Below are 57,671 nucleotides of genomic sequence, written 5' to 3' on the forward strand. Positions count from 1 at the left end.
GGCGTCAAAGCACCAGGCCAGAATGCCCTTTTGCGCGTGCAGACGGTTCTCCGCCTCGTCGAACACCACGGACTGCGGACCATCGATCACCTCGTCGGTGACCTCGTCGCCGCGGTGGGCCGGAAGGCAATGCATGAACAGCGCGTCCGGCTTTGCCAACGACATCAGCTTGGCGTTGACCTGATAGGGCTTCAGCAGATTGTGGCGGTGCTCGCCGTCCTTGTCGCCCATCGACACCCAGGTGTCGGTCACGACGCAATCCGCGCCGCGCACCATGTCCTCGGCGCTGGTGTCGAGCACGATCGGCGCGTTAGTCGCCTTGATCCAGTCCTTGAAGGCCTTCTTCGGCGACAGCTCCGGCGGCGTCGCAATGTGCAGGTTGAACTTGAAGCGTTCCGCCGCGTGCGCCCAGGAGGCCAGCACGTTGTTGTCGTCGCCGGTCCAGGCCACGGTGCGGCCCGTGATCGGCCCGCGATGCTCCTCGAAAGTCATCAGATCGGCCATCACCTGGCACGGGTGCGAGCGCCGGGTCAGCCCGTTGATCACCGGCACGGTGGCATGTTCAGCGAGTTCCAACAGCGCATCATGATTGAGAATCCGGATCATGATGGCATCGACAAAGCGGGACAGCACCCGCGCGGTATCGGCGATGGTTTCGCCGCGCCCAAGCTGCATCTCCGCGCCGGTCAGCATGATCGGCTCGCCGCCGAGCTGGCGCATGGCGACATCGAAGGACACGCGGGTGCGCGTCGACGGCTTCTCGAAGATCATTGCCAGGGTCTTGCCCTTGAGCGGCTGATCCCACAGTTCGTTCTTGGCCTTGGCGCTCTTCAGCTGTGCCTTCAACGCGGCACCGGCGTCGAGCATGGTGCGCAACTCCGTGGTGGGCACGTCGTTCAGATCGAGAAAATGGCGGGGCGTGGCCTTGCTCATGAAACGGCTTTCCGCTCCGACAGCGCGGCGCAGGCGCGCTCCAGCCGGGTCACGCCTTCGGCGATCTCGGCCTCGGTCGCGATCAGCGGCGGCAGGAAGCGCACGACATTGTCGCCTGCGCCCACAGTCAGAAGCTTTTCACCACGCAAGGCGGCCACCAGATCGCCGCTCGGGATCACGGCCTTGACGCCGATCAGCAGTCCTTCGCCGCGAACTTCACTCAGAACGCTCGGATAGCGGTCCACCACCGAGGCGAGCTTTTGCTTCAACAGCAGCGACATGCGCTTGACGTGGTCGAAGAAGCCCGGCGCCTGCATCACGTCGAGCACCGCGCCCGCCGCGGCAATCGCCAGCGGATTGCCGCCGAAGGTCGAGCCGTGGGTGCCCGCGGTCATGCCGGCGGCAGCCTTGGCAGTCGCGAGACAGGCACCGATCGGAAAGCCACCGCCCAGCGCCTTGGCCAGCCCCATCACGTCCGGTGTCACGCCGGTCCATTGATAGGCAAACAGTTCGCCGGTGCGACCCATGCCGGTCTGCACCTCGTCGAACGCGAGCAGCAGATCGTGCTCGTCACAAAGCTGCCGCAGGGCCTTGAAGAACGATTGCGGCGCCGAGCGCACGCCGCCCTCGCCCTGCACGGCCTCGATCAGGATGCCGGCGGTGTTCGGGCCGATCGCCTTCTTCGCCGCCTCGATGTCGCCATGGGGAACCTGGTCGAACCCTTCGACGCGGGGACCGAACCCTTCGAGATATTTTTCCTGGCCGCCGGCGGCCAGTGTCGCCAGCGTCCGGCCATGGAACGCGCCTTCGAACGTGATGATCCGGTAACGCTCCGGCTTGCCCTTCGCCGCCTGATATTTGCGGGTGACCTTGATGACCGCTTCCATCGCCTCCGCGCCGGAATTGGCGAAGAAGACGACGTCGGCAAAACTCGCCTCGCAGAGGCGCGCGGCAACCTTCTCGCCGTCCGGGCTCTTGAACAGGTTCGACATGTGCCACAGCTTTGTCGCCTGCTCCTGCAGGGCGGCGACAAGATGCGGGTGCGCATGTCCCAGCGCGTTGACCGCAACGCCACTGGTGAAGTCGAGGTAGCGCTCGCCGTCGGTGCCGTGGAGCCAGACGCCCTCACCGCGCTCGAACGCGAGATCCGCCCGTGCGAACACCGGCATGAGATGGGACGACGTGTTGGTGCTCATGGCAACTCTGCTTGCAAACCTGATTGAACTTTCGGGCGGGCCCTGTCGACAGACCACGATGTGACTCCAAACACTCAGGATTTGGATCGGACACCGCGAGATCGGACGATCGATGGACCTACCCCGGAAACAAAACGTGCCGCCTCGTCGGGCAGCACGCGGCAGTTATTCTATTGGCGCGTCCAATACTGTCAACCTGGCTGTCAACACGGCAATGGTACTGAAAAGCCGCAGAAAAAGCCGTTTATCAAATTTCTATTGCAGAACATGTGGACTTGTGATGCCCGACTCTTGCGCGTGAGTCACGGCATATTGTAGCTTCGGGATGGTCGGATACGACATCTCGTGCGGCAGATCTGATCCTTAACGGTCTCGGTAACAGCGTAGACGCCCGGTTGCGACAGGCGCATCCGGCGAGGGCTAAGGGATTCTGCCGGCAGGGATTTTTGAGACACAGACGTCGCCGACGGCCTCGCGGTCGAAAGGCGCGACACGAAGGGAATGGTGCGATGACGGTAATGGGTTGGACCGACGATCGCGTAGAACAGTTGAAAAAACTCTGGGAGGCGGGTCTTTCGGCCAGCCAGATCGCCGCGGAACTCGGCAATATCACCCGGAATGCGGTGATCGGAAAGGTCCACAGGCTCGGCCTGTCGGGCCGCGCCAAGAGTCCGTCCTCGGCTGCCCCGCGTCAGCGCAAGGCGCGGCCGGCCCAGCATATGATGCGGATCGCGCGGCCGATGTCGCGCGGCAATACCGCGCTTGCGCATGCGTTCGAGGTGGAGGCCGAGCCGGATCCGGTGGCCTACGACAACGTGGTTCCGATGAGCCAGCGGCTGTCGCTGCTGGAACTGACGGAAGCGACCTGCCACTGGCCGGTGGGCGATCCCGGCAGCAGTGATTTCTTTTTCTGCGGCGGCAAGGCGCTGGGCGGCCTGCCCTATTGCGCGCATCACTCGCGTGTCGCGTATCAGCCGGCGAGCGATCGCCGCCGTGACCGCCGTCCGTCGGGCAAGTAGTTCGGCAAGTCGCCGCACGCAGCGGCGGATACCTGGAGAAACAAAAAAAACGCCTCATCATCGATGAGGCGTTTTTTGTTTGAGCTGGCGAAGACCTGCGTCAGTCGACTTTGGCGAAGCGGTCGTCGAGTGCATAACCCGCGCCGCGTACGGTGCGGATCGGATCCTGGTCGCGGCCGAAGTTCAAGAGCTTGCGCAGCCGACCGATGTGCACGTCGACGGTTCGCTCGTCGATATAGATATCGCGGCCCCAGACGCCGTCGAGCAACTGCTCGCGGCTGAAGACACGTCCCGGATGCTCCAGGAAAAACTCGAGCAGGCGATACTCGGTCGGACCGAGATCGATCGGCTGGCCGGAGCGGGCGACACGACGCTTGTCGCGATCGAGTTCGATATCGCCGTAGGTCAGCACCGTGGCCAGACGCTCGGGACTCGCGCGGCGCAGCAGGCCCTTCACCCGTGCCAGAAGCTCCGGAACCGAGAACGGCTTGACAATGTAGTCGTCGGCGCCGGTCGCAAGCCCCCTCACCCGTTCGCTTTCCTCGCCGCGCGCGGTCAGCATGATGATCGGCAGTTGCTTGGTCTCGGGACGGGTGCGCAGCCGGCGGCAGAGCTCGATGCCGGACAGACCCGGCAGCATCCAATCCAGCACGATCAGATCGGGAATTCGCTCCTTCAGCCGGGTATCGGCTTCGTCGCCGCGGGCGACTGTCTCAACGTCGTAACCTTCGGCATCGAGATTGTAACGCAGCAGCGTGGTCAACGCTTCTTCGTCTTCGACAACCAGAATGCGGGCGCCCATGTCTTTTCCTTAGTTCAGTTGCCGGAGGCGGTGGCGAATGCAGTCATATCGCCCTTCGGGCGCTGATCCTGCATCTGCTGGCCTTCGACCATATAAAACACCGTTTCGGCGATGTTGGTGGCGTGATCGCCCATCCGCTCGATGTTCTTCGCGCAGAACATCAAATGGATGCAGAAGCTGATGTTGCGGGGATCTTCCATCATGTAGGTGAGCAGTTCGCGAAACAGCGACGTGCAGATCGCGTCGACCTCTTCGTCGCCCTTCCAGACCGCCATCGCAGCCGGCAGATCGTGGGCGGCGTAGGCGTCCAGCACCGACTTGATCTGCGACTGCACCAGGTTGGCCATGTGCTCGAGGCCGCGGATCAGCTTCAGCGGATGGAAATCATTGTCCAGCGCGCTGACACGCTTGCCGATGTTCTTGGCGAGGTCGCCGATCCGCTCGAGATCGGTGGTCACGCGCATCGCGCCGACGATCTCGCGCAAGTCCACGGCCATCGGCTGACGCCGGGCGATGGTGAGAACGGCACGCTCCTCGATGCCGCGCTGCAGCTTGTCGAGCTCGGCATCGGCCGCGACGACCCGCTGGCCCAGCGCAATATCGCGGCGGATCAACGCATCGACCGACTCGACGATCTGCCGCTCGGCGAGGCCGCCCATTTCGGCGACCAGCCGGGTCAGTTCCTGCAAGTCCTGGTCGAAGGCTTTGGCTGTATGTTCGAAGGCCATCATGTTCTCCCGCGCCTATCGCGCCTCAGCCGAACCGGCCGGTGATGTAGTCCTGTGTCCGGCGGTCCGACGGGGTGGTGAAAATCTTGGTCGTCGGACCGAATTCGATCAACTCGCCCAGATACATGAAGGCCGTGAAATCGGAGACACGCGCCGCCTGCTGCATGTTGTGGGTCACGATCACGATCGTATAATCGTCCTTCAGTTCGTCGATCAGTTCCTCGATCTTGGCGGTCGAGATCGGGTCAAGCGCCGAGCATGGCTCGTCGAACAGGATCACCTCCGGCCGCACCGCGACGGTGCGCGCGATGCAGAGCCGCTGCTGCTGGCCGCCCGAGAGGCTGAGGCCGTTATCGTTCAGCTTGTTCTTGACCTCGTCCCACAGCGCCGCCCGGCGCAGGGACTGCTCGACCCGGTTGTCGAGTTCGCTCTTCGACAGCTTTTCGTACAGCCGGATCCCGAAAGCGACATTCTCGTAGATAGACATGGGGAACGGGGTCGGCTTCTGGAAGACCATGCCGATCCGCGCCCGCAGCAAATTGAGGTCCAGCCCCGGCTCCAGGATGTTGGATCCGTCGAACGTGACCTGGCCGCCGGCGCGCTGGTTCGGATAAAGGTCATACATCCGATTGAGGACGCGCAGCAGGGTGGACTTGCCGCAGCCCGACGGTCCGATGAACGCGGTCACCTTGTTCGCATAAAGCGACATGGTGACGCTCTTCAACGCCTTGGCCTCGCCATAGAAGAAGTCGAGATCGCGGATCGCGATCTTGTCCTTGAGAGAAGCGGTGTCGAGCGACGGAGGACTCGCCGACGAGGGGGTCGCTGTGGCCAAATTCATGTCGATTTCCTTGTCCCGGCAAGCGCGCGCGCCGAAATACTGAGTACAAGCACAGAAAGCGTGATGATGAGCGCGCCGGTCCAGGCCAGCTTCTGCCAGTCCGCGTAGGGGCTGAGCGCGAACTGGAAGATAACGACCGGAAGACTCGGCGTCGGTGCATTGAGGTTGATGACGGAGAAGTCGTGACCGAGCAGGCTGAACGGCACGGTGCTGAGGAACTGGTGGTTGAGCGCGGTGAACAGCAGCGGCGCCGTCTCGCCGCTAACGCGGGCGACTGCGAGCAGGATACCTGTGATGATCCCCGATCGCGCGGCGCGGTAGGCGATCTTCTGGATCATCAGTGACCGCGGCAGTCCGATCGACGCCGCGGCTTCGCGCAACGTGTTCGGCACCAGCACCAGCATGTCCTCCGTGGTGCGCACCACCACCGGGATCACGATCACCGCCAGCGCAATAGCGCCGGCGATGCCCGAAAAGTGCCCCATCGGGCGGACCATGACTTCGTAGATGAACAGGCCGATCACGATCGACGGCGCGCTCAGCAGAATGTCGTTGATGAAGCGCACGACACTGGTGAGTTTGTCGTGGCGACCGTACTCAGCCATGTAGGTGCCGGCCAGGATGCCAATCGGTGTTCCGATCGCGACCGCCAGCACGGTCACAATCAGACTGCCGATGATGGCGTTGAGCAGACCACCGTCGGAGCCGGGGGGCGGCGTCATTTCGGTAAAGACGTTCAGCGACAACCCGCTGAAGCCCTTCCAGAACAACACGCCGAGAATAAGCGCCAGCCACGCGAGACCGATGCCGGTGGCGCCGATCGAGGCCACGACCGCGATCGTGTTGCGGCGGCGGCGGGAGTTGTAAAGCGAGGTATTCATCAGCCGATCCTCCGCTCGATCCGCAGCAGCAGATAGCGCGCGATGGCGAGCACGATGAAGGTGATCACGAACAGGATGAGGCCGAGCGCGACCAGGGACGAGGTGTAGAGGTCGCCCACCGCTTCGGTAAATTCGTTGGCGATGGTCGCCGAGATCGTGGTGCCGGGGGCGATCAGCGAGGCGGCGATCTTGTGGGCGTTGCCGATCACGAAGGTCACGGCCATGGTTTCGCCGAGCGCACGTCCCAGCCCCAGCATGCAGCCGCCGATGACGCCGACCCGGGTATAGGGCAGCACCACGTAACGCATCACTTCCCAGGTGCTGCAGCCGAGACCGTAGGCGGCCTCCTTCAGCACCGGCGGCACCGCATCAAACACGTCGCGCGAGATCGAGGTGATGAACGGCAGCACCATGATCGCCAGGATCAAGCTCGCGGTCAGGACGCCGATGCCATAGGGCGGCCCCGCGAACAGCGACGACAGGCCCGGCACGTTTTCGAAGGTGGAAATCAGGCCGGGCTGGACATACTGCTGCAGGAAGGGCGCCAGCACGAACAGGCCCCAGATGCCGTAGATGATGCTGGGAATGCCAGCGAGCAGCTCGATTGCGATTCCGATCGGGCGACGAAGCCACATCGGGCACAGTTCGGTCAGGAACATGGCGATCAGCAGCCCGAACGGAACCGCGATCAGCATGGCCACGAACGAGGTCACCAGCGTGCCGTAGATCGGCGCCAGCGCACCGAACTTCTCGGTCACCGGATTCCAGCTCTGCGACACGATGAAGTCGAGGCCAAATTCCTTGAGGGCGGGCAGCGAGCCGGAGATCAGTGCGACGATGACGCCGCTCAGGATCAGCAGCACAAAGAGCGCCGCAGTGCGCGTCAGCACTCTGAAGACGTTATCGCTCGTCCTGAGTTTGTCGAGGGCGCGCGCGCGCTCTTTTACATCCTGCCGGGCACTCACGCTCTGGCCATCCCACGCCATATCAACCACGGCCTGCCTCCTGGCGACTGTCATCGCAATTCTCTCAGCATACAACTCGAGAGACGTGAATTCGAAAGGCCTGCCCGGATTTGCCACCGATCCCGGCAGCGAATGACGCACGTTCGACGCACATCAACGAGCAACACTTAGAACTTTTAGACGCGTTTTCTTCACGCGAACCGGTATCCACTTCGCTGGAAAACGCTTCGAGGGGAGAGGAGCGGTGGGAAAGCCCGTGCTTTCCCACCGCACGGCACTCAGTTCGAGGCCGAGAACAGCGGCTTGCCAGCCGAGTCCTTGATCTGGCCGGCCCAGACCTTCTGGATCGCGGTGACGACCTTGGCAGGCATCGGCACGTAGTCGAGCTCCTGCGCAGCCGGTCCACCCTTGGCATAGGCCCAGGCGAAGAACTTCAGCGCTTCGGTCGCAGCAGCGGCATCCTGCGGCTGCTTGTGGATCAGGATGAAGGTCGCGCTCGAGATCGGCCAGGAGCCGTCACCCGGCTCGTTGGTCAGGATCACGCCGAAACCCGGAGTGCCTTCCCAGTTGGCGTTCGCGGCAGCGGCCGTGAACGATTCAACGGTCGGAGCGACGGTCTTGCCGGCCTGGTTGATGAGCTTGGTGAAGCCCAGCTTGTTCTGCTTGGCATAGGCGTATTCGACGTAGCCGATCGAACCCTTGGTCTGCGCGACGTTGTTGGCGACGCCTTCGTTGCCCTTGGCGCCGAGACCGGTGGGCCATTCGACGGCGGTGTTGGCGCCGACCTTGCTCTTCCAGTCCGCGCTCACCTTCGACAGATAGTCGGTGAACACGAAGGTGGTGCCCGATCCGTCGGAGCGGTGCACGACCACGATCGCCTGCGCCGACAGCTTGGCCGACGGGTTCAGCTTCTTGATCGCCGCATCGTCCCAGCTCTTGATTTCGCCCTGGAAGATCTTGGCAATGGTCGCACCGTCGAGCACGAGCTCGCCGCCGGCAACGCCGTCGAGGTTGACGACGGCAACGACGCCGCCCATCACGGTCGGGAACTGGATCAGACCGCCCTTCTCGAGCTCTTCACCCTTGAGCGGCATGTCGGTGGCGCCGAAGGTGACCGTCTTGGCCTGGATCTGCTTGATGCCGCCACCGGAACCGATGGACTGATAGTTCAGGCCGTTGCCGGTCTCTTTCTTGTAGGAGTCCGCCCACTTCGCGTAGATCGGGTACGGGAAGGTCGCGCCGGCGCCGGAAATGTCCAAGGCACGGACCGGCAGCGTCGATGCGGCGATCAAGCCAGCAGCGACGATCGCTTTGATGAAATTCACGGGTTGTCTCCATTCTTTGAGCGGGGCTCCGGTCGCTTTCGACGGGCCCCTGCGGCTTCTTAGAAGCCTGCGTTCAAGCTTTTATGAGAGTTTGATGACGGTCATGTGACATCGTCAACCCGTTGAAAATACGTATATTTAAGCGCTGGCGGGAGATTTTGTCTGTGGAAAACAGGCGGTGAAGGTGGCGCCCTTCTTGGGCACGCTCTCGATCAACAGACGGCCGCGATGACGGTTAAGAATATGTTTCACCAAGGATAAACCAAGGCCGGTGCCGCCCTGCGCCCGGCTGTCGCCGACATCGACCCGATAGAACCGCTCGGTCAGCCGCGGCAGGTGTTCGGGGGCGATGCCGGGACCGAAATCGCGCACCAGAACCCGGACCTCGGGCGCCCCGTCGCCGCCGGCCGCCGTGACCAGCGACACGATCACCCGGCCACCCGACGCCCCGTATTTGAGGGCGTTCTCGATCAGGTTTTCGAACAACCGCAGCAGTTCCTCACGATCACCGGCGATCATGATCGGCGCCGTCGGCAGTTCGATCTCGATCGTCACCTGGCGCTCATGCGCCAGCGCTTCGAGCCCGTCGGCGACCTGACGGATGATCACGACGATGTCCACCAGTGTATCCGGCCTGACATGGGCGCTGAGTTCGACGCGAGACAGCGACAGCAGGTCGTCGATCAGGCGTGCCATACGGGTCGCCTGGGCGTGCATGATGGCGAGAAAGCGCTCGCGTGCCTTGGCGTCATCACGCGCCGGTCCCTGCAGCGTGTCGATGAAGCCGGACAGAGCGGCCAGCGGCGTGCGCAGTTCATGGCTGGCGTTGGCGACAAAATCGGCGCGCATTTCCTCGACCCGGCGCAGCGGCGTCTGGTCGTGAAAGGTCATCAGCATGGAATAGTCCGAGCCGCCGAAGGCGGTCGGCACCGCGATCGGCGTGACGATCAGCTCCATCCAGCGGTCGACCGGAACGTGGTCGAGATAGGTGGTCCGCTTCGGCTCGGCCGAGGCGATCGCCTCGCGCAGCGCCGTGATGATTTCCGGCGACCGCAGCGCGAACTGCGCCAGTTCGTTTTTGCGCAACGCAGGCGCCAATTGTCCGGCCGCGGAATTGAAGTGCAGCACCCGTCCGGCGCGGTCGAGCAGCACGGCGGGATCCGGCATGCCCTCGACGATGGCCCGGACCACCGCGGTCTCGACCGGCGCAATGCCTACCCCTTCGCCTCTCGCCTGCTCCACGTCGCGCAGACGCCAGGGAATCAGCGCTCCCGCCACCAGGCAGATAAATACGGCCAGGGCGCGCGGGAACGAGACCTCGCCGAAGATGACGAGCCCGCCCAGTGCGAAGCCAGCCGCAAGCAGAATGATCGCGGCCCGGCGCAGCCGGTCCGCCCACTGCGCCAGCCAGGGCGATCCGGCTCTAGTCGCCGGCAATCCGGTATTGTGGTTTCGACCTGTCTGGTCAGATGCCGCCATCACGTTGGTCCTGCAGGATCGAGGGCCTCTGCTTGGCCTTTTCGTCAAGTGCGGCCAAAGCTTCTTGCACGCGCTTGTTGCGCGCGCCCACGATGACCTCGCGAAGCGTCAGGAGCGTGACGGAAAGCACAAACGGAACCAAGTAATACAGCACACGGAACAACAGCATGCCGGCCAGGAGCTCTTCCTTGTCGAACTGCCACAGCCCGATCAGCATGGCGGCGTCGAACACGCCGAGCCCGCCGGGGGAGTGCGACGCAAATCCCAGCAGGGTCGCCGAGACAAAAATCACCGCCACCACGATAAAGCCGACATGGGGCTCCTCGGGCAGCAGGATGAACATCGCCAGCGCACAAAAGCCGAGATCGATGATTCCGATCGCGATCTGCAGCAGCGTCAGCGGACCGCCGGGCAGCACCACGGTCCAGGTGCCGCGGCCGACCTGGCGCGGCTTGATCCAGACCCAGGCCACGTACCCCACCAGCGCGGCGAGAATGACCACCGCAGCAAGGCGGTTGAACCAGGCCGGCAACTGATCGACCGCAGCGGCAGCCTCCGGGTGATAAAGCACGCCCAGGCCGAGCACCGCGGCATTGCCCAGCCAGAAGGTGAGACCGGCCACGAAGCAGACCTTCGCCACATCGACCGCGTTCAGCCCCCAGGCCGAGTAGATGCGGTAGCGCACGGCGCCGCCGGTGAAGACGCTGGCGCCGACATTGTGTCCGATCGAATAGCTGGTGAAGCCGGCAAGCGCCGCAATCCGATAAGGCACATTCGCCTTGCCGATGGTGCGCAGCGCGAACAGGTCATAGAACGTCAGGGTGAAATAGCCGGCGGCGACACACAGCCCGGCCAGCGCGATCGCGCGCCGGTCGGTCTCGCGGATCGCTTCCATCAGGTCATCGAAATCGAGATCCCGCAGCGAATGGTAGAGAATGTAGCATGCGGTCGCGATGATCGTGATGCTGATCACAATGCCGAGTTTTTGCAGTATCTGCCGCTCGCGCAGAACCGCGATCGTTCTGCGTATTGATCCCAGCATCTAGACCTCGAATGCCATCCTCCGCGGCGCAACAAAGCGGATCAGTTCGGCTGACCTCGTTTCCCTGCGCCGGACCTCCACCGGCCTGAGTGTGGTAGCAGAACAGCGATGCTGTCGCGAGGCCGCGGTCCCTTCAATTCCATCTTTTCGGCGTTTCAATTGGCCGCCACGCATTTGGTGTATCTGGCGCCGGCATCTCGTCCGTGCCACCCCCACCCTCGTTCGAATGTCATTCTGGGCATCATTGGCAGGAACCGTCATTAGACTTTAGTAACTATCCGTTTGGGGGAATGATCAGCCGGGAAAAAGTCCTGCCTCGGAAACAACCTGCCCAAATTTCATTTCGCCGCAGCGTGACGGGAAATCGCCCGATCCCGCAGCCACGACCCCACCGCACAGCCCACCAGATAGAGGGCGAACATGACAAGACCAAGATCGAACCAGTAGCCCGGACGCCCCGGAATCACCCGCGCCAGGGTGACCCCGGCGAACACCGCCAGGACGACGGCGATACGCCGCAGCATGACCTTCGACAGCGGCTGGCCGCGGTGAACCACGGAGATCCAGCCCATGGCGAGGCCCAGCAGCAAGGCGCCCAGCAGCCATCCCCAATGAAATATCGCCAGATACGCCATCGCTATTCCTTCACCACGAACTCGATGCGGCGGTTCTGCGCCTTGCCTTCGTCGGTCTCGTTGGAGGCGATCGGCTGGGTGCTGCCATATCCGACCGCGGTCAGGCGCTCCAGCGGCAGGCCGGCCCGCACCAGATAGTCATCAACCGCCTGCGCCCGCTTTTCGGACAAAGCCTGGTTTGCGGCATCGTCACCGGCGGAGTCGGTGTGACCGGCGATCTCGATATTGGCGGCGGGGCAGCGCAAGGCGGTCTCGACCAGCCGATCGAGCAGCCCCAGCGAATCCGGATCGATTTTGGCCTGTCCGGTTTCGAAGCGGATCCGGCCCTTGCGGAACAGGTCGGCGAACAGCTGCTGGCACACCGTGGAATCGACCACGCTCGCGGCCGGCCGCACCGAGACCTCCGCATTGGCCTTCCAGCCTTGCGGCAGATCGGTCGCGAGGGCAGCACGGATCTGGTCGGCGGCAACACCATAGAGCGCATCGCCGGACAGCTTGACCTCGCGATCGGCGATCACCAGCGATCCCGTCGACAGCCGCGATAGCGCTCCAAGCGCAGCGATTGCGGCGTTGGAAAACCCGGACGGCGCACCGACGCTGGCCTTTAGATTGTCGACCACTTTTCCATCGAAGAATTTTCGCGTCACTGCCGCGACCAGCGCGGCGTGGACGGTGTTGTCCGGGACGTAGCCGCTGATGCTGACCGTCCCGGCGACGGGATCCTTGTTGACCTGGAAGATGTAAGGCGGCGCCTTGATGGCGTTTTCGGTGACGGAATAACCCTCGGGCAGGTTCTTCAGTGCCGCGGCGATGGCCTCCCGGCCACCGAGATCGCGCGCCATGCCGCTGAGGCTCACGCTGGTGTCCGACAAGACTGCCTTGCCGTCCTTCAACTTGCCGATCTGATCGAGCAGCAGCTGGGCCGCCGCATCGAACCGTGGCGGCGCCCCACGCGCCAGCCCCATCCGGTCGGAGACCTCGGTGCCGGCGACGGCCGCCTTGGCTGCGTCGAACAGCCGCGTCTTGACCGTCGGAAGCGGCGCACTGCCCCAGAGCGTGACGCGAACCACATCACGCTCCGCGACCCAGATGAAGGGCTTGGCTTCCGGCACAAGTCGCGTCTCGTCAATGACCAGCCGGACGCCCGGCACCGTCTCGGCCTGCCCCAGCGCGCTCAGCCGTCCTGGTTCCGAAAAAGCCTCCGCGGCCAGCGTCACGTCCCGCCCGGACGCCGAAACCCGGATCTTGTCCAGAACGGCGTCCTTCAATGCGGCCGTGGTGTGGGCCGCAAGGTCTTCTTCGAGTGGAACCGTGCTGTGCCAGGCAGCAACGCCCCAAAGGATGGCTAACGGAAGCAGACCCGGCCACCATTTGTCGCACCACCTGAAAAATCCGCGCATTCCGCTACCTTCATCGATCCCGCAGCAGTGAAATCAAACACTTGCGGGGGTGTCAATTTAGAAATGAGAAGGGGGCGCCCTAACGATCCTGCAGGTCAGGCTAACCGTTTTTTCAACGGTTTCTGTCACTGCTTGCGCTTCGTCTTAACGACCGCCGGTATATCCCCGTTTCATGACGCAGCTTCGCAACAGCATCATTCGGGCTGGATTCGATGCCCTTTACTTCTCAGGGGCCCACCACCTGTTGCGGCCGCTATTGTCCGGCGTGGGCGTCATCCTGATGCTGCATCACGTCCGCCCGGCCCGGCCGGATGCTTTCCAGCCTAACCGGCATCTGGAAATCACCCCGGAGTTCCTGCGCGCCACCCTCGCCCATGTCCGCGCTCTGGGGCTCGACATCGTCACCATCGACGAGTTGCACCGCCGCCTGCGCGACGGCGACTTTTCCCGCCGTTTCGCCTGCTTCACCTTCGACGACGGCTACCGGGACAATCGCGACTACGCGCTGCCCGTGATGCGCGACTATGACGCACCCTTGACGGTGTATGCCGCAACCGACTTTGCCGACGGCACCGGCCCGCTCTGGTGGATCGGGCTCGAACAATTGGTGGTGCAAGCCGACGTGATCGACGCGCCGATTGACGGGGGTATCAAGCTCGAGGCCAGCACGGTGCCGGCGAAGCAGATCGCGTTCGACCGTCTGCATGGCTGGCTGCGCAGCCTTCCGAGCGACGCCCACGTGCGCGACGCCGTGCAGCAGCTGTGCATTAGCCACAATATTCAGGGAACGGCGTTCGGCCGCGACTTGTGCCTGTCGTGGGATGAAATGCGCACGTTCGCCGCCGACCCGCTGGTCACGATCGGCGCGCACACACTCTCCCATTGCAACCTGGCGCGAGCCAGCGAAGCCGATGCGTCCCATGAAATGGGCGAGAGCCGCGCCCGTATTGAGAATGCGCTTCAGCGTCCGGTGCTGCATTTCGCCTATCCCTATGGCGACAAGATCGCGGCATCGACCCGCGAATTCGATCTCGCGCGCACGCTTGGCTTCAAGACGGCGCTGACCACGCGGCCGGGCATGCTGTTTGCGGAGAGCGCCGATCACCTGACGGCGTTGCCGCGAATTTCGCTGAATGGAAATTATCAGGACAAGCGGTTTCTCTCGGTGCTCACCTCCGGCGCCGCCACCGCAGTGTGGAATGGATTTCGCCGCGTCGCCGCGGCCTGATGCAGGCCGGCAATCGTCTGGCCGCCAATCCTTGACTCCCTGCCCTCCCAGGGCTCACACCATGCCAAAGCCGCGCTGAAGAGCGCCGGAAAAGCTTTCATGGGAGGACAAGCATGTTCAAAGATCTCTTTTCTCTAAAAGGCCGCATCGCCGTCGTCACCGGCGGCTCGCGCGGTATCGGCAAGATGATCGCGGCGGGGTTTCTCGCCCAGGGCGTCGCCAAGGTCTACATCACCGCGCGCAAGGCCGGTCCCTGCGAAGAGACGGCGAAAGAGTTGACCGCGCAATATGACGGCGAGTGCATTGCATTGCCGATCGACATTTCGACCACCGCCGGCATCGAGATGCTGGCCTCCGAGCTCAAGAAGCGCGAACCCAAGATCGACATCCTGGTCAACAACGCCGGCGCTGCCTGGGGCGCCGATTTCGACGAATTCCCGGAGAGCGGCTGGGACAAGGTGATGAACCTCAACGTCAAGACGCCGTTCTTTTTGACCAAGGCGCTGGCTGCGCAGCTGCGCGCGGCCGCCACCGCCGAGAAGCCGGCCAAGGTCATCAACATCGCCTCGATCGACGGCATCTTCGTCAATCCGATGGAGACCTATTCCTATGCCGCCAGCAAATCGGGACTGATCCACCTGACGCGGCGGATGGCGGTGAAGCTGATCAAGGACCATGTGGTGGTGACCGCGATTGCGCCGGGGCCGTTCAAGTCCGACATGAACAAGGCGGCGCGCGACAACGCCGACGCCGTGGCGACACGCGTGCCCGCCGGCCGGGTCGGCACCGACGAGGACATGGCAGGCGCGGCGATTTATCTCGCATCACGCGCCGGAGATTATGTGGTGGGGGCGACGATCGCCGTGGACGGCGGGATTGTCTATGCCAATGCCGGCATCAAGGGTGATGGCTGGGATTAATCTCTTCTTAGTTGGAAGAGAGGCACCGCGCTTCTGCAACGAATGCCGTCATGCCCGGCCTTGTGCCGGGCATGACGCCGAGAGCAATGATTGGCTCTTCGCGAGCGATCGTGCTGAAAGCGTCAATACGTCTCGACGTGATACCGCCCGCTCTCGCGCATCGTTGCCTTGAGCGTCGCCCAATCAAGCGAAGCGTGGCGGCAGACGTCGGCGAAGGCTTCGTCGACGCCGCTTTCCATGCCTTTCAGGCCGCAGATGTAAATGTGGGTATGGGAATTATTCAGCAGGGCGCTGAGGCGCGCACCTTCGCTGCGGATGCGGTCCTGCACATAAGTGCGCGGCTCGCCCGGCACCCGTGAATAACAGAAGTGCCGTGTCAGCAGTTTTTCCGGCACCTTCTGCAGCGGCCCGAAATACGGCAGCTCCTCCGGACGCCGCGCGCCGAAGAACAGCAGCAGATGCCCCGCCGCCTCCGGCATGGCGCGGCGACGCCGCTCGGTGAAGCCGCGGAACGGAGCTGATCCCGTGCCGGTGCAGATCATCAGGATGTTGGAGGCCGGATCGTTCGGGATCAGGAAGGTGGCGCCGAACGGACCGGTGATCTCGACCTTGGCGCCGCGTGGCAGGTCGCAAAGATAATTCGAGCAGACGCCCTTGTCCTCGCGCTTGACCGTCAAGGACAGGTTGTTGGCATTCGGCTTCTCGCCATCGCGGGCGCTGGCGATGGAGTAGAGCCGCGCGGCGTGCGGCTTGCCCTCGGCGTTCAGGCCGGGCGGGATGATGCCGATGCTCTGACCCTCCAGCACCGGAAACGGCTGGTCACCAAAATCCAGAATAATGTGCCGGACGTCAGAGTCCGCCTCGGCGTGGGTCAGCCGGAAATTGCCGGTGATGGTGGCCTTGGCCGGTTTGCCGCGGTTATAGAGATTGACCGTCGGCTTGCTTGCGGAGGCCGGCGCCACGGGTTTGCCGCCGAGCCCCTTGCGGGCTTCCTCGAGCAAGGCGCCAACATCGTCCTCCAGCGCCTCGATCGCACCGCCAGCCTCGCCGCTGGCGATCTCTTCCTGTGCCGGCAGGTCGCTCCAGGAGAATTGCTCTTCCAGCGAATACGCCTTCGACACCACGCGCCAGTTGTCGATGGCGCCGGTCGGACAGGGCGAAATGCAGTCCATGCAGTAGTTGCAGATCTCCGCATTGACGACATAGTTGTTGTCGTCATGGGTGACGGCATCGATCGGGCACGTCTCCTCGCACGTGTTGCACCGGATACAAATCTCCGGGTCGATCACGTGCTGCTTGAGGAGACCTTCAACATGCATGACTTGTTATCCACTCGGACTTAGGCGGCGATCTTCACGTATTCGAAATCGCCGGGCTTGTTGTCGATGCCGACCTTCGGCGGCGAGATCCAGTTGGCGAACTTGCCGGGTTCGCTCACTGGCGTCATCAGCGAGGAAATGAAGTCACCATCGTCCGTCGACGGCAGATAGTTGTTGCGGATTTTGGCCCATTCCGCATCGCTGACGATGATACCCTTCGGCGTCGCCTGCACATTGGTGAATTCGCCGATCTGGCGATGGAACGCGGTGTGCGGCAGTTCCAGCCGGAAGTTGACGCCGGCCTTCTCGATGATCTTGTTCCAGCGTTCCACGCCCTTGGCGCAGTCGGCGGTGTAGTCGTCGCGCAGGCGCATGTTCAGCGCCGTCAGCGCCGGCTCGTCAACCAGCTTGATCTCGCCGTCGACCATCTTCAGCACCTGGTAGATGTCGTCGGTCAGCCGGTGATCGTCTTCGATCTTGGTTTCCTGGAAGCGGCCCTTGAGGCCGGCGTTGTAGAAGTTCGCCGCGTTGGTGGAGACCTCCGAGCCGAACAAGTCCAGCGACAGCGAGTAGTGCAGGTTCATCTTCTTCTGCATGGTCGGCAGGTCGATGACGCCGAGCGCACGCACCTTCTCGATAGCATTGGGATCGTCGATGCCGGCGGCCTTCATCGCCTCGCAGGTCCGCTGCAGGACGCGGCCAACGCCGGTTTCGCCGACGAACATGTGGTGCGCCTCCTCGGTCAGCATGAAGCGCGTGGTGCGCGACAGCGGATCGAAGCCCGACTGCGCCAGACTCTCGAGCTGCATCTTGCCGTCGCGATCGGTGAAGAAAGTGAACATGAAGAACGACAGCCAGTCCGGTGTTGCCTCGTTGAAGGCACCGAGCATGCGCGGGCTATCCTCATCGCCGGAGCGGCGGCGCAGCAGATCGTCCGCCTCCTCGCGGCCGTCGCGGCCGAAATACTTCTGCAGCAGATAGACCATCGCCCAAAGGTGACGGCCCTCCTCCACATTGACCTGGAACAGGTTGCGCATGTCGTAGAGCGACGGCGCAGTCTTGCCGAGATGGCGCTGCTGTTCGACCGAAGCCGGCTCGGTGTCGCCCTGGATCACCACCAGACGACGCAGCATGGCGCGATATTCGCCGGGCACCTCCTGCCAGGCCTTCTCACCCTTGTGCTGGCCAAAGTTCACCAGCCGCGTCTCATCCTGCGGCGCCAGCAGCACGCCCCAGCGATACTCCGGCATCCGCACGTAATCGAACTTGGCCCAGCCCTTCGGATCGACGCTGATCGCGGTGCGCAGATACACCAGCGATTCCTGGAAGCCCTCCGGACCCATGTCGTTCCACCAGTCGAGATAGCCCGGATGCCAGCCCTCCAGGGCCTTCAGCACCTGACGGTCCTCGGCGAGATTCACATTGTTCGGAATCTTGGTGGTGTAATCGACGTTCATCACGTTCATGGCCAACTCCCGTTGTGCATCTTTTGATCGCCGTGCCCGCAAGCACGGCGCAATGACTTGTCTCAGACCCGCGTCATGTCGAACTGCGCGCGCTCGCCCGTGCCATAGCGGCGCAGCGCGCCCTCCTCACCAACGGCATTGGGACGCTGGAAGATCCAGTTCTGCCAGGCCGTGAGCCGCGAGAAGATCTTCGATTCCATGGTCTCGGGGCCGACAAAGCGCAGGTTCGCTTCCATGCCGGTGAGGCTGTCGGGGGAGAAGCTGGCGCGTTCCTCGAAGAACACCCGCACCTCATCGTCCCAGTCGATGTCGTCCAGCGCGAAGGTCACCAGGCCGAGTTCTTCGGCGGTGTCCGCATCGAGCGGCTCACCGATCCTGGCCTGCGCGGTCTCCACATCGGACGGATCGGCCTGGAAACGCGATTGCAGCCGGGTCAGCCCGTGGCTCATGGGATAGGGACCGAAATTCAGAGACGACAGAATGATCTCGGCCGGCGGACGATTGTCGCCCTGTTTCTCGCCGATCAGCATGTAGGAGCGGTCGGCCGCGAACACGAGTTCAGCCAGCGTGCCGACAAAGCAGGAGCCCGGCTCGACCAGCGCCACCAGGGTGCGCGAGGTAACGTCGACACGCTTGAGCACGCGTTTCCAGTAATGGCGGATCTCGTTGACCAGCCAGTGATCCTTGTGCGCGTCGAGGAACGCGTCATAGGCGAGAACCTGGGCGCGGTCGCCGTGCGACTTGAACACGAACATCGCGGTGCCGAGCTCATTGATGCGCAGATGCAGGATGGCGTCGTCGAGTTCGCGCGCCACCTGAAGCGGCCAGAAGTCCGCACCCTGTTTTGCCATATCAGCGACGCTTGCCGGCGGCGCCGTCTCCGGCGCCTTGATCGAGATGGTGGCGATCCGGGCATCGCGGTTGATGTCGACACTGACGAAGCCATAACGCAGCCCGTTGTCATCGATGGTGCGCGTCAGCGGGGTCAGCATAACGCCGTCCCCCTCACCGTTGCGCTTCGATGCTGCGGCGAAAGCCTTGGCACGATCGGCGACCTTGGCGTCGAGTTTCGAATTCGGGACGATCTCATCCACCAGCCGCCACTGCACGGCGCGCTTGCCCTTGATGCCTTCTTCGATGGTGCAGAAATAATCGGCATGGTCGCGGCGCACCTTGCGCTTGTCGACCACGCGGGTGAGACCGCCGGTGCCGGGCAGCACCGCGAGCAGCGGCACTTCCGGCAGCGCCACCGCGGCCGAGCCGTCATCGGCCAGCACGATGTGGTCGGCCGCGAGCGCCAGTTCATAGCCGCCGCCGGCTGCGGTGCCGTTCACAACGCAGACAAAACGCTGGCCGGAATTCTCGCTGGAATCCTCCAGGCCGTTGCGGGTTTCGTTGGTGAACTTGCAGAAGTTGACCTTGTGCGCATGGGTGGCGCCCGCGAGCATGCGGATGTTGGCGCCGGCGCAGAACACCCGGTTCTTGCCCGAGCGCAGGATCACCGCCTTCACGCCGGGATGCTCAAAGCGCAGCCGCTGCACGGCATCGGCAAGCTCGATATCGACGCCGAGGTCGTAGGAATTCAGCTTGAGCTGGTAGCCCTCGAACAGGCCACCATTCTCATCGACATCCATGGTCAGCGTGGCGACATCGCCAGCGACATCCAGCTTCCAGTGCTTGTACCGCGACGGCTCGGTCTGGAAGTCGATGTGTTTTGCGCCGTTGGCGAGCTTGCGATCCTCACCTGCCATGAGCCACCCTTTTGATTTGCCTGTGTGTTCGTGTGCCGCTGCTTCAGCGTTGATATGCATAATAATGCATGTTTTGGCGGCGGTCCACCCTTAATCGCCGAAAATATGCATTTTCTTTCATGTCAGCTGAGGAGCATTGGCACTATCGTTCCAATAATGACGGGCCCAGTTCCGCAACTCTTTTGCCAGCGCTTCCGCTGGAAAACCCGCCGCCAGGCTGTCTCCGGCTTGGGAGCGGCGACGCACCGTCAGTTCCGTCAACTCCGTGGCGGCATCCGCGATCAGCCGTTTCACCGCCTGAGGTTTGCCCATCTTCAGTTTGAGATTGGCGTTGGCGATCTGGATGCAGGCACGCAGGCAGATCCGGTCCAGCCCGCCTTTCGGCGCCACCTTCCAGACCGCTTCGAGAATCTCGTGCGCTTCCCAGAAGAAGCCTTCGTCATTCAGCCGCAGGCCATAGAGCACCGCTGCATGCGAGGCAGGAACGAAGCCGTCGAACCGCTCCGGCACCAGCGCCTTGACGCGATCGAGCGTGACACGATCGGCTTGCGTATCGACGCCGGGGACATAGGCCCAGCGCGGCAGAACATGTGTAGTTGTTGTTTGATCCGAAACACTCACACGATCTATCTCGTCGTCCTGAGGTGGCCGTGCATAGCACGGCCCTCGAAGGGCGTACGCCCGGGCCATTCATCCTTCGAGGCTCGCCCAGCGGTGCAAGTGCACCGCAAGGCTCGGACCTCAGGATGACGGAGATACATTGCTAAAAACGCGCGACTTACGCCGCCCGTCCCAACTCGCCTTCACCGTGCACGCGCAGGATCCGGTTGACGAAATCGGACACCACTTTCAGTGTCACCTCCGGCGCCTCGCGCTGCGGGCTATGTCCTGCGCCCGGAATGATCTCGGCATCGACCGGGCAATAACACTCCTCCTCCGCAATCGCGATCTGCCGCAGCGTGCCGTAATGATCGTCGGCGCCCTGCACGATGGCGATCGGCACCCGGACATAAGCGAGCGATTCGGAAATGTCCCAGGCGCGGAATGCCGGATCGAGCCAGGCGTTGTTCCAGCCATAGAATGCGTTGTCGACGTCGCTGTGCCAGCGCGCCAGCCTCTGTTTGAGATCGCCCTGCTCGTAATCGATTTTGATTTTTGCGATCGACGCCACCGAAATGTCCTCGACAACAAAGTGCGGCGCAATCAGGCACAGGCCACGGATGCGATGATCCTGCACGCCGCCGGCATAGATGGCAGCGATCGACGCGCCATCGGAATGGCCGATCAGGAGCCCGCGGCGGAAGCCGACGGCATCGAGCACCTGTGGCAACACATCGAGCGCCTCACGGTGCATGTAGTCGATTGAACGCGGCAGCGTGGCGGGGGTCGATGCGCCATAACCGCTGCGCGAATAGGCGAACACGCCGGTGCCTGTTGCGGCCGCGAGCTTATCGGGGAAATCACCCCACAAACCGGCGGAGCCCAGGCCTTCGTGCAGCAGCACCAGCGTCGGCGCGACATCGGGCGCCGGCCCGACCATCCGGTATTCGATCTGGCTTGAACCGATGGTCAGGTGCCCGGATGACTGCAGTGCGCTCATGACTCTCTCCGTTTCGTCTGTAGCCCGGATGAGCGAAGCGATATCCGGGAACCGGTCTGAATGCTGCCACCCGGATGTCGCTACGCTCATCCGGGCTACAAGCGCGAACAATTTCAGTTCGCTGCGTCGCTCTCGCGCAGCTTGAAGCGCTGGATCTTGCCGGTCGCGGTCTTCGGCAGCGTCTCCACCACCTCGACCCAGCGCGGATATTTCCACGGGCCGATCTTCTGTTTGACGTGCTCTTTCAGAGTCTCGTGCAGACCGGCAGTGTCGGTACCGGCTTTCAGCACCACATAAGCTTTCGGCTTCAGCAGGCCTTCCGGATCGGCTGCCGGCACCACCGCTGCTTCCAGCACCGCTGAGTGCGTGATCAGCGCGCTTTCAACTTCAAACGGCGACACCCAGATGCCGGAGACCTTGAACATGTCGTCGGCGCGGCCGCAGTAGGTATAACGGCCCTCGGCATCGCGGGTGTATTTGTCACCCGTGCGGGTCCAGTGGCCCTCGAACGTTCCGCGACTCTTGCTGCGCTGATTCCAATACCCCTCGCCGGCAGAAGGCGCGTTCACGATCAGCTCACCGACCTCGCCATCGGCGACATCCTGGCCCGCGTCATTGACCAGGCGCACCGCATAACCCGGCACCGGCTTGCCCGAAGTGCCGTATTTCACATCGCCCGGCGCGTTCGACAGGAAGATATGCAGCAGCTCGGTCGAACCGACACCGTCGAGAATGTCGACGCCAAACCGTGCTTTCCAGCTCTGCCCCACCAGTTCCGGCAGGGCTTCGCCGGCCGAGGTGCAGACCCGCAGCCGCTTGGTGCGCGGCATGGTCTTGAACGTCTCGTCGTTCAGCATGGCCGCGAACAGGGTCGGCACGCCGAAGAAGATGCTGGGATCGTGGCGGCGGATCAGCTCGAACATCACCGCCGGCGTCGGGCGTTCCGGATTGAGAATGGTGGAGGCACCGACCGACATCGGGAATGTCAGCGCATTGCCCAGCCCGTAGGCAAAGAACAGTTTCGCCGCGGAGAGGCCGACATCGCTCTCGCGGATGCCGAGTACCTGACGTGCATAGGTCTCCGCCGTCGCCTCCAGACTGGAATGCAGATGGCGCACGCCTTTCGGCATGCCGGTCGAGCCCGACGAGTAGAGCCAGAACGCCGGCTCGTCCGGATGGGTCGCGACGGTTTCGAATTGATCGGTTTCGCGTGCCAGTTCGTCGGCCAGCCGGGTGTGCCCCAACGCATCGGCGCCGGAAACGACAACGTGTTCGAGATCCGGCAACTGCGGCAGGATATCGCGCACCGAAGGCCACAGCGCTTCCGAGACGAACAGCACCCGCGCGCGGCAATCCGCCAGCACATAGGCATACTGTTCCGACGTCAGCAGCGTGTTCAGCGGCACCGGCACGATGCCGGCGCGGATCGCGCCCAGGAACACGATCGGAAAATCGATCGTGTCCAGCATGATCATCGCCACTCGCTCCTCGCGGCGCACGCCAAGCCGCTTCAGCACATTGGCAAGCCGGCGGCTTTGGGTCTGCAGGCCGGCGTAGGTGATCTCGGTTTGGGGATCGCTGAACACGACTTTGGCGCCGCGCCCTTCCGCAACGTTGCGGTCGAGCAGATAGGTCACGGCGTTATAGGCGCCTGAGGAACCGCTCATCGGGTCTGCTCCCAATCCTGTTCGAGGCAGGGACGAACCACCTGTGTATATCTCAGCGAACTATGAACTATATTTCGCGCAGTTGCGCGAGCGATCTCGCCGCTGACGACCACAGCGTACTCTTCCCTAGTTTTTAGAATTATAATTCATATAAATACACCCCGTGCGCTTGCTGTCAATCACTGTCGGCACTATGTTTCAGGCTCAGTAGTTACCGAATCCGCCCCTCATTCCGCACCTAATGCACCTTTGGAGCCCCGGATCGCCTGGATGACCGAGCCAACCGACAGCACGCAGGCTGAGCTGGAAGACGACTTCCTGCAGCAGCTGGGACAGCGGGTCCGCACCATGCGCGGCCTGCGCGGCATGTCGCGCAAGGTGCTGGCACGTGTCTCCGGAATTTCGGAACGCTACATCGCCCAGCTTGAGAGCGGCAAAGGCAATGTGTCGATCGTGCTGCTGCGCCGCGTGGCCCAGGCCATGGGGGCGCCGCTGGAGGATTTGATTCCTGCCCATGAGGCCTCGCCAGACTGGCCGGTGATCCGCGACCTGGTGCGCAAGGCGACGCCGCTGCAGATCGCCCACGCCAAGGACATCCTTTCCGGCCAGAGCACAGCAGCGCTCGCCCAGCGCAAGGTTACGTTCGCTGGCATCGCCCTGATCGGGCTGCGCGGCGCCGGCAAGTCGACCCTCGGCAAACTCCTGGCCGAGCGGATCGGCTGGACCTTCGTTGAACTGAACAAGGAGATCGAGCGGCAGAACGGCCTGTCGGTCGCCGAGATCATCGCGCTTTACGGCCAGGAAGGCTTCCGGCGCATGGAGCAGGCGGCGCTCGGACAATTGCTGGCGCGCAAGGAGCCGATCGTGCTCGCCACCGGCGGCGGCATCGTCTCCGAACCGCTGACCTTCGATCTCGTGCTGTCGTCGTTCTACACCATCTGGCTGAAGGCCGAGCCGGAAGAGCACATGGCGCGGGTGCGACGCCAGGGTGACCTGCGGCCGATGGCCGACGATCGCTCGGCGATGCAGGAGCTGCGGACCATCCTTCTAAGCCGCGAGCCGCTGTATTCCCGCGCCTCCGCCGTCGTCGACACGGCCGGGCTGACGGTTAAAGACGCCGCCGCGCGCCTGATCGATGCGGTGACCCCGGTGCTGGCACAGGATACCCACGAGTTTGCCGCACGCGCGGCGTCGTGATGACCGCGCCTTCCGATATCGTAACCACCACCGCTTCAGCCGATAGCGGCTGCGCCCGAACGCTGGCCGAGCTGCTGCGCGGCCGCGGCTTGCCGGCGGAAACCCTGATCGCGATCCGGAACGACCTGCATCCGGAGCACGCGTGCAGCGATTTCCGTTCGATCGCCGATCTCGAAACAGCCGGCGTGCTGCAGATGTACGATCGCATGCAGGACGGCCCGCGCATCGCCCATGACAGTTGCGTGCTCTCCTTTATGGCGCTGGGCGACGGACGGGCCAAGCTCACCTCACATCGCCGGTTCTCGATGCGCCGCCCCGGCATCGCGCCCGGCGATATCGTCTACGACTATGACGCGGCGCATCTGCTGCACAGCTTCATCGCTGGCGCGATGGCGCCCGTGTTTTACGACGTGGCTGACGAGCCCGGCCTCGACGATCTGATCGGCCGTCTGGTGGTGCAATGGCCGGAGCCGATGACGCAGGACATTCGCGCGGCGGACGATGCGGCGATCATTGTGGTGCAAGGTCAGGACGGCTTCGGACGCGGAATTGACGATCGTCATGAATGACGAATGATGACGATGTACTCCGCGGGTAGATTTTCCGGATTCTCGAAGGTCACCGCTCGCACGACATCGAAATCGAGGCAATCGCCCGGGTTAAGATCAAATCGCTTCAGATCGATATGAATCGATAATTTCCCGCTCAGCATCAGGACCTGCTGCGAATAGGCACGCCTCCCCCAGGGATTGTAGGGAACGCGCGCGCCGCCGGGCAATTCGACGACGATGACCTCGATTCCGCTCGACACGTTCAGCGCCGAAGCATGCCGTCGGCGATAGCCGGTTTCCGGATCGCGCCAGACGGGCTGATCCTCCAGACGGCTCAATCGTTCCGGCGGACGGTCGCTCAACCCGATGATCGAACTCAACGTAACATCCAGCGCTGCGCACAGTTTGCCCAGCAGAACCGCGGTGGCGCTGCTCTCGCCACGCTCGACACGCCCAATCATCGAACGGCTGACTTTGGAGCGCGCCGCAAGCGCGTTCAAGCTATAACCGGCGCTCATTCGAACAAGCTTGATCCGCGCTCCGATTTTCTTGTCCAGGTCGTTCTGATCCATCAGATCTCGCACATCAGGAAGGCGGGAGCCTCGAAGCACGCGAAGCTCCCGAAGTATCAGACCTTGCGGGACAGTAACTCCACGAACCGGTCCGACGATATCACGGGCGCAAAGAAATTGTTGATCCGCTCCATCGCCGCGGCTTCCTGCTCCGGCTTCTGACACGCGCAGGCATCGCCGATCACGATCGGCAGATACCCGGCATCGCGTGCCGCGCGAGCATTACCTTCGATGCACCAATCGAGATGTATGCCGGTCAGCACGATCGTTTGAATTCGCTTGCGGCTCAGTTCGAGCGGCAATTGCGTGCCGGCGAACGCCGTCTGTAGCGCAAGTTCGTTGAACTCGTTGTCCTCCGGCTGGACCAATGCCCGAAGTTCGCCCACAAGTTCACCGTCCTTTTTCTTCATCTCCGGCGTAAAATTCAGGCCTTTCACCCAGCTCGCATACTGGACGCGATCAAAATCGCTTTGCGGATAATCTTCCCGGAAGACTTCGTAGCCGATCCAGTTGAACGACCTGAAGTTTCGCGCCTTTCGCGCCGCGGCCACGACCTTGACCGTTGCTGGCAGGCTTCCTCGTTCGCGGTGCTTTTCGCCGGCTTGAACCCCTCCAGCGTCATAAAGCGATTTGTTCTGGCTGACCGACATGAAAGCCGCAGGCCGCGACAAAATTTCGCCGAGATCGAGTTCCTTCCACTGCGGCGCGAGTTCTGGGATTGCATTGATCCCGCCTACGCCCGAAGCAGCCTTGGCTGCTTCGTTGGCAAGAATGATTGAGGTCGTCGCTAGAGCAGTTGCACCGGCCAATGCTTGTCGTCTGGAAGCGAGAGGAAAACTCATCGGAAAATCCTTGCATCTGTTTGAAGTTGAGCCATGCCGCCGATCACCAGGCCATGATGATTCTTCAACGCGGCTCTCCAACAGGAGCAACCGATGTGCCAGCTGCAAGATTCTTTGGTCAATATATTGGAATTTTACCGCGTCGATCCACTTCGCTGGGAAACGCCCACACTCTAATACTTTGGGGTGATGCGCAGGTTGGTCGCGGGTTTCGGGATGACTCCGTCCCTCACCGTCGGCTCGTCCCGCCACCGCAGCCCGAGTTCGGACAATTCCCGACCGCGCGCAAGGAGGACTTCACAAACTGCAGCGGTCTGCTCGTAGGTTGAAGGGTGCGCCGCGTAACGTTCGAGAAAATGGCCGAACCCTTCGGGAGCACCGGGCCGCGTCTCATAGGCTGCAGCAACATCGTCCAGGGTTTCCTCGACACGCGCCATGGCCACAAGAAATCGGCGCCACCGATGTGCGTCGAGATCAAACTCGTCGCACAAGGCTTCGCCGGCCTGCTTGCCGTAATCGACGAGGTCATGGACAGTCTGTTCGTCCATCGCCATGTTGAGACCGCCTTCTTCCGGCTTCAGCCCGATATGGACGATCCGCTCGCGATAGCCCGGCAAGATGCTTTGCAGATTGTCCTGCCATTCCCTGGCGGAATCGATCAGGCGCACCAGGAATCCCAGGATGCCGTCAACCGGCTGCATGGGGATGCGAATGCCTTCGTTGGCCGATGTCGGCAGCCAGACGCGATCGGCCCAGCCGCGTGCCTCATCGAAATTGTCGATGGAGATGGCGAACGTCGGCGTATTGGGCAAAAGCCGGTCGAAAAAATGAATTGGAAAATTGCTGGACAGGCCGCCATCGCTGAAGAGGCACCGTCTCAACTTGTTTCGCTCGGCCTCTTCGGCAAACGCAAAATCGCGCGCCCACAACGGCACGCAGCAGATCAATCCGGGAAAGCTGAGACTCAGCCGGGCGCCCACGACCAGCGGAAGGCGTTCTGCATCCGGAAAATAGAAGAATTCGCCGCGCTCTTCCGGCAAGGCCTCATAGCGTTCGCACTGGCTCACCAGATACGCCATGATCCGTTCGGGAAAGAGCTTGCTCCATTCGCCGCGCTCAAAGACGAAACGCCGCTCCTGCAGCATCGGCAAGGTGTAGGGGCGACGCTCCATCAAACTGGTGGTCACTGTCGCCAGATGAATCGGCGGCCGGCCGTCCGGAGGTGCCAGCAAAGCGCCGAAGGTTAAAGGATCGGATCCGTCCGTGCGGCCACTCGCTTCATCGATCAGGCGCGCCAGCCAATCGGTAAGCGCTTCCGACTGCCCCCCGGGCTGCTGAATTCCCGGACACAGGCCGAAATCGTTCGCGACAAAATTCGTCGTTGCCGATCGCAGCAGTCCATACGTGACCGCGGCCAGGGCACCGAGAGCCGCAATCATCAGACCGCAGACGATGAATCCACCGCTGGACAGGAGCTGCCAGGCCAACAGCGCGAGCAGAACGCCCGGCAGGCTGCCGAGCAGCGCGTTGCGCCAGTAGCCTTTCAATGCGGCCTCGGCGACAGCGAAGACGCGCCCAAAGCTGCTCTTAGCCGTGGCCAGCGCGATGAAGATATCGAACCAGGGTTTCAGTTGCGGGGCCGGTTGAAACAACGGCAACAGATCCGAGCCGAGCTCATCGGGAACCTGTTCGATCCGCGAAAAGCCTGCCGCGTTCGCGGAGCGACCGTATTCGGCCGCAGCGGCCGCAGCCGCCGCGATGGCTCCCGCCGAGGTGCCTCCGATGTTCGAGAGGCGAAATTTCTTGGACAGCGCCACCAGCGCGAGAGGGTAGACAACGCCGCTGGTGATACCGCCCTTGAGGACGATGTCGCAGAAATTGCTGGGGCGCTCGCCTATTCGTGGAGATGACTCGTCTTGCGGGAGTACGAGTGCCATCGCGAATGCCTCCCTGGCTCCGAAGCAATGCCTTTGAGCATCTCGGCGTCTGGTTCGTCGGGAGGAGGATGATAACCGGCGATCGATGACGTGCGTAAAAAAATGCGCTCTGATCAGGACAGTGCGCAACGCTCACTGATGCAGCGAGATCGGATGCTTCGGAATGGAACACAAGGTTCCTGAAGCCACTCAGAACCGGCGCAAGCGGATATCGTTGCGGGCGCGCGCTTCACCTCAGCAATGTACGCGCGCCTTCCCAGAGATCGCTGACGACCTCACCGGCCGGTTGTGCGCGCGCCAGTGCACTCGCCTGTCCCGCCCAGGCCTGCATGCGATCGATGTCATTGGCCTTGATGGCCGCGTCCCGCATCGCCTGCGTCAGGCCGCGCTGCACCGGATACGGCGCAGGCTTCGGCGCCTGCGCCGATGTCGCCGCACGCACATACGCCGTGGCGATCGAACGGCCGGGACGACCGGAAAACGTGCGGCTCACCGCGGTCTGCTCCGGCAAGGTGCGACCCAGCGCATCGGCCCATGCCGGCGGCAGTTTCGCTTCCGGGCAGCGCAGGAAACCAGTGCCGACCTGCACCGCGGACGCGCCGAGCAGCAGCGCCGCGGCAACACCGCGAGCATCGGCAATGCCGCCGGTCGCCACCACCGGAATCTTGACCGCGTCGACAACTGCCGGCAGCAGCGCAAACAGCCCGACCATGGTGGCTTCCGCCTTCTCCGCATCGAAGGTGCCGCGATGGCCGCCCGCTTCCATGCCTTGGGCGACAATGACATCGGCACCGGCCGCTTCCGCCGCCTTCGCCTCGCTGACCGTTGCGATGTTGGCGAACCATTTGATGCCCAGCGCCTTCATGCGCGCGACGAACGGCGGCGGGTAAAGCCCCATCACCGACGAGATGATCGGCGGCGCGCACGCCAGCATCGCCTCGCACTGGGCCACGAAATCCGGTGGTGTCGCATCGCCGGCCTCGCGCGCCACCTCCGGGCCCCACTCGCCCAGAAACGCACGCACGGCGCCTTCCGCATTTGCATCGCGCTGCGGCGGCGGGTCGGGAATCCAGAGGTTGAGGGCAAACGCCCCGTTGCTGCCGGCGCGCACCTCCGCGGCCCAGGCCTTGATGGCCGCGGGCTGCATCAGCAGCGCGCCACAACTGCCGAGCCCGCCGGCATTGGCCACCGCAATGGACAGCGACGGCGGACAGGCGCCGGCCATCGGCCCCAGCAGGATCGGCACCCGCAGATTGAAGGAGGCGGCAAACGCTTCGGCCCGGGCAAGGGCCGGATGGGAGTTCGTCATGGCGGATCGCCTGTCTCGGTTCAGCCAGCAAAGGTCACGGCGCGAACGCGCCGTCACGGCAAACTAAAACGGCCGGCGCGCGCCGCGTAATGGTTTGATCAGATCGCCGCCATCGCTCGCGGTGATTGCAGCCGATCTATTCGGCCGCCACGACGTGCGGCGTCGGCAGCCGTGCCAGATCCAGGAAAGCATGCAGCGCGCTCGACACCAGCGCTTCGCGGTGCCGGATGAAGACGGTTTCAACCCATCCCTCGCCATCCGGCAACGGATGGATGCGGACGCGCTTGCGCTCCCAGACCTTGTCGAACATCGCCCGCGGCAGCAGGGTCAAACCGATGCCGGCGCTGACACAACTGACGATGGCTTCCAGCGTCCCGAACTCCAGCAAACGCACCCCGACAATGCCACGCTGTGCCAGCAAGGCTTCGAGACGCAGGCGGTAGGAACATCCGGCCTTCAGCACCACGATCTTGAGATCAGGCCTGGTAATGAGCTTCTCGAACTCGACACAGGGAGAGGTCAGCACCACCAGCTCTTCCTGAACGAATGGCTCGACCACCAGGTCCGGATGATTGACGGGGCCACAGACATAGGCGCCATCGAGCTTCCGTTCCAGCACCTGCTCGACCAGTTCGCAGGTCGTGCCGGTTTTCAGCGACAGGTCGACCGCGGGATAGGCCGCGGCAAACTCGGCCAGGATCGGCGAGAGCCGCAATGCCGCGGTTGTGTCCAGCGAGCCGACCACCAGCGGGCCGAATGGCGTGCCGTCATCGGCAACGGCGCGCTTGGCATCGTCCAGCAGATGCGCAGCCCGCTCGGCATAGGGGATGAGCCGCTGCCCCGCTGATGTCAGCGTGACGCCGCGATTGGTCCGCTCGAACAGGGCGAAGCCCAGTTCGTCTTCCAGCGATTTGATGCGGGCGGTGACGTTCGACTGCACGGTGTTGAGCGCCAGCGCGGCCTTGCTCATGCTGCCCGTGCGGGCAACCGCCTGGAACACCCGCAGATCAGCCGCATCCATCTCGCAATCCTCTCGTTCTTGCCCGGCATCTTACCGGATCGGCGCGAACGAGGCCAACCCAGCAGGCTGGCGCGCGGCTGTCATGCGATCGGCGCAAGCGGTCACGGCGGCGAGGTCAGCCCGGCCGGCGGGCGACCAGGTCGATCTCGATCAGCGCGTCATAGGCCAGTCCAGTGACGCCGACACAGGTGCGCGCCGGTAACCGGTTCTCGGCGAAATAGCTGCGATAGGTCTCGTTCATTGCCGCATAGTCGTCCTTGAAGCGCGTGAGATAGATGCGCGCCATCACCACATGCTGGAAGTCGAGACCGAGCCCCGCCAGCACCACGCGCAGATTCGCCATCACCGCGTGGGTCTGGCTCACGATGCTGTCCGGCAGCACGCCGGGCGCTGCCGGCGTGTCCGGCATCTGGCCGGTGATGAAGACGAAACCGTCGGTTTCGACCGCATGGCTGAAGGGCGCGACCGGCCTGGGGCCGCCGCTGATCATGTGAAATTGCATTGCCGGATAGCCTTTTCAGCTTGGGGATGGAGGCGCGTACGCGAACAGCCGCTTGCTCAGGATGGCATGGACGCCCCAGTTGCCGTCGACCACTTGCGTGACGCCGAAATCGACGGCGGCCGAGATCAGCGCGATTGCTTCGTCTTCGCTCAGCCCCCGGGTGGTCATGAGAAAGCGGCGAACCTTGCGAAAGGCATCCTTCATGGCGAGATCGAGCGACGACTTCGCGTAGACTTCACTTTGCCCCTTCGCGCCGAACTCGGCGAGATAGTTCGGATGGCTGAAGCCGGTGAGCACCCAGTCGGTTTCGGTCTCGATCAGGGGATAAGTCAGGTCGGCGAATGGACGGCCGGCGAGATCGGCCTTCTTGTGCAGAACAACCTGAAACGTTCCGGTCATCGAGCACTCGATCGCTGTTCCGCTCAGTTCGCCGTCACCCTGCGCCGCATGGGGATCGCCGATCGACAGCAGCGCTTCGGGCACCGAGACCGGAAGATAGACCGCCGAGCCCTTGCCGAGCCGCCAATTGTCGAGGTTCCCGCCGAAATAGGCGGGCGGCACGGAATCGATGAGATCCGCTTCACGCGGCGCCACGCCGATGACGCCAAAATGCGGCCGCAATGGAATCCGGATGCCATCGAGCACCGCGTGCCGCCGCCGTACGGTCTCGGCGGCAACGGGCACGCCGGGATAGTCATAGGTCTGGTGCACCACGCCGAACGGATCAGTCTGCGGCTGCCAGCGGTAGGAGTACAGCGCGCGGGCGTGCGGCTCGCCTGTATCGGTGATGATCTCGTAGATCGTCACGGCTTCGCGCGGCATCGGCTCCGACAGGAATTCGCCATAATGATAGCCCCACCAGGCGGCGACGCTGGAGCCGAACACGCGGTCCGCGTAATCCGGATTGCGGCTCCGCCGCGGCACGATGTCCAGAATGCGAACCTCCAGCACGTCGCCCGGCTCGGCCCCCTTGACCGCGATCGGGCCGGTGCAAATGTGGACACCAAAACCTTCGCCGGCGCCGCGGCCGTAGATCGAGGCATCGAGCGGACCGGCACCGCGGCGGTCCACGGCTTTTTCCTCGCGCGTCCAGCGAAACACGCTCTCCGCCCCCGGATCGCCAACGATCATGCGTTCGGGATCGTCGGACGCATGCTGGGTCAGGGTCTCCACCGTGATGGTGTCGCCGGAATAGATCTCGATCAGCGGCTTGAGTGAGCGGCTGAAGAAACCCCAGTGCACCCGCTCGGCATCCACCGGCAGATGGTGATGCGCGGGTCGGCCGCCGTGCCGGGGAGCCGGCCCTGGCGCCGGTCCGATTGATCCGATGACCGGAGCCGCCTTGTGCGGACGCAACTGCGCGAGCGCATCCTGCGGCCAGCCGCGCTGCCCGGCGGCCATGCCTGATCCCGCGGCGCGCTCCGCTTCATGCTGCCGGAACGCGCGAGGCGACAGGCCGAAGCGCTCGCGAAACGAGCGGCTGAAATGCGCGGCATCGCTGAAGCCGCAGCGAAAGGCGATCTCGGACACGGAGCGATGCGCATCCGCCGGGTTCGACAGATCGGCCCAGCAGCGCTGCAATCGACGCTCGCGCAGATAGTGCGTGAAGTTGTCGCCGGTGCTCTCGAACAGCTTCTGCAGATAGCGCTCGGAAATACCTTCGATCTGCGCGATGCGCGCCAAGGAGATATCCGGATCGTCGAGCTTGCGCTCGATCGTGCCGCAGATCCGATGGAACAGCGAGGCCTGTGCGCCGGTATCAGGACCGTTCGTCTGGCGCAACAACGCCAACAGCATCTCGGCAAGACCTAGCCCGATCGTGGTCCACGCATCGGGAGTCAATGTTTCGAGCGTCGCGGAGGTGGCTTCGAGGGTGCGACTGAGCACACCGGCCAATCCGTCGGGGGCGACGATGCGCGCATCGCCCGATTCGGGGACGCCGATCTTCCGGCCACCGAACGCCTCGGCCGTCACCGCGAGCACGACGGCGCGCATGTCGCGCTGAAGCGTCAGCCGCCATGTGCCATGCCGCGGCAGCACGACAAGATGACCGGCGGAAATGAGTTGTTGCGCAGCCCCCTCCGTCTTCAGCACCGCACCACCCTCGGCGGGCAGCAGCAGGACGGGGAGATCGGAACGCTGCTGGAGCGGCGACAGGGTCTGCGGTCCCGCGGCAAAGCGCATCAGTCCGATGGTATCCGATGCCGCACGGGATAGCGCCGTCACATGCCGATCATGCATCGGCGACAATGGCGCCGTCTGCAGGCCGAATGCGCGGAGAACGTCCTGCCAGGCAGCGCCCCCATCGTCTTCGGAGTACGATTCACTCGTGAATGGGCGAATACTCATGCGTCGGCCAGGGTCAGCAATGAGGCCAGAGATGCCCTTGATCGAAGCAACAGTTGTGCCAGTGGGCGCGCCAAAGCTCTGCCGCCCGGCCAAGGCGCCCGCCAGTGGAACCGGAACGGCAGTCATGGAGGTGGAATCCTTCATTCGATCACGCGAAACATCCGACGGACGAAACCGGTGGCTGCATCCTCCTCCTTACGTGCAGGTGAAGACATTCTTGCGGATCGACCCGTGCACGCCCCAGTTGGCATCAACCACCTGGGTCACGCCGAAATCCGCGGCGACCGACATCAGCGCGATGGCCTCATCCTCGCTCAATCCCTTCGTAGTCATGAGAAAGCGTCGCAGCTTGCGGAAGGCGTCGCGCATCGCCTGGTCCAGGCTGGAATGGTTGACGATATCGGTCTGTGCATTGGCGCCGAGTTCGGCGAGATAGTTGGGAAACGTGAAGCCGTAGACCGACCACTGCTGGTCGGTCTCCAGCATCGGATGGGTCAGCCCTTCCAGCGGCGTGCCGCCGAGATCGCGGTTCTTGTGCAGGATGAATTCGAAATCGCCGGTCAGCGAGGTTTCGATAGCGGTGCCGCCCAGCTCGCTGTCGCCCTGCGCCGCATGCGGATCGCCCACCGAGAAGAAGGCGCCGGAAACGGCGACCGGATAGTACATCCGCGCGCCTTTGCCGATACGCCAGTCGTCGATGTTGCCCCCGGTATACCCCGGCGGAATAGAGCTGACGAAATCGGACTCCGCCGGCGCAAGGCCCATCGTGCCGAAATGCAGCCGCGCCGGCACTCGGACGCCGGTCAGGATATTCTCCCGCTTGCGCACCAGGGCGTGATCCACCCGCACACCTGGATAGTCGATGGTCGAATGCACGATTCCGTCAGGATCGGTCTGCGGCGTCCAGACGTAATTGTAGACGGCTTTCGCGTACGGCTCGCCGGAGGTGTCGAGCTCGAAGATGGTGACGACCTCGCGCGGCCTCGGCTCCTCGACCAGGTCGTGATAGTGAAACCCCCATGATGCCGCAACGTTGGAGCCGAAGCAGCGGCCGGCATGACAGGCGCTGCAGCTCGGACGCGGCCGCACATCGAGGATGCGAACCTCGAGGATATCGCCGGGTTCGGCGTTCTCGATCGCGACCGGTCCGGTCAGGAGATGCACGCCAAGACCTTCACCTGCGCCGCGCTGAAACGGGCCTTCGACCGAGCCGGCACCACGGCGGACAACCGCCTTTCGTTCCCGGGTCCACTGAAACACGCTTTCGGCGCCGGGATCGTTCGCGATCATGCGCTCGTAGTCATCATTGGCATGATGGGTCAGCGTCTCGATGGTGGCGCGGTCGCCGGATTTCAGCGTCAGCGCCGGGGCAACCGCCTTGCTGAAATAGCCCCAGTGAACGGTTTTGGGCGAGACCGGGAGCAGATGATGCTTCATGGATGAACCTCGATGAACGGCTGGCGTGCCGCGCGTTTCTGTCGTGAGTGTCCGGTCATGGTGTCAGGCCGACGCCTCCAGCGTCTTGTCTGCCTCCATGACGCTGAGAAAGCGGGCGGTCAGGGGATGGCGGGGGCTGGTCAACACCTCGTGCGCGGGGCCTTCCTCGATGATGGCGCCGTCGCTGAGAAAGACGACACGATCCGCGACTTCGTCAGCGAAGCGCAGCTGGTGCGTCGAAATGATCATGGTCAGGCCATCCTCGACCGCCAGCCGCCGGATGACTTCCAGCACCTCGTTGACCAGTTCCGGATCGAGCGCCGAGGTCGGTTCATCGAGCAGGAGGACACTGGGATTCGGAGCGATCGCACGCGCGATCGCGACACGCTGCTGCTGGCCGCCGGACAGGTGTCGGGGCAGCGCATCGGCGCGATGACTCAGGCCGACGCGCTCCAGCAGGTCCCGTGCGCGCCGATCGGCGTCGATGCGCGAGACGCCATGCACCCATCGCAGCGGGCCAGCGATATTCTCCAGGGCCGTCAGGTGACTGAAGAGATTGAATTGCTGGAACACCATGCCGACGCCGACGCTGGCGCGCTCATTGGCGATCTCGCGCGGCGACAGCGGCTGGCCATCTCCGCGGAATCCCATGCGGCGGCCGCCGACTTTGACAATTCCCGCGTCCCACCCCTCGAGATGATTGATACATCGCAGCAGCGTGCTTTTGCCGGATCCGCTCGGACCCAGCAGCGCGACGACTTCACCGACGCGGACTGTGAGGTCGAGGCCGGCGATGACCGCCTGACGTCCATAGGCTTTGCAGAGACCGCTGACATCAACAGCCACATCGTTGTGAGCAAGCGCGGCCGATCGTTTGGTTCGATCCGCCCGCGAGACTTTGGCGTCTCTCGGAGGCACGGCCTGCGGCACGTCGGCAAGCTGCGCGGCGGCGCCGGCAATCGGTCGTGCAATCGGCTCCGTCACCAATGGCGCACGATACCAGGGCAGTAACCGGGCGAGACGATTTTCCGGCGCTGGCCTGTCAAGATCGAGCTGCCGTTCCACAACCAGTTGAATGATGCTGACCCCGCCGGTGAGCCCCAGATAGATCAGTCCGGATGCAAAGAAGATAGAAAAGAAATCGAATGTCGACGATGCAAGTTGAGTGCTTCTCAGCGTCAACTCCTGGACGGAAATCACGCTCGCAAGCGACGAATTCTTCAAGGCACTGACGGTTTCATTGCCGAAAGCAGGGATCATCGTGCGAATAGCCTGGGGCGCGATGATGCGCCGCATCAGCAACGCCGGCGTCATGCCCAGCGCCTGGCCGGCGGACACCTGTCCGCGATCGATGCCAAGAACACCGGCGCGAAGCATTTCAGCAATGAAGGGTGCCTCATTGGCGGCCAGCGCAAGACCCGCGGCACCGATCGCGCTCAGCTTGATGCCGATATGCGGCAATGCGTCGTAAGCGAACACCATCTGCAGGATCAGCGGCGTGCCGCGGAAGATCACGGTATAGCCGCGGGCAAAAGCAGCCAGCACAGCAAACCGGCTGAGCTGCATCGCCGCAAGGATCAAACCCAGAATCAGCCCGCCGGCCAGACCGAGAGCGGTCACCGCAAGGGTGAACCAGATGCCCTCGATCAGATACGGCATGCTGAGATAGTGGACGAACAGCGACATTACTTGACCGAAAGAATGCGCGGCTCTTCAAAGTTGTTGACGTCGAGATTCCACTTCTTCAGCAGGTCCATGTGGCTTCCCGCCTTCTGAACTTCGATCAGGGCGGCCATCACCGCATCGCGGAACTCAGGCTTGTTCTTCGGCACGGCGATGCCGACCGAGTATGGGATGGTCACCGCCAGGGCCTTCTCCAGCTTGTCGGGATAGGCCTTCACCGCCTGATCGACGGTATTGACGTCATTGACATACGTGTCGGCGCGACCGGCGAGGATGGCCTGAATGCAGTTGGCGTTGTTGTCATAGAGCTGGATGGTCGGCTCGGGTTTTCCGGCGGCCTTGCACTGGGAAGCAAGCGCCTGAATCAGCGGAACCTCGACATAGCCGGTGTTCTCGGCCGCGGCGGCGCCGCACATCGACAGATTGATGCCGTCGATTTTCTTCGGGTTGCCCTTGGCAACCAGAACGCCGTCGAACACCTTGGAGTAGGTGATGAAGTCGGCCGCCTTCGCCCGTTCCTCCGTCGCGTAGATGTCGGAGATCACGATATCCGCCTGTCCGCTCGCCAGAGTCGTCAGCAGGGCCGCGAACGTCACCGCCTTGTAGGTCAGCTTGAAGCCGAGGCACTCGCCGATCTGTTCGCCGAGATCGATGTCGAAGCCGATGTATTTGCTCGGATCCTTCGGATCGATCGACTCATAGCCCGGCGTATGCGGGTTGATCGCATTGACCAGCGTCTTGCCCTTCAGAGACGGATATTTCGCCTGCAGCGCGGCGCACCCTGCCGGCGACGCCGCCTGGGCTTGCCCCGACACGCACAGTGCGATCAGGCACGCGCCGGCGAGAGCAAGAGTGCGCCAGCGCCCGGCAGACGTGCCGATCTGGAAACGCCGCGTGTCCTCGAAAAGACCTTTCAGCATCCGATAAACTCCTCTGTTGCCGGCGAGCGGGTGCGCTCACCATGGCTGACCCGAATGCAGAGGAGTTTAGAAGCGGCGGCCCGCAAAAGACTTGTCTCGGGACGTACAAACACTTGCCGCCATCAGCGTCAATTTTTGTGCAGCGACTGGGCAGTTTTTGAGCGCTGGCCCGTTCAGGGATCGGCAGACCTGCGGAGACGTGAACCGGACGGAGTTGACCGGCAGTCCTCGCAAACGCACGGCGCAGGCGTTGCCTTACACCAGGGTCTCGTTCCAGCGGCTCAATCTGTTGAGCGCCGTCGAACGCGACGGCGCTTCTCGACAGCTCAGCGAAATTCAGTAACGTTCCGGCACGTACAGCTCGGCCGGGACCGGGCCACGGTGATAGTCCGGGTTGCGCACCCGGGCCGGCAGGATCACCGGATCATGCGTGACGTCCTGATAAGGGATCTGCTCCAGCAGATGCGCGATGCAATTCAGCCGCGCCTTCTTCTTGTCGACGGCCTGCACCACATGCCAGGGCGCCTCCGGGATATGGGTGTGCTCCAGCATGGCTTCCTTGGCCTTGGTGTACTGCTCCCAGCGGCTGCGCGCCTCGACATCCATCGGGCTGAGTTTCCACTGCTTCAGCGGATCGTGGATGCGCATGGTGAAGCGCAGATGTTGTTCCTCATCGGTGATCGAGAACCAGTATTTGATCAGAATGATGCCGGAGCGCACCAGCATGCGTTCGAATTCCGGCACCGAGCGGAAGAACTCCTCGACATCGGCCTCGTTGCAAAACCCCATCACCCGCTCGACGCCGGCGCGGTTGTACCAGCTACGGTCGAACAGCACGATTTCGCCGCCGGCCGGCAGATGCGAGACGTAGCGCTGGAAATACCATTGGGTGCGCTCGCGCTCATTCGGCGCCGGCAGCGCAGCGACGCGGCAGACCCGCGGATTGAGCCGCTGGGTAATGCGCTTGATCACACCGCCCTTGCCGGCGGAATCACGCCCTTCGAAGATCACCACGACCTTGAGCTTCTGGCTCTGCACCCAGCTCTGCAGCTTGACCAGTTCGCCCTGCAGGCGGAACAATTCCTTGAAATAGACGCGACGCTCGACGGTCTCCGTCGGCGAATGCCCCTCCAGCTCGTTGGTCAGCGCATCGAGGCGATCGTCGTCGATTTCGAGCTCCAGCTCCTCGTCGAAGGAATCCAGCATCTCGGCATGAATACGATCGTGCAGGGATTGCGCGCCATTGAGGGGCTTTTCGGTCATGGAGGTCTCCGCGCGGGCAAGGGTATGGGCTTGCTCCGTTTATGTGCCAAACCCGATGTCAGTGGTGTGACGGCGGCTCGGAGACCGGGACACCCCCGGGCGGCGCCGCGCCATACCTTCCTGCGCGCCAGCTTGCCGCCAGGCGGATGAATACCTATGGTTTGCTATCCAGCATTCCCTGAGACGGAAGAATAAATGGACCGCATCGACGCCATGAAGGTTTTTGTGTCGGCGGTCGACGAGGGCAGCCTCGCCGGTGCCGGCCGACGCCTGGGCCGGTCGCCGGCTGCGGTGAGCCGGGCGATCGCCTTCCTTGAAGCCCATGTCGGCACCGAGCTGCTGCATCGCACGACCCGGTCGCTGAAGCTGAGCGAGGCGGGCGAGCGTTATGCCACGGCGTGCCGCCGCGTGCTGGTCGATCTCGAGGAGGCCGACATTGCCGCGGCCGGCGAGCGCTCGGCGCCGCGCGGCACGCTGACACTCACCGCGCCCATCATCACGGGTGAGGACGTGCTAAGGCCGGTGCTCGACGCCTTCATGAACAAATTCCCGGCGGTGTCCGTCCGGCTCTATTTGCTCGATCGACAGGTGAACCTGATCGACGAAGGCATCGACGTCGCGCTGCGGATCGCGCATCTGGCAGATTCGAATTTCGTCGCCACCCGCCTGGGCGACGTTCGCCGCGTGGTCGCGGCGGCGCCGGCGTATCTGGAGCGGCACCCGATCATCACCACGCCGGCTGATCTGGCGAAACACCAGATCATCGCGATGACGCATTTTGGGCTGGAGTCCTGGAGCTTTCCGCCGGCTGATGGCTCCGCCGTGCCGCGCACCGTGCAGTTCGCGCCGCGGATGATCGTCAACACGGTGCGCGCAGCGGTTGCCTCCGCCGTGGAAGGCCACGGGATCGCCCGACTGTTTTCCTATCATATAGCCGACGAGATCCGGGACGGACGGCTGCAGATCCTGCTCGACAAGGATGAGCCGTCACCGCTGCCCGTTCACCTGCTCGCCCCGGAGGGACGTTTCTCGGTGCCCAAGGTGCGGGCCTTCATCAACTTCGCCGTGCCGCGCCTGAAGAGCTATTTCACCCGGCTGTCGCGCGAAGCCAGCCGGAATGCCGCCGCCATTCGTTCGCCAAGCGGAAGAGTGTCTGCCGAATAGCGGGCATTCGCACCACAAACCGATACGCCTAGCTTGATCCTCACAGGCCGAAACGGCCCGGCGGCAACCAGGTTGCCGCTCACGAAGATCACGGAGGCTATCATGGGTGCAGAGCAAAAAGTCGTCATCATCACCGGCGCATCGCAAGGCATTGGCGCGGATCTGGTGAAGGGATATCGCGACCGAAATTATCGGGTGGTCGCCAACTCCCGCGCGATCAAGCCGTCGTCGGACCCGGACATTCTGGCGGTCCCCGGCGACATCGCCGATCCGAAAACGGCCGAGCGTATCGTGTCGCAGGCTCTTGAGCATTTCGGCCGCATCGACACGCTGGTCAACAATGCAGGCATCTTCATCGCCAAGCCGCTGGTCGACTACAGCGACGAAGATTACGCGGCGATTGTCGGGATCAACCTTAACGGCTTTTTCCAGATCACCCGGCGCGCGGCCCGCGAAATGCTGAAGCAGGGATCGGGACACATCGTGCAGATCACGACCACCCTGGCCGAGCAGGCCAACAGCAACGTGCCCTCGGTGCTCGCGTCGCTGACCAAGGGCGGGCTGAACGCGGCGACCAAGTCGCTGGCGATCGAGTACGCAAAGAAAGGCATCCGGGTCAACGCCGTATCCCCGGGGGTGATCAAGACACCGATGCATGCGCCGGCCACGCACGAGTTCCTTGCGAACCTGCACCCGGTCGGGCGGATGGGCGAAGCCAAGGACATCGTCGACGCGGTGCTGTTCCTGGAGGGTGCGTGCTTTGTCACCGGCGAGATCCTGCATGTCGACGGCGGCCAGAGCGCCGGCCACTGAGCACCCCTCAAAATTCAGGAACAACGATCATGCCCATCGTCACCATCCAGATCACCCGTGAAGGCACCACGCCCGGCAAGGCGGCGGCAACGCCGGAGGAAAAGGCGGCCCTGATCAAGGGCGTCAGTGAACTCCTGCGAGATGTGCTGAAGAAACCGCTGGAGTCGACTTTCGTCGTCATCGATGAGGTCGACACCGACAACTGGGGATGGGGCGGCGAGCCCGTCCTCGATTATCGCAAAAAACTCGCACAACAGCGCGCAGCCTCCGGGCGCTAATTCGTCGGATTGGTGGCGTGCGGCGAGCAAAGCCCGCACGCCCCGCCATCGTTGCAAACGATGGCCGTCATCAGAACTCTTCATTTTCCACGCGGCGTCGCGAGGTCTAACCCCGTGTCCATGTCCAGCACCAATGTCAGTCATCATCATTCGGCAGCCCACCATCACAAGGAGGGCGGCTCTGCATGGCTCTTCGCCGTGGCGGGCCTGTGTGCGTCGCTTGTCGGGCTGGGCCTCGCGCGCTTCGCCTACACACCACTGATCCCCGCCTTGATCGCAGCCAGATGGTTCAGCCCCGCGGACGTGGTTTATCTCGGCGCCGCCAATCTGGCCGGCTATCTCGCCGGCGCGCTGCTGGCCCGCGAGCTCGGCGCTCGCGCCGGCGCAGTGCGCACGCTGCGCACAATGATGGTGCTGGCATCGCTGTCCGCTCTCGCCTCGTCCGTGCCGCTGTCGTTTCTGTGGTTCTTTGCCTGGAGATTCCTGTCCGGGCTGTCGGGCGGCGTGATCATGGTGCTGGCCGCATCGACCATCCTGCCGCACACCGCACCGGGCAAGCGCGGCCTCGTCGGCGGCGTCATCTTTGCAGGCGTCGGCCTTGGCATCGCGGCATCGGGCACGCTGGTTCCGCTGCTGCTGCAACAGGGACTCAAGCAGGCCTGGTACGGCCTTGCGCTGTTGTCCGCGGTGCTGACGCTCATCAGCTGGAAGGCATGGCCGACAGAAGCGACCACCACCGACAGCACGCAAATTGATCAAACGCCGTCACACGGCGGCCACGCGGGCGTGATCCGGGCACTGTGCGCGGAGTACGGCCTCAACGCCCTGGCGCTGGTGCCGCATATGGTTTTCCTGGTCGACTTCGTAGCACGCGGTCTCGGCCAGGGCATCACCGCAGGATCACACTACTGGGTGCTGTACGGCATCGGCGCGATCGTCGGGCCGCTGCTGGCCGGACATCTCGCCGACCGTTCGGGCTTCGGCCCGGCGCTGCGTGTCGCCTTCCTGATCGAGGCGATCGCCATCGTGCTACCCGCTATCAGTACTTCGCCAACAATCATGATCGTTTCGAGCCTGATCGTCGGCGGCTTCACACCCGGCATCGTGCCGCTGGTACTCGGCCGCATTCACGAACTGGTGCCTCACAGCAGCACGGGCCAGCGCGCCGCCTGGGCGCAGGCGACAACGACGTTCGCGCTGTTTCAGGCGGCAGGTGCCTATGGACTGTCGTTTCTGTTCGCGCGTACCGGCGGGGACTACGCCATCCTGTTTGTGATTGGAGCCGGCGCGGTGGCCGCCGCACTCGCGATCGACCTCGTCACGGCATTGACGATCGGACGTCAACGCAAGCCCGCGCGGCCGCACTGACGTCCCCTCACACCCCGAGATGCCGCTCCAGCAATCCAGTCTGCGCGGACAATTCGGCAGGGGCGCCGTTAAACACCACGGCGCCCTTCGACAGCAGCACGGCGCGGTCGGCGATTTTCGACAGGCTCTTGAAATCCTTGTCGACCACGATGGTGGCGATGCCCTCGTCACGGATCACGCCGAGCGTGCGCCAGATGTCGCGCGCCACCAGCGGCGCCAGGCCCTCGGTGGCTTCATCGATCAGGATCAGATCGGGATTGGTCATCAGCGCGCGGCCGATGGTCAGCATCTGCTGTTCACCACCGGAGAGCTGATGGCCGCCATTGCCGCGCCGCTCGGCCAGGCGCGGGAACAGCTCGAAGATGCGCGGCAATGTCCAGCGCGAGCGGCCGTCCGAGGCCGGGCGCGCGGCCATCACCAGATTCTCCACCACCGACAGCGAGCCGAACACGCCGCGGCCTTCCGGCACCAGCGCCACACCGGCGCGCGCGATGCGCTCGGGCACCAGGCCCGCGATGTCGTGTCCGGCGAAGGTGACGCGCCCGCGGCAATCGGTCACCAGGCCCATCAGCGAGCGCAGCAGCGTGGTCTTGCCCATGCCGTTGCGGCCAAGCAGCGCCACTTGCTCACCGCGACCGAGCGCGAGATCGATGCCGTGCAACACCTGGCTTGCGCCATAAAACGCCTCCAGCCGCTCGACCGCCAGCAGGGCCGTCATGCGTCCTCTCCCTCGTGACCGAGATAGGCCGTGCGCACCGCCGGATGCATGCGGACCTCCTGCGGCAGGCCGGAGGCGATGACCCGGCCATCCGCCATCACAGTGAGGCGATCAGCGAGCTCGAACACTGCGTCCATGTCGTGTTCGACAATCAACACGGCGCGGCCGGCCTTCAGCGACGCGATCAGGTCAACGATGCGGCGCGCCTCCGACTGCCCCATGCCGGCGAGTGGCTCGTCCAGCAGGATGACGCTGGGATCGGTGGCCAGCACCATGGCGATCTCGAGCTGGCGCTGTTCGCCATGGCTGAGATGCCGCGCCGTGATCGGCGCACGCGATGCCAGATCGGTTTTCGCGAGCGCGTCAGCCACGCGCCGGTTGGCTTCGGGATCCGACATCGTGTTGCCGGTCATGCGCAGCGGCCTTTTGGCATGCGCCTGCGCGGCGAGGCGGACATTCTCATGCACGGTGAAATCCGCAAAGATGGTGGTCTTCTGGTAGGAACGGCCGAGACCGGCGCGGGCGCGGCGGTCCGGCTTGAGCCGCACGATCTCGGTGTCGCCGAGCGCGATGGTGCCGGCACTGACCGTGAGGTCGCCCGACAGCAGGTTGATCAGCGTGGACTTGCCGGCGCCGTTGGGACCGATCACGGCGTGGATCTCGCCGACATGGACGTCGATCGACACGTCGCTGACGGCTTTCAGCCCGCCGAAATGCTTTTGCAGGCCCTTGGCGCTGAGCGCAATCGCCGCCTGCGTTTCAGCGAGACCATCAGCCATGACCCGCCTCCGTGACTGGCTGCTTGGTCGTTGCCGGGACGGCGTGCGCAGCCGGCTTGTCCTGGGCCGGCTCTCCGAATGTCAGGGTCAGCAACTGGCGGACGCCATTCGGCAACGCCAGCACGATGATCACGACAATCAAGCCCTCGACAAGCTTCCAGTAGACTGTCGTTGCCTTCAGCACCTCCTCCAGCCCCATCAGCACGATGGCACCGACCAGGGGACCGGCGACGGAGCGCAGCCCGCCGAGCAGCACCATCACCAGCACCGTTGCGGACTGATGCCAGCCCAGCATCTGTGGCGCGACAAAGCCGAACTGCGCCGCCGCGAAATAGCCGGCGACACCGGCGAGCGCGCCCGAGATCACGAACGCGGTGAGCCGGACACGGAAAATCGGGAAACCCAGCGAGCGCGCGCGGCGCTCGTTGTCCCGCGCCGCGGCCAGCGCCCGGCCGAACGGCGAGCGCACCAGCATGTCAATCAGCGCGACCGTGCCGATCAGACAGGCGAGCACCACCAGGTAGAATACGATCGGCTTTTCCAGATTGAGCAGCTGATACCCGGCAATCGCGACTTCGGGCTTGGTGTTGACGTAGGCTCCATCGGAGCCGCCGGCGATCTTGGTGTCGTGGAACAGGTAGAACAGCATTTCGCCGAACGCCAGCGTCACCATGATGAAATAGACACCGCGGGTGCGCAGCGCCAGCGCACCGATCACCAGCGCAACGAATGCCGCAGTCCCGACGGCCACCGGCAGCGTCAACCACAACGAGGCCGGATCGTATTTCGGCGTGAGGATCGCCAGCATGTAGCCGGCAACACCGAAGAACGCCGCATGGCACAGGCTGACCAGGCCCCCATGACCGACGGCGAGATTCAACGCCATCGCCAGCAGGCCCATGATCAGCGCCTTGGTGGCGAACTGCACATAGTAGGTCGGCACCACGAACGGCAGGCCGATCGCGGCGACGACCAGCACGGCAATGATCAGCCAGGAGCTGAAGGTACGAGGCTGGTCCATCACACCTCCCGTCGGCCGAGAATGCCGTTCGGGCACCACAGCAGCACCGCCGCCATCAGCACATAGATCAGGATGCTGGAGATGCTCGGAAAGAAGACTTTTCCGAAGGTGTCGGTGAGCCCGATCAGCAGCGCACCGATGGCGGCGCCCGCGACCGAACCGATGCCACCGAGCACCACCACGACAAAGGAGAGGATCAGCATGCCGTCGCCCATGCCGGGAAACACCGTCGAGATCGGCGACACCACGATGCCGCCCAGCGCCGCAAGCGCGATACCGACCGCGAAGACGTAGCGGTTGACCCGGTCGAACGGAATGCCGAGCACCCGCGCCATCTCGCGGTTCTCTGCGCCGGCACGCACGATCATGCCGATCTTGGTGCGGGTAATGACCAGGAAGATCGCTGCCGCAACGACCAGACAGAACACGCAGATCGCCAGCCGGTAGACCGGATACGACATGTTGTCGGTGAGCTGGATCGCGCCGCTGAGAAACGCAGGGGGCGCGACGGAATGCACGTCCTTGCCGAACAGGATCAGCCTGATTTCATCGACCATCAGGATCAGACCGAAACTGAGCAGCACCTGCGCCAGGTGATCCCGGCCATAGAGCCGGCGCACAAATACGATTTCCAGCAGCCAGCCGACCACGAAGGCGATGATCACGCCGCCGACCAGCGCCAGCCAGAAGCTGCCGGTATAGGCGGCGATCCAGTACGCCAGATACGCCCCCAGCATATAGAACGCGCCATGGGCGAGATTGATGACGCCGAGAATGCCGAACACCAGCGTCAACCCGCTCGCGACCAGAAACAGCACCATTCCATACTGGACGGCGTTGAGCAGTTGTACGCCGAAGGTGACGAAGTCCATTAAGATGGTCCTGTGGACAGCACTGGGTGATAAAATGAGTCCTGTCGTTGCCGGGCTTGTCCCGGCAACCCCGCTTAGGGACGCACTGCTCTCCTAAGCGGGATCACCGGGACAAGCCCGGTGATGACAGAGTATGCAAGGAGCCGTTTCGCCTCTTACCGCATCACAGCTTGCAGCCCCGCGCCGGATCGTCGACGTTCGCCTGCGCGATCGACACCAGTTCGTTGCGGCCGTTGCGCACTTCGCGCAGATAAATGTTCTGGATCGGGTTGTGCGCCTTGTTGAAGCTGAGCGGACCGCGCGGGCTGTCGATCTTGGCGGCGCCGATCGCCTTCACCAGCGCATCACGCGCGCCGGCATCGCCCTTCACCGCGGTCAGTCCGATCTCGAGCATGTTCGCGGCATCGAAACCCTGTACCGCGTAGATGTCGCCGTCCTTGCCGGTCTTGGCCTTGAACGCCTTGAGGAAAGCAAGGTTGGCGGGATTGTCGAGATTGTCGGCGTAATGCAGCGTGGTGCGGATGCCGTTGGCGGCCGCGCCCTGCGCCTCGATGGTGCCGTCGGTCAGGAAACCCGCGCCATAGAGCGGAATGCTCTTGTTGAGCCCTGCCGCCGCATAATCCTTGACGAATTTCACCGCGCCACCGCCGGCGAAGAAGCTGAACACAGCATCCGGCTTCAGCGCCGCGATGCGGGTGATCAGCGCCTGGAATTCGACTTCGGGGAATGGCAGCGTCAGGTCTTCGACGATCTTGCCGCCATTCTTGGTGAAATTCTCCGCAAACGCGCCGATCATTTCCGCACCGGCGGTGTAACGCCAGGTGATGGTGGCGACGTTCTTGTGCCCGGCGTCGACCAGCACCTTGCCCGCGGGGAAGGTGGTCTGCCAGTTCGAGAAGGACGAGCGGAAGATGTTCGGCGCGCAGGCCGGACCGGTCGCATCATTGGCGCCGGCATTGGGAATGATCAGCAGCGTATTGGTGTCGCGCGCGACCTTGACCATCGCCATGGCGACGCCCGAGTGCACGGTGCCGACCACGAGATCGACCTTCTCGCGGCCGATCAGGCGATTGACGTTGTCGGTGGCGGCTTCGGGCTTGGATTCATCGTCGACCTGCACGAAGGCGATCTCGCGGCCGCCGAGCTTGCCGCCCTTCTGTTCGACATAGAGCTTGAAACCGTCGTCGATGAACTGACCGAGTTTCGCAAACGTCCCGGTGTAAGGCAGCATCAGGCCGACCTTGAACGGCGCGCCCTGGGCAATCGCGGGGCTGAACAGACGCGGCGTCACGGCGAGCGTCGCGGCACCGGCCGCACCGGACAACAACGCGCGGCGCGTCACGCGCAGCAACGCTTTACGATCGGACATCAGCGTTTCTCCCTCTCCACATGGCATTGTTTTGGCATTGTTGTTTTGCGCAAGTTGACCTTGCGAGTTGCCGCACCGGACGGACCTTGATCCGGACGCCGCGCCAGCGTTATGCACCATAATTCAAGAATTTGTCTAAAATCAAGAAATATAATTCCGGTTCATTGGGATTTTAGGCTGATCCCGGAGGTCCCTCACCCTAATCTACTTCAGCAAATCAAACGACGTCTGGCTCAGCGTCTGGCCGTTCACCATCACATCGACGAGGTGCCGGCCGGGATGATGGGCGCGCACACTGAAGTCACGGATCGACTGCCGTCTTTGCAGGGTCACGGACTCGCCGGGTGCCAGGGTCAGCGTCTTCAGTTTGAACACCTTGCGCGACTTGCGTGCTTCCGCCCGCACGTAATGAATGGCGTAATCCACCACCAGTTTCTGCGGGCGATCACTGGTCGACGTGAGATCGAACGACAAGGTGATGGCCTCGCCAAGCCGGATTGTTTTGGGTTCGACGACCACCTTGCGCAACCGGACCTGCGCGTCCTCACCCGCCCCGATGATTGTCAGCGCGTTGCGATCACCCTTTTTGATGAGGGTCCGAAGCGCGTGCCTGACGATCCAGACCGTCCGGGGATCGTCGCGCGACCATCCCCTGATACGATCGAGCACCCAGCCGGGATGATCCTTGGTGATGTCGTTCAGATGATTGGCCACCGACTTGCGAACGTACAGGCTCGGATCGGCCTTCAGGCTCTCCAAGATGGCCGCAACCGGTGCCGGATCGGCGATCAGCGGCTCGATCTGAAAAGACCACGGCAGGCGAGGCCGACAACCCTCGCTCGCCAGGCGTCGCACATGCTCGTCCTTGTCCTTGGCCCACGTCTCCATCACCGCCAGCGTCCGCTGGAGATCGCGGCGCATGAAATGACGCACGGCGAATTCGGACGACCCGAAGGGCGTGAAGAAACGCAACGCGTCCATCGAGACGTCGAAATCCTCCGCGCCATAAAGCGCGACATAGTCCGACAGCACCATGGTGACGAAGCTGTTGTCCAGCCGGGGCGCCAGCTTGCGCAGGATCTTCAGCGCAGGCCGAAAATTCTGAGCGAGGCCGACATGCAGCGCTTCAGTCACGCAGCGCAGCCGCTCCATCAGGGACCGATCATCGAGCCCGTACAGCGTCAGCGCCAGAAATCGCCTGGTATCGAACGTCGGGCAGATGGCTTTGGTCTCGGCACTGACGTGACGGATACGCGCCGCGCTGAAGATCTTGTCCTTGAGAGTTGCAGGCTCGTTCGTCGTATTTTGGGTTTTGGGCATTCCACTGGTGTCCTTCGGGGTGATCGCCTCGTATCCGAAGGCGTCGCCTGAATTTGCACCGATGTTCTGCCAGTTCCTGTCAGCAATGTCGCGGAGGGCTCGACAGGCCCAAAGCCGCCTGCGCGATGGCTGTTTTGAAACGATCCGGATTTAGTTGTCGATAGCCCTGCTCACCTCAGAGCGCGGAGCTTCCTGCGACTTCTCCACGCTCCAGCTTCGGCATGCTGTTCATCGACGCCAGATTGTCGTCAACAAGGTGCTGATGGGCCCGCAATGTCTCGATAAGCCGGTCGATATCCCCGCGGGTATGCCCGGCGTTGAGCTGGACCCGAAGGCGCGCCTTGCGCAGCGGCACGGCCGGGAAACGAACGGCGTCGATGTGAATGCCGGCCTCGCCGAGCGACAGCGCAAGCGCGTCGGCGGCATCTTCATCTCCGACCAGAATTGGAACGATGGGAGATTCCGTCGATACCAGCGGATAGGGCAGCTCGGACATCCGTTTGACGAAATAACGCTGATTGTCCCAGAGACGAGCACGGCGTTCGGGTTCGTCCACGACCATGTCGACGGCTTCACTGAGGGCAACCGCTTGATCCGGTGGCAAAGTCGACGTGAATCCGTACGCCGAACAGGCCAGACGAATGATCTCCGCGATATGCGCTTCGGTCGCGATGAAGCCGCCGATGCCGCCATAGGCCTTGCTCAGCGTGCCCATGTAGATCATGCGCTCGCTGGCGACGCCGAAATGTTCGGCGATCCCGCCGCCGTGTTCGCCGAGAATGCCGGTCCCGTGCGCATCGTCGACATAGAGCGTCGCGTCGTAGCGTTCAGCGAGTTGCAACAGATCGGGCAACGGCGCGATGTCGCCGTCCTGGCTGAAGACCCCGTCGGTAACGATGATCTTGGTCGTCGCGCTCGATCTCTTGAGCAGGACTTCAAGATGATTGAGATCGAGATGTCGATATGTCCCCCGCGCGGCTCCCGACATCCGGATGCCTTCACGGATGCTGACATGATTAAATTCATCGCTGAAATAGGCGTAGGTATGTTCGTGTTGGCTCGTGAAACCATAGACACGCGCGTATTTGGATGTTTGCGGAAGAATCGACAGAACGCCGAGGTTCGCCATGTATCCCGTTGCGAACAGGACGGCCGCATCCTTCTTCTTGCAGACCGCGAGCTTGTGCTCGAGCTCGCCGTACACTGCCAGATTTCCGCCAAGCAGCCGCGACTCGCAATTCCCCACGCCGTAGGCGTCAAGGCCGCGCTTCGCAGCCCGGATCAAACGAGGGCTTGTCGCAAGAGACAGATAGTTGTTGGTGCTGAAAGAGACGAACTTTTTGCCGTTGGCCTGAAAAGCCGGACTGGGCAGGGATTCAACCGGATCGCCGTCAAACAAATTCTGGTGGACGAGCCACTCGGCCATTTCAACAAATTCTCGCACGCGAACTCCTGCTCCCCTCGCATCCCCTGAAATTCTCGGAAACGAAGCAGCATTGATCATGCGCAAGATTGCATTGACAAGCACCGAGTTGAAACAACGCGCAACAAGAAGCATCGCGCGGTGCAAAATCCTGCTTTTGTCAAACCCGTGTAAGCTTGGTGTAAGGTTCGCGTAAGCTTGGTGTCGATTCCTGGTCTAGACCCACAGGCACGGCCTGATGCCCGTATCATCAGATTTGAGTGATTCGGCCCCAGGCGTGGAGTCAACATTGGTGCCGGGGCCTTGACCTCCAGCGCCTGGCTTACAAGACGATGCAATCCGGTGACGCGCGATCAGCGAGGCGTTCAACGAGATCAGCGCGGCGGGCCAGCACCGCGCGCTGGTTGACATAGCCCTTGTCGGTGATCTCGCCGCCATCGACCGACGGCGGCTCCGCTTGCAGCAAGGCCCGCGTCGCGAACGACGATGATCCGCCACCCTGCGCCTTCAGTTTTTGCAGCCCGGCTCGAACCGCCTCGCGCACCGCCAGATGTGCGATCACGTCATTGACCGGGGTCGTATCCGCAAGTCCCGCCAGCGCGCGGCAGGCGGCGATGTTCGGAAAGACCAGGAAACGCACGTCGTCACCGCTATGACCACACACCACGATGTCCTGCGCCAGCGGCGCCAGCGCCGCGATGCCGGCGACGCGAAGAGTGCCGACACTGACCCAGGTGCCGGAGGTCAATTTGAAGTCCTCGCTGACCCGGCCATCAAAAAACAGACCGAGTTCGGGGCGCTGCGGATCGGCGAGTTTCACCGCGTCGCCCATCAAATAGAATTTTTCATCGTCGAACGCCTGCGCCGTCAGCTCCGGCGCCTTCCAGTAACCGGGCGTGACATTGGGGCCGCGGACCCGCACCTCGAGCTTGTCGCCTGATGGTACCAGCTTGATCTGCGTGCCGGGGATCGGCACGCCGATATTTCCGGAGCGCTGCGCCTGGAAATGGCAGTCGGTGGCGAGCGGCGAGGTTTCGGTCGAACCCCAGGCCGACACCATCGGAATCGCTCGGCCGATGGTCTTGATCGACAGCTCCTCCAGCGCTTCCCACAAATTCTGCGGCAGCGCGGCGCCGGCGTAGAACACAAGACGGACTTCGCGGAAAAAGCGCTGGCGCAGCTCTTCGTCCTCGCGCAACGCCGAGATCAGCATGTCGAAGCCACGGGGCACGTTGACATACACCGTCGGCATGACGCTGCGCAGGTTGGCGAGCGAGATGGCGAACAGGTTCGGCAGCGGCTTGCCACCGTCGATGTACAGCGTACCGCCATTGCGCAGCACCATATTGAAATCGTGGTTGGCGCCGAAGGTGTGGCTCCATGGCAGCCAGTCCAGCATCACCAGATCGGCGGTGTTCAGGAACGGCCAGACCTGCGCCTTCGCCGCCTGGTTCGAGGTGAGCATGCGATGCGTGTTGATGACAGCCTTTGGCGTGCCGGTCGAACCGGACGTGAACAGGAATTTGGCGATGGTGTCGGGTTCGATCTGCGCGAAAGCCCCCGCGACGCCGCTGGATACGGGCGTGGCCGCCACCGTCGCGAACGGGATCAGCCCTTCGCCATCGCGCGTGTTTTCAGCAATGATCTTTGCCTTGTGCAGCGGCGCGATTGCCGCGAGCGCCGGGGCGAATGCGGCCGCATCGGACACATAGATCGCGCCGGGATCGAGCAGGGTGATCATGCCCTTCAGCTTGTCGAAATCCTTGGAGACCAGCGAATAGGCCGGCGAGATCGCCGCCACGGGCACGGCGACATGCATCGCCCCCAGCGCTAGCAGGGCATGCGCGATGCTGTTGTCTGACAGGATGACCAGCGGCCGTTCCGCCGACATCTGTTGCGCAAGGATCCAAGACGCGATCGCGCGCACGGTCTGCCGCGCTTCGCCATAGCTGACCGTGGTCCAGGGCACCGATGTGCTGGCGCGCTCCGCCAGAAAGATCTTGTGCGGTTGCTGCTCCGCCCACTGCTCCAGCCAGTCACCAATACAGCGTGCCGGCGGATCGAGTTGCAGCGGCGACATGAGCACAATGCTGCCGTCGTCACGCCGCTCGATCTGTGTCCGCGGGATCGCGAACAATGCGGAGCCGTCGTCGCCCGAAACCTCAACAGCGAGAGCCATGATCGTCCCTCCTCGTGGCACGGCGCACACATTCGTGGTGTTTTCGATCAGCCCTGACGTTGTCAGCCGCCGACGCGCGCCTTTGAATTCCTCAAGGTGAGAATGGAGCAGATATGCAATATAATGCAATACAGAGATGCATAATTTTTCCGATCAGGCGGATGGGCGAACTGATTAAAATTTAAGCACAGCGTTTCAAAGAGTCGGAAAAATCCCATCCAGGCTAGAAAACATCATTTTGTTTTCACTATGGTTTTTTCTTTCCTTACCGTTGTACACAATGGCACACGGCTTGCTTTGATCAGGCGTGCGGGCGAGGCAGATCCGGCTTTGCGGCTCGCCCCGCGAGGAGAGCGCTGTGACACAAGCACAGACCGAGACAGGCCTGATCGCTGCCGAACCGACTGACGTAGAAGTCGTCTGGTCGAGAACGGCGCTGGTCATCATCGACATGCAGCGTGATTTTCTCGAGCCGGGCGGCTTCGGCGAAACGCTGGGCAACGACGTCTCGCTGCTGCAGAGCGCCGTTGCACCTTGTCAGATGGTGTTGCAGGCGGCGCGAGCGCGCGGCCTTCTCGTGGTGCACACCCGTGAGGGGCATTTGCCGGATCTCTCCGATGCGCCGCCGGCAAAGATCGAGCGTGGCGCGCCCAGCCTGCGCATTGGCGATCCCGGACCGATGGGGCGCATCCTGATCCGCGGCGAGGCCGGACACGACATCGTGCCCGCGCTCTATCCCGCCGCAGGCGAGATCGTGATCGACAAGCCCGGCAAGGGCGCCTTCTACGCAACGGCACTCGGCGACATTCTCAAGACGCACGGCATCGACACCCTGCTGGTCTGCGGTGTCACCACCGAGGTGTGCGTCAACACCACCGTGCGCGAGGCCAACGACCGCGGCTATCGCTGCATCGTGCTCGATGACTGCTGCGCATCGTACTTTCCGCAGTTCCACGAGATCGGCCTGCAGATGATCAAGGCGCAAGGCGGCATCTTCGGCTGGGTCTCCGGGTCGACGGCGGTGCTCGCCGCCATGACGACCGCAAGCCCACAGCCGCTCACCGCCAGCGCGTAATTCTCCGACAACACTTCATGCATATGGACGTCACTGTGACAGAAACCATCGACCAGATCGTAGCGGCCCATCGCGCCGGCACCGCCACTCCCGCGGACACTGTGGCGCGCAGCTTCCAGCGGATCCGCGACCACAACGATCCGGCCGTGTTCATCAGCCTGCGCGACCAGGGCGAGGCGATCGCGGAGGCGAAGGCGCTGTCCGGCAAGGACGCAGCCGCGTTGCCGCTCTACGGCGTGCCGGTGGCGGTGAAGGACAATATCGACGTCGCCGGGCTTCCCACCACTGCGGCTTGCCCGGCATTTTCCTACATGCCGGCAAAGGATGCGACCGCCGTCGCCAAACTGCGCGCGGCGGGCGCCATCATCATCGGCAAGACCAATCTCGACCAGTTCGCCACCGGCCTTGTCGGCGTGCGCTCGCCCTATGGCGTGCCGAAAAATCCGATCCGCGCGGACCTCGTGCCGGGTGGATCGAGTTCGGGCTCGGCGGTCGCGGTATCCGCGGGCCTCGTACCGCTGTCGCTCGGGACCGACACGGCGGGTTCCGGCCGCGTGCCGGCGATGCTCAACAACATCGTCGGCTTGAAACCGACCGTCGGCATGATCTCCACGGCCGGCGTGGTGCCGGCCTGTCGTACCCTCGATTGCGTCTCGATCTTCGCGCTGTCGACCGACGACGCCGTCACCGCGCTGTCGGTGATGACCGGCCTCGATGCGGCCGATCCGTTTTCCCGCGATCGTCCGTTGGGACAGGTCGGCGATTTTCCCGGCAAGCTGCGGCTGGGCGTTCCGCGTAACGGCCAGTTGCTGTTTTTCGGCGACCGGCATTCGGAAAAAGCCTACGACGACGCCGTCGCGCGTTTCGTCAAGCTGGGCGCGACACCGGTCGAGGTCGACCTCGAGCCGTTCTACGAGACGGCGCGACTGCTTTATGAAGGGCCATGGATCGCAGAACGTTATCTCGTCATTCGCGATCTGCTGGCGTCGACGCCCGACGCCGTCCATCCTGTCACCCGCGAGATCACTCTCGCCGGCGCGCGCCCAACCGCAGCGGATGCCTTCGCTGCCTTCTACCGGCTGGAAGGACTTCGCCGCACGTCTCAGGCGACATTCGGCGGCATCGACGCGATGCTGCTGCCGACCGCGCCGACCGCCTATTCGGTCGCGCAGGTCGAGGCCAATCCGATCGAGCTGAACAGCCGGCTCGGCACCTATACCAACTTCGTCAACCTGCTCGATCTCAGCGGCATCGCCGTGCCGGCTGCCATGCGCAGCGACGGCATTCCGTTCGGCGTGACACTGCTGGCGCAGGCCGGACACGATGCCGCGCTGGCTGGTATCGCGCGCGCCTTTCATGCGGATACCCAATTGCCGGTCGGCAGCAAGCGATTGGTCCAGACGCCGCTGCGCAGCCCGCCGGCAGTGCCGACCAGCGATGAGATCCCCATTGTCGTGGTGGGGGCGCACCTCTCGGGCATGCCACTCAACACCGAGTTGCAGGCGCTCGACGCCCGCTTTGTCGAAGCCACCATGACGGCGCCGGACTACAAGCTCTATGCGCTGCCGGGCACGACGCCGCCGAAACCAGGCATGCTGCGGGTGGAGCCGGGCAACGGCACTTCGATCCAGGTCGAGGTCTACACACTCTCGGCAAAAGGCTTCGGGCAGTTCGTCGCGGCCATTCCAGCGCCGCTCTCGATCGGTTCGGTGCGGCTTGCCGACGGCCGGCTGGCGAAAGGCTTTCTGGTGGAGCCCGCCGCGCTCGACGGCGCCCGCGACATTTCCCATTTCGGCGGCTGGCGGGCGTTCATCGCGGCGAAGGCGTAAGCCGCGCCGACCGGCGTCCGCGCTGAGCCCTACACCGAATCCGCGTAGAGCTCGTATTCACCGCGCACCAGATCGATATGGTCGCGCATGGCGGCGGCGGCGCCGACGCGATCACCGCGCAGGATCGCTTCCACCACCCGCTCGTGCTCGGCCTGGGATTTGGCGAGCCGGCCGAGATTGCGGAACTGGGCGCGCCGAAACGGCTGCACCCGCGCGCGCACCGCCAGCGCCATCTCCGCAATGTAGGTGTTACGCGCCCCGACATAGATCGCCTGGTGAAACTGCTCGTTGACCTGATGGAAACGCTGCGGATCGCCGGCATAACTCAGCACGCGAAGCTGCTCGTGCAGCGCCTCCAGAGCATGGCGCTCGGCGGCCGGCATCCGCTCGGCCGCGAGACCCGCGCACAGCGCCTCGAGCTCGGCCATCGCCTCGAACATGCTGTTGAGCCGCTCCGCATCGGGCCGCGCCACCACCGCCCCGCGGTGGGCCTTCGATTCGACAAGACCGCTGGCGACGAGCTGGCGGAGTGCTTCACGAACCGGGGTGCGGGATACACTGAAGCGGCGCGCCAGGTCGCTCTCGTCCAGCGGCGCTCCCGGCATCAGCACACCGCGGACGATCTCGTCGGCGAGCTGCAAGCGCAACTCTTCCGCCAGCGTCACTTTGCCCGCATTCGGCGTGGCCCGATCTGCCCGACCGGCCTCGAATCCGCCAGAGCCTGACGCGGCCGATCCGCTGCGCCCCCGCACGATGGATTCGTCGAACGTCATTCGCGACCAGTCCTTCCGCGATCAGTCCTTCGGGGTCGGGATCACGCTGACATGCGCGGCCACGATATGCCAGCCATCAACGAATCGCACCCATGTCTGCATCTGCCGCCCGACTTTATCGGGCGCGGAGGCGCGATGAAAGAGTGTCGAGGCGACCGCAGTGTCGCGGCCGTATGTCGAGATCACGGTCTTGCTCAGTTCGCGCTCCAGCCCGACCGGCGAGCGGCCGGCGCGGAACGCCTTGATCGCCTCGTAGCCATAGAGATTCTCCGCCCCGCCATAACGTAGCGTACGCGGGTCGTCCCGGAACAGTGCATCAAGGGTTTCGACATCGTTGGACACCAGTGCTTTCTCGTAACGCGCGAACGCTTCCGAGACTTCGGCAACCACGTCGGGCAGATCGACTTCCATGGAACCTCTTCAGAATTGCGATGGACGCGGTGCGGATACCACACCGCTCTGTTCAAGCGTATGCGCGACGCGCAACGCGATATCCTCGCGCCAGGGCGCGGCAATGATCTGCACGCCAACCGGCAATGGCGAAAGCGGCACCGGCGCCGCCACCACCGGCAGGCCGATGAAGGAGATCGGCTGGGTGTGAATGCCGATATTGGCGCGCACCGGCAACTCGACCCCGTCCAGCAAGAAGTTCACCTGGCCGAGCTTCGGCGCCACGCACGGCGTGGCCGGCGCGATGATGACGTCGACATCCCTGAACAGCTCCAGCGCCCGGGCGCGGTACCAGCGGCGAAATTTTTGCGCACGGTCGACATAGGCGGCCGGCACCATGGCGCCGGCGATCAGGCGATCGCGCACCGCCGGATCGAAATCCTCAGGGCGTTTGCGCAGGCGATCGAGATGCAGCGAGGCGCCTTCGACCGTGGTGATGACGTATGCCGCAGCACGGGCGCGGGCAGCTTCAGGAAGCTCGACCTCGCGCGAAACCGACAGCGCCTTGACCACCCGATCGACCGCCTCCGTCGCCTCGGAAAACAGCGCTTTGCGGAAATGCCCGCCCGCGACTGCGATGCGCAAACCATCGATGCCGCGCGAAAGCTCCGCGGTCACCGGTTGCACGATCTCGGCCGCACAGGCTGCGTCATCGGGATCGGGCCCCTGCATGGCGTCATAGGCGAGCGCGAGATCGCGCGTGCTGCGCGCCAGCGGTCCGAGATGATCGAAGCTCGACACGAATGGGAAGGAGCGCGCGCGCGACAACCGGCCATAAGTCGGCTTCAATCCAAAAATGCCGCAGAACGATGACGGCACGCGGATCGATCCATTGGTATCGGAGCCCAGCGACAACGGCACCAGCCCGCCGCCCACCGCGGCGCCAGAACCACCCGAAGAGCCGCCAGTCATGCGGGTGGGATCATGCGGATTGCGCGACGGGCCGTCGTGCACGTTCTCGCCGGTGAAATCGTAAGCGTATTCACCCATGTTGAGTGCGCCGATGAGAATGGCGCCGGCGGCCTCCAGCCGCTCGATCAGGGTGGCGTCACGCGACGCCGGCGGAAGGTCACGGTTGATCTTCGAACCGGCGCGGGTCGACAACCCCTGCACGTCGAACAGGTTTTTCACCGCAAACGGCACGCCGGCCAGTGGCCCGACTTTCTCGCCGCGCGCGAGCGCCGCATCAATCGCCCGCGCCCGCTCACGCGCACGTTCCGTCACCACATCGGTGAAAGCATTGAGGATGCCATCGTGCGTCGATATCCGCGCCAATGCAGTATCGACGGCGGCAAGCGCCGACACTTTGCCCGCAGCTACCGCATCCGCGATGTCAGAAGCAGATGCCCAGCCGGTATCGGCCAAATCAAGCTTTGAAGACACTAGCCGGCTCGATGTCGTCAGGAAGCGGGAATTCATCGACCAGGCGCGCGAACCTCAGGGAGACCTCGAGATTGACA

At 63.4% G+C, this 57,671-nt stretch carries 52 protein-coding genes (2 of these 52 only partly in view); 11 read left to right on the forward strand and 41 right to left on the reverse strand.

Translation table 11 applies throughout. The features are described 5' to 3' along the window. Positions 1-933, reverse strand: the 5' portion of a protein-coding gene (argF, locus tag RS897_RS06970; protein ID WP_315835852.1) for an ornithine carbamoyltransferase. It extends 9 nt beyond the left edge of the window; 933 of the gene's 942 nt are visible here — the first part of the coding sequence; its start codon is at positions 931-933; the stop codon falls past the left edge of the window. Next, the gene (locus RS897_RS06975) at positions 930-2,129 is read right to left on the reverse strand and encodes an aspartate aminotransferase family protein (protein WP_315835853.1); all 1,200 of its coding nucleotides are present in this window, start codon (positions 2,127-2,129) and stop codon (positions 930-932) included. The genes argF and RS897_RS06975 overlap by 4 nt, the downstream gene beginning before the upstream one ends. Before the next feature lie 509 nt (positions 2,130-2,638). Between RS897_RS06975 and RS897_RS06980 the strand changes: the two genes are divergently transcribed. After that, positions 2,639-3,148 (forward strand): GcrA family cell cycle regulator, encoded by a 510-nt coding sequence (locus tag RS897_RS06980; protein ID WP_315835854.1) that lies wholly within the window; start codon positions 2,639-2,641, stop codon positions 3,146-3,148. A gap of 100 nt (positions 3,149-3,248) precedes the next feature. On the opposite strand, the gene phoB is transcribed toward RS897_RS06980, so the two are convergent. The 10 genes from phoB to RS897_RS07030 form a co-directional block, all read right to left on the reverse strand. Beyond that, a complete protein-coding gene (gene phoB, locus RS897_RS06985) occupies positions 3,249-3,950 on the reverse strand; it encodes a phosphate regulon transcriptional regulator PhoB (protein WP_315835855.1) in 702 nt (233 codons plus the stop codon). Between the two features lie 14 nt (positions 3,951-3,964). Next, positions 3,965-4,678 carry a phosphate signaling complex protein PhoU gene (phoU, locus tag RS897_RS06990; protein WP_315835856.1) on the reverse strand — a complete coding sequence of 238 codons (714 nt, stop codon included), beginning with the start codon at positions 4,676-4,678 and terminating at the stop codon, positions 3,965-3,967. A 25-nt stretch (positions 4,679-4,703) separates the two neighbouring features. Further along, complete coding sequence (pstB, locus tag RS897_RS06995; protein ID WP_315835857.1) at positions 4,704-5,519, reverse strand: phosphate ABC transporter ATP-binding protein PstB; 816 nt, start codon at positions 5,517-5,519, stop codon at positions 4,704-4,706. Further along, a complete protein-coding gene (gene pstA / locus RS897_RS07000) occupies positions 5,516-6,400 on the reverse strand; it encodes a phosphate ABC transporter permease PstA (RefSeq protein WP_315835858.1) in 885 nt (294 codons plus the stop codon). The genes pstB and pstA overlap by 4 nt, the downstream gene beginning before the upstream one ends. After that, a complete protein-coding gene (pstC, locus tag RS897_RS07005; protein ID WP_407654536.1) occupies positions 6,400-7,395 on the reverse strand; it encodes a phosphate ABC transporter permease subunit PstC in 996 nt (331 codons plus the stop codon). Before pstC ends, pstA begins: the two co-directional genes overlap by 1 nt. A 248-nt stretch (positions 7,396-7,643) precedes the next feature. Continuing rightward, positions 7,644-8,690 carry a phosphate ABC transporter substrate-binding protein PstS gene (gene pstS / locus RS897_RS07010; protein ID WP_315835859.1) on the reverse strand — a complete coding sequence of 349 codons (1,047 nt, stop codon included), beginning with the start codon at positions 8,688-8,690 and terminating at the stop codon, positions 7,644-7,646. Positions 8,691-8,828: 138 nt separating this feature from the next. Then, a complete protein-coding gene (locus tag RS897_RS07015) occupies positions 8,829-10,169 on the reverse strand; it encodes an ATP-binding protein (RefSeq protein WP_315835860.1) in 1,341 nt (446 codons plus the stop codon). Next, entirely contained in the window at positions 10,156-11,211 is a 1,056-nt protein-coding gene (locus tag RS897_RS07020; protein ID WP_315835861.1) for a lysylphosphatidylglycerol synthase domain-containing protein, read from the reverse strand. Before RS897_RS07020 ends, RS897_RS07015 begins: the two co-directional genes overlap by 14 nt. Before the next feature lie 338 nt (positions 11,212-11,549). Then, positions 11,550-11,846: a hypothetical protein gene (locus RS897_RS07025; protein WP_315835862.1), complete on the reverse strand. Its 297-nt coding sequence runs from the start codon at positions 11,844-11,846 to the stop codon at positions 11,550-11,552. A gap of 2 nt (positions 11,847-11,848) precedes the next feature. After that, positions 11,849-13,246: an OmpA family protein gene (locus RS897_RS07030; RefSeq protein ID WP_315835863.1), complete on the reverse strand. Its 1,398-nt coding sequence runs from the start codon at positions 13,244-13,246 to the stop codon at positions 11,849-11,851. Between the two features lie 172 nt (positions 13,247-13,418). Here RS897_RS07030 and RS897_RS07035 point away from each other — a divergent pair, with 172 nt between their 5' ends. Both RS897_RS07035 and RS897_RS07040 read left to right on the forward strand, forming a co-directional pair. Further along, on the forward strand, positions 13,419-14,474 hold the full coding sequence (locus RS897_RS07035; protein WP_315835864.1) for a polysaccharide deacetylase family protein: 1,056 nt from the start codon (positions 13,419-13,421) through the stop codon (positions 14,472-14,474). A 113-nt stretch (positions 14,475-14,587) separates the two neighbouring features. Beyond that, positions 14,588-15,394, forward strand: a complete 807-nt coding sequence (locus RS897_RS07040) for an SDR family oxidoreductase (RefSeq protein ID WP_315835865.1) — start codon at positions 14,588-14,590, stop codon at positions 15,392-15,394. 122 nt (positions 15,395-15,516) lie between these two features. Here the strand turns inward: RS897_RS07040 and boxA are convergent, their stop codons facing one another. The 6 genes from boxA to RS897_RS07070 form a co-directional block, all read right to left on the reverse strand. After that, positions 15,517-16,713 carry a benzoyl-CoA 2,3-epoxidase subunit BoxA gene (boxA, locus tag RS897_RS07045; RefSeq protein ID WP_315835866.1) on the reverse strand — a complete coding sequence of 399 codons (1,197 nt, stop codon included), beginning with the start codon at positions 16,711-16,713 and terminating at the stop codon, positions 15,517-15,519. Between the two features lie 20 nt (positions 16,714-16,733). Next, positions 16,734-18,179: a benzoyl-CoA 2,3-epoxidase subunit BoxB gene (gene boxB, locus RS897_RS07050; RefSeq protein WP_315835867.1), complete on the reverse strand. Its 1,446-nt coding sequence runs from the start codon at positions 18,177-18,179 to the stop codon at positions 16,734-16,736. A 62-nt stretch (positions 18,180-18,241) separates the two neighbouring features. Continuing rightward, positions 18,242-19,930, reverse strand: coding sequence for a 2,3-epoxybenzoyl-CoA dihydrolase (gene boxC, locus RS897_RS07055; RefSeq protein WP_315835868.1), 1,689 nt, complete (start codon positions 19,928-19,930; stop codon positions 18,242-18,244). Positions 19,931-20,047: 117 nt separating this feature from the next. Next, positions 20,048-20,620, reverse strand: a complete 573-nt coding sequence (locus tag RS897_RS07060) for a DUF309 domain-containing protein (RefSeq protein WP_315835869.1) — start codon at positions 20,618-20,620, stop codon at positions 20,048-20,050. An 88-nt stretch (positions 20,621-20,708) separates the two neighbouring features. Further along, a complete protein-coding gene (locus RS897_RS07065) occupies positions 20,709-21,530 on the reverse strand; it encodes an alpha/beta fold hydrolase (protein WP_315835870.1) in 822 nt (273 codons plus the stop codon). A gap of 113 nt (positions 21,531-21,643) precedes the next feature. Further along, the gene (locus RS897_RS07070; protein WP_315835871.1) at positions 21,644-23,197 is read right to left on the reverse strand and encodes a benzoate-CoA ligase family protein; all 1,554 of its coding nucleotides are present in this window, start codon (positions 23,195-23,197) and stop codon (positions 21,644-21,646) included. Positions 23,198-23,467: 270 nt separating this feature from the next. Here RS897_RS07070 and RS897_RS07075 point away from each other — a divergent pair, with 270 nt between their 5' ends. Continuing rightward, positions 23,468-24,394, forward strand: a complete 927-nt coding sequence (locus tag RS897_RS07075) for a helix-turn-helix transcriptional regulator (protein ID WP_315835872.1) — start codon at positions 23,468-23,470, stop codon at positions 24,392-24,394. Beyond that, the gene (locus tag RS897_RS07080; RefSeq protein ID WP_315835873.1) at positions 24,394-24,963 is read left to right on the forward strand and encodes a hypothetical protein; all 570 of its coding nucleotides are present in this window, start codon (positions 24,394-24,396) and stop codon (positions 24,961-24,963) included. Before RS897_RS07075 ends, RS897_RS07080 begins: the two co-directional genes overlap by 1 nt. Here the strand turns inward: RS897_RS07080 and RS897_RS07085 are convergent. The 11 genes from RS897_RS07085 to ppk2 all read right to left on the reverse strand — a co-directional run bounded on the left by RS897_RS07085 (position 24,954) and on the right by ppk2 (position 38,780). Next, the gene (locus RS897_RS07085) at positions 24,954-25,682 is read right to left on the reverse strand and encodes a helix-turn-helix domain-containing protein (protein ID WP_315835874.1); all 729 of its coding nucleotides are present in this window, start codon (positions 25,680-25,682) and stop codon (positions 24,954-24,956) included. The genes RS897_RS07080 and RS897_RS07085 overlap by 10 nt on opposite strands. Further along, positions 25,574-26,359 carry a cysteine hydrolase family protein gene (locus RS897_RS07090; RefSeq protein ID WP_315835875.1) on the reverse strand — a complete coding sequence of 262 codons (786 nt, stop codon included), beginning with the start codon at positions 26,357-26,359 and terminating at the stop codon, positions 25,574-25,576. Before RS897_RS07090 ends, RS897_RS07085 begins: the two co-directional genes overlap by 109 nt. A gap of 173 nt (positions 26,360-26,532) precedes the next feature. Then, positions 26,533-28,296 carry a patatin-like phospholipase domain-containing protein gene (locus RS897_RS07095; protein WP_315835876.1) on the reverse strand — a complete coding sequence of 588 codons (1,764 nt, stop codon included), beginning with the start codon at positions 28,294-28,296 and terminating at the stop codon, positions 26,533-26,535. Between the two features lie 229 nt (positions 28,297-28,525). Beyond that, positions 28,526-29,605, reverse strand: a complete 1,080-nt coding sequence (locus tag RS897_RS07100) for an NAD(P)H-dependent flavin oxidoreductase (RefSeq protein ID WP_315835877.1) — start codon at positions 29,603-29,605, stop codon at positions 28,526-28,528. Between the two features lie 136 nt (positions 29,606-29,741). Then, entirely contained in the window at positions 29,742-30,626 is an 885-nt protein-coding gene (locus tag RS897_RS07105) for a LysR family transcriptional regulator (RefSeq protein ID WP_315835878.1), read from the reverse strand. 115 nt (positions 30,627-30,741) lie between these two features. Next, on the reverse strand, positions 30,742-31,128 hold the full coding sequence (locus RS897_RS07110) for a RidA family protein (RefSeq protein WP_315835879.1): 387 nt from the start codon (positions 31,126-31,128) through the stop codon (positions 30,742-30,744). 15 nt (positions 31,129-31,143) lie between these two features. Next, complete coding sequence (locus tag RS897_RS07115) at positions 31,144-33,477, reverse strand: acetamidase/formamidase family protein (RefSeq protein ID WP_315835880.1); 2,334 nt, start codon at positions 33,475-33,477, stop codon at positions 31,144-31,146. A 195-nt stretch (positions 33,478-33,672) separates the two neighbouring features. After that, positions 33,673-34,914 (reverse strand): acetamidase/formamidase family protein, encoded by a 1,242-nt coding sequence (locus RS897_RS07120; protein ID WP_315835881.1) that lies wholly within the window; start codon positions 34,912-34,914, stop codon positions 33,673-33,675. A 63-nt stretch (positions 34,915-34,977) separates the two neighbouring features. Next, positions 34,978-36,600, reverse strand: coding sequence for an amino acid ABC transporter permease/ATP-binding protein (locus tag RS897_RS07125; protein ID WP_315835882.1), 1,623 nt, complete (start codon positions 36,598-36,600; stop codon positions 34,978-34,980). Further along, entirely contained in the window at positions 36,600-37,517 is a 918-nt protein-coding gene (locus RS897_RS07130) for an ABC transporter substrate-binding protein (RefSeq protein ID WP_315835883.1), read from the reverse strand. Before RS897_RS07130 ends, RS897_RS07125 begins: the two co-directional genes overlap by 1 nt. Positions 37,518-37,853: 336 nt before the next feature. Continuing rightward, a complete protein-coding gene (ppk2, locus tag RS897_RS07135; protein ID WP_315835884.1) occupies positions 37,854-38,780 on the reverse strand; it encodes a polyphosphate kinase 2 in 927 nt (308 codons plus the stop codon). 195 nt (positions 38,781-38,975) lie between these two features. On the opposite strand from ppk2, the gene RS897_RS07140 reads away from it, so the two are divergent. From RS897_RS07140 to RS897_RS07155, 4 genes are all read left to right on the forward strand, one after another. Continuing rightward, positions 38,976-39,944, forward strand: coding sequence for a LysR family transcriptional regulator (locus RS897_RS07140; RefSeq protein WP_315835885.1), 969 nt, complete (start codon positions 38,976-38,978; stop codon positions 39,942-39,944). Between the two features lie 102 nt (positions 39,945-40,046). Next, positions 40,047-40,757 (forward strand): SDR family NAD(P)-dependent oxidoreductase, encoded by a 711-nt coding sequence (locus RS897_RS07145; protein WP_315835886.1) that lies wholly within the window; start codon positions 40,047-40,049, stop codon positions 40,755-40,757. Between the two features lie 29 nt (positions 40,758-40,786). Next, positions 40,787-41,035 carry a tautomerase family protein gene (locus RS897_RS07150; RefSeq protein ID WP_315835887.1) on the forward strand — a complete coding sequence of 83 codons (249 nt, stop codon included), beginning with the start codon at positions 40,787-40,789 and terminating at the stop codon, positions 41,033-41,035. Positions 41,036-41,155: 120 nt separating this feature from the next. Continuing rightward, entirely contained in the window at positions 41,156-42,403 is a 1,248-nt protein-coding gene (locus tag RS897_RS07155) for a YbfB/YjiJ family MFS transporter (RefSeq protein WP_407654537.1), read from the forward strand. A 7-nt stretch (positions 42,404-42,410) separates the two neighbouring features. On the opposite strand, the gene RS897_RS07160 is transcribed toward RS897_RS07155, so the two are convergent. The 8 genes from RS897_RS07160 to RS897_RS07195 form a co-directional block, all read right to left on the reverse strand. Then, positions 42,411-43,121 carry an ABC transporter ATP-binding protein gene (locus RS897_RS07160; protein WP_315835889.1) on the reverse strand — a complete coding sequence of 237 codons (711 nt, stop codon included), beginning with the start codon at positions 43,119-43,121 and terminating at the stop codon, positions 42,411-42,413. Next, positions 43,118-43,900, reverse strand: coding sequence for an ABC transporter ATP-binding protein (locus RS897_RS07165; RefSeq protein ID WP_315835890.1), 783 nt, complete (start codon positions 43,898-43,900; stop codon positions 43,118-43,120). Before RS897_RS07165 ends, RS897_RS07160 begins: the two co-directional genes overlap by 4 nt. Continuing rightward, complete coding sequence (locus tag RS897_RS07170) at positions 43,893-44,921, reverse strand: branched-chain amino acid ABC transporter permease (protein ID WP_315835891.1); 1,029 nt, start codon at positions 44,919-44,921, stop codon at positions 43,893-43,895. Before RS897_RS07170 ends, RS897_RS07165 begins: the two co-directional genes overlap by 8 nt. Then, a complete protein-coding gene (locus RS897_RS07175) occupies positions 44,921-45,793 on the reverse strand; it encodes a branched-chain amino acid ABC transporter permease (RefSeq protein WP_315835892.1) in 873 nt (290 codons plus the stop codon). The genes RS897_RS07170 and RS897_RS07175 overlap by 1 nt, the downstream gene beginning before the upstream one ends. A gap of 163 nt (positions 45,794-45,956) precedes the next feature. Beyond that, positions 45,957-47,162: an ABC transporter substrate-binding protein gene (locus RS897_RS07180; protein WP_315835893.1), complete on the reverse strand. Its 1,206-nt coding sequence runs from the start codon at positions 47,160-47,162 to the stop codon at positions 45,957-45,959. A gap of 204 nt (positions 47,163-47,366) precedes the next feature. Next, positions 47,367-48,482 (reverse strand): DNA alkylation repair protein, encoded by a 1,116-nt coding sequence (locus RS897_RS07185; RefSeq protein ID WP_315835894.1) that lies wholly within the window; start codon positions 48,480-48,482, stop codon positions 47,367-47,369. Positions 48,483-48,657: 175 nt separating this feature from the next. Continuing rightward, entirely contained in the window at positions 48,658-50,040 is a 1,383-nt protein-coding gene (locus RS897_RS07190; protein ID WP_315835895.1) for an aminotransferase class I/II-fold pyridoxal phosphate-dependent enzyme, read from the reverse strand. Positions 50,041-50,227: 187 nt separating this feature from the next. Beyond that, positions 50,228-52,084 (reverse strand): feruloyl-CoA synthase, encoded by a 1,857-nt coding sequence (locus RS897_RS07195; RefSeq protein WP_315835896.1) that lies wholly within the window; start codon positions 52,082-52,084, stop codon positions 50,228-50,230. 358 nt (positions 52,085-52,442) lie between these two features. On the opposite strand from RS897_RS07195, the gene RS897_RS07200 reads away from it, so the two are divergent. Together RS897_RS07200 and atzF are read left to right on the forward strand one after the other, a co-directional pair. Beyond that, positions 52,443-53,159, forward strand: coding sequence for a cysteine hydrolase family protein (locus RS897_RS07200; RefSeq protein WP_315835897.1), 717 nt, complete (start codon positions 52,443-52,445; stop codon positions 53,157-53,159). Between the two features lie 35 nt (positions 53,160-53,194). Next, the gene (atzF, locus tag RS897_RS07205) at positions 53,195-54,988 is read left to right on the forward strand and encodes an allophanate hydrolase (protein WP_425476423.1); all 1,794 of its coding nucleotides are present in this window, start codon (positions 53,195-53,197) and stop codon (positions 54,986-54,988) included. Positions 54,989-55,017: 29 nt separating this feature from the next. Here atzF and RS897_RS07210 read toward each other — a convergent pair whose 3' ends face one another. The 4 genes in view from RS897_RS07210 to RS897_RS07225 are tightly spaced (at most 21 nt apart) and all read right to left on the reverse strand, a layout consistent with a single transcriptional unit that may run on beyond the window. Beyond that, complete coding sequence (locus tag RS897_RS07210; protein WP_315835898.1) at positions 55,018-55,761, reverse strand: GntR family transcriptional regulator; 744 nt, start codon at positions 55,759-55,761, stop codon at positions 55,018-55,020. Positions 55,762-55,782: 21 nt separating this feature from the next. Next, the gene (gene hpxZ / locus RS897_RS07215; RefSeq protein WP_315835899.1) at positions 55,783-56,172 is read right to left on the reverse strand and encodes an oxalurate catabolism protein HpxZ; all 390 of its coding nucleotides are present in this window, start codon (positions 56,170-56,172) and stop codon (positions 55,783-55,785) included. Between the two features lie 9 nt (positions 56,173-56,181). After that, positions 56,182-57,630: an AtzE family amidohydrolase gene (locus tag RS897_RS07220; RefSeq protein ID WP_407654448.1), complete on the reverse strand. Its 1,449-nt coding sequence runs from the start codon at positions 57,628-57,630 to the stop codon at positions 56,182-56,184. Continuing rightward, positions 57,578-57,671, reverse strand: the 3' portion of a protein-coding gene (locus RS897_RS07225; protein WP_315835901.1) for a DUF4089 domain-containing protein. Its footprint extends 92 nt past the window's final position; only the last 94 of its 186 coding nucleotides appear in the window; the start codon falls outside the window, past its right edge; it ends in the stop codon at positions 57,578-57,580. The genes RS897_RS07220 and RS897_RS07225 overlap by 53 nt, the downstream gene beginning before the upstream one ends.

This window comes from Bradyrhizobium prioriisuperbiae (assembly GCF_032397745.1).
Classification (GTDB): Bacteria; Pseudomonadota; Alphaproteobacteria; order Rhizobiales; family Xanthobacteraceae; genus Bradyrhizobium_A; species Bradyrhizobium_A prioriisuperbiae.

Bases quoted from the DNA above. Each gene is read 5' to 3' on its own strand.
- RS897_RS06975 (WP_315835853.1), bottom strand. From the start codon at position 2,129: ATGAGCACCAACACGTCGTCCCATCTCATGCCGGTGTTCGCACGGGCG.
- RS897_RS06980 (WP_315835854.1), top strand. From the start codon at position 2,639: ATGACGGTAATGGGTTGGACCGACGATCGCGTAGAACAGTTGAAAAAA.
- phoB (WP_315835855.1), bottom strand. From the start codon at position 3,950: ATGGGCGCCCGCATTCTGGTTGTCGAAGACGAAGAAGCGTTGACCACG.
- phoU (WP_315835856.1), bottom strand. From the start codon at position 4,678: ATGGCCTTCGAACATACAGCCAAAGCCTTCGACCAGGACTTGCAGGAA.
- pstB (WP_315835857.1), bottom strand. From the start codon at position 5,519: ATGAATTTGGCCACAGCGACCCCCTCGTCGGCGAGTCCTCCGTCGCTC.
- pstA (WP_315835858.1), bottom strand. From the start codon at position 6,400: ATGAATACCTCGCTTTACAACTCCCGCCGCCGCCGCAACACGATCGCG.
- RS897_RS07015 (WP_315835860.1), bottom strand. From the start codon at position 10,169: ATGGCGGCATCTGACCAGACAGGTCGAAACCACAATACCGGATTGCCG.
- RS897_RS07020 (WP_315835861.1), bottom strand. From the start codon at position 11,211: ATGCTGGGATCAATACGCAGAACGATCGCGGTTCTGCGCGAGCGGCAG.
- RS897_RS07025 (WP_315835862.1), bottom strand. From the start codon at position 11,846: ATGGCGTATCTGGCGATATTTCATTGGGGATGGCTGCTGGGCGCCTTG.
- RS897_RS07030 (WP_315835863.1), bottom strand. From the start codon at position 13,246: ATGCGCGGATTTTTCAGGTGGTGCGACAAATGGTGGCCGGGTCTGCTT.
- RS897_RS07035 (WP_315835864.1), top strand. From the start codon at position 13,419: ATGACGCAGCTTCGCAACAGCATCATTCGGGCTGGATTCGATGCCCTT.
- RS897_RS07040 (WP_315835865.1), top strand. From the start codon at position 14,588: ATGTTCAAAGATCTCTTTTCTCTAAAAGGCCGCATCGCCGTCGTCACC.
- boxA (WP_315835866.1), bottom strand. From the start codon at position 16,713: ATGCATGTTGAAGGTCTCCTCAAGCAGCACGTGATCGACCCGGAGATT.
- boxB (WP_315835867.1), bottom strand. From the start codon at position 18,179: ATGAACGTGATGAACGTCGATTACACCACCAAGATTCCGAACAATGTG.
- boxC (WP_315835868.1), bottom strand. From the start codon at position 19,930: ATGGCAGGTGAGGATCGCAAGCTCGCCAACGGCGCAAAACACATCGAC.
- RS897_RS07060 (WP_315835869.1), bottom strand. From the start codon at position 20,620: ATGGCCCGGGCGTACGCCCTTCGAGGGCCGTGCTATGCACGGCCACCT.
- RS897_RS07065 (WP_315835870.1), bottom strand. From the start codon at position 21,530: ATGAGCGCACTGCAGTCATCCGGGCACCTGACCATCGGTTCAAGCCAG.
- RS897_RS07070 (WP_315835871.1), bottom strand. From the start codon at position 23,197: ATGAGCGGTTCCTCAGGCGCCTATAACGCCGTGACCTATCTGCTCGAC.
- RS897_RS07075 (WP_315835872.1), top strand. From the start codon at position 23,468: ATGACCGAGCCAACCGACAGCACGCAGGCTGAGCTGGAAGACGACTTC.
- RS897_RS07080 (WP_315835873.1), top strand. From the start codon at position 24,394: ATGACCGCGCCTTCCGATATCGTAACCACCACCGCTTCAGCCGATAGC.
- RS897_RS07090 (WP_315835875.1), bottom strand. From the start codon at position 26,359: ATGAGTTTTCCTCTCGCTTCCAGACGACAAGCATTGGCCGGTGCAACT.
- RS897_RS07095 (WP_315835876.1), bottom strand. From the start codon at position 28,296: ATGGCACTCGTACTCCCGCAAGACGAGTCATCTCCACGAATAGGCGAG.
- RS897_RS07100 (WP_315835877.1), bottom strand. From the start codon at position 29,605: ATGACGAACTCCCATCCGGCCCTTGCCCGGGCCGAAGCGTTTGCCGCC.
- RS897_RS07105 (WP_315835878.1), bottom strand. From the start codon at position 30,626: ATGGATGCGGCTGATCTGCGGGTGTTCCAGGCGGTTGCCCGCACGGGC.
- RS897_RS07110 (WP_315835879.1), bottom strand. From the start codon at position 31,128: ATGCAATTTCACATGATCAGCGGCGGCCCCAGGCCGGTCGCGCCCTTC.
- RS897_RS07115 (WP_315835880.1), bottom strand. From the start codon at position 33,477: ATGAGTATTCGCCCATTCACGAGTGAATCGTACTCCGAAGACGATGGG.
- RS897_RS07120 (WP_315835881.1), bottom strand. From the start codon at position 34,914: ATGAAGCATCATCTGCTCCCGGTCTCGCCCAAAACCGTTCACTGGGGC.
- RS897_RS07125 (WP_315835882.1), bottom strand. From the start codon at position 36,600: ATGTCGCTGTTCGTCCACTATCTCAGCATGCCGTATCTGATCGAGGGC.
- RS897_RS07130 (WP_315835883.1), bottom strand. From the start codon at position 37,517: ATGCTGAAAGGTCTTTTCGAGGACACGCGGCGTTTCCAGATCGGCACG.
- ppk2 (WP_315835884.1), bottom strand. From the start codon at position 38,780: ATGACCGAAAAGCCCCTCAATGGCGCGCAATCCCTGCACGATCGTATT.
- RS897_RS07140 (WP_315835885.1), top strand. From the start codon at position 38,976: ATGGACCGCATCGACGCCATGAAGGTTTTTGTGTCGGCGGTCGACGAG.
- RS897_RS07145 (WP_315835886.1), top strand. From the start codon at position 40,047: ATGGGTGCAGAGCAAAAAGTCGTCATCATCACCGGCGCATCGCAAGGC.
- RS897_RS07150 (WP_315835887.1), top strand. From the start codon at position 40,787: ATGCCCATCGTCACCATCCAGATCACCCGTGAAGGCACCACGCCCGGC.
- RS897_RS07155 (WP_407654537.1), top strand. From the start codon at position 41,156: ATGTCCAGCACCAATGTCAGTCATCATCATTCGGCAGCCCACCATCAC.
- RS897_RS07160 (WP_315835889.1), bottom strand. From the start codon at position 43,121: ATGACGGCCCTGCTGGCGGTCGAGCGGCTGGAGGCGTTTTATGGCGCA.
- RS897_RS07165 (WP_315835890.1), bottom strand. From the start codon at position 43,900: ATGGCTGATGGTCTCGCTGAAACGCAGGCGGCGATTGCGCTCAGCGCC.
- RS897_RS07170 (WP_315835891.1), bottom strand. From the start codon at position 44,921: ATGGACCAGCCTCGTACCTTCAGCTCCTGGCTGATCATTGCCGTGCTG.
- RS897_RS07175 (WP_315835892.1), bottom strand. From the start codon at position 45,793: ATGGACTTCGTCACCTTCGGCGTACAACTGCTCAACGCCGTCCAGTAT.
- RS897_RS07180 (WP_315835893.1), bottom strand. From the start codon at position 47,162: ATGTCCGATCGTAAAGCGTTGCTGCGCGTGACGCGCCGCGCGTTGTTG.
- RS897_RS07185 (WP_315835894.1), bottom strand. From the start codon at position 48,482: ATGCCCAAAACCCAAAATACGACGAACGAGCCTGCAACTCTCAAGGAC.
- RS897_RS07190 (WP_315835895.1), bottom strand. From the start codon at position 50,040: ATGCTTCTTGTTGCGCGTTGTTTCAACTCGGTGCTTGTCAATGCAATC.
- RS897_RS07195 (WP_315835896.1), bottom strand. From the start codon at position 52,084: ATGGCTCTCGCTGTTGAGGTTTCGGGCGACGACGGCTCCGCATTGTTC.
- RS897_RS07210 (WP_315835898.1), bottom strand. From the start codon at position 55,761: ATGACGTTCGACGAATCCATCGTGCGGGGGCGCAGCGGATCGGCCGCG.
- hpxZ (WP_315835899.1), bottom strand. From the start codon at position 56,172: ATGGAAGTCGATCTGCCCGACGTGGTTGCCGAAGTCTCGGAAGCGTTC.
- RS897_RS07220 (WP_407654448.1), bottom strand. From the start codon at position 57,630: ATGAATTCCCGCTTCCTGACGACATCGAGCCGGCTAGTGTCTTCAAAG.